Annotated in this window: 55 protein-coding genes and 2 pseudogenes (1 of these 57 running past the window's edge); 22 read left to right on the top strand and 35 right to left on the bottom strand. The window is 60.0% G+C overall.

The features are described from left to right. Positions 1–60 precede the first annotated feature (60 nt). The 3 genes from rho to GNF76_RS07460 all read right to left on the bottom strand — a co-directional run bounded on the left by rho (position 61) and on the right by GNF76_RS07460 (position 2,701). A complete protein-coding gene (gene rho, locus GNF76_RS07470; protein ID WP_017845130.1) occupies positions 61–1,320 on the bottom strand; it encodes a transcription termination factor Rho in 1,260 nt (419 codons plus the stop codon). Between the two features lie 234 nt (positions 1,321–1,554). Then, positions 1,555–1,884 carry a thioredoxin TrxA gene (gene trxA, locus GNF76_RS07465; protein ID WP_003213989.1) on the bottom strand — a complete coding sequence of 110 codons (330 nt, stop codon included), beginning with the start codon at positions 1,882–1,884 and terminating at the stop codon, positions 1,555–1,557. Positions 1,885–2,005: 121 nt separating this feature from the next. Continuing rightward, positions 2,006–2,701, bottom strand: coding sequence for a FadR/GntR family transcriptional regulator (locus GNF76_RS07460; RefSeq protein ID WP_155582520.1), 696 nt, complete (start codon positions 2,699–2,701; stop codon positions 2,006–2,008). Positions 2,702–2,956: 255 nt separating this feature from the next. On the opposite strand from GNF76_RS07460, the gene GNF76_RS07455 reads away from it, so the two are divergent. The 4 genes from GNF76_RS07455 to GNF76_RS07440 are packed head-to-tail and all read left to right on the top strand — an operon-like array spanning position 2,957 to position 5,803. Next, the gene (locus GNF76_RS07455) at positions 2,957–3,742 is read left to right on the top strand and encodes a transporter substrate-binding domain-containing protein (protein WP_155582519.1); all 786 of its coding nucleotides are present in this window, start codon (positions 2,957–2,959) and stop codon (positions 3,740–3,742) included. A 21-nt stretch (positions 3,743–3,763) separates the two neighbouring features. Beyond that, positions 3,764–4,432: an amino acid ABC transporter permease gene (locus tag GNF76_RS07450; protein WP_155582518.1), complete on the top strand. Its 669-nt coding sequence runs from the start codon at positions 3,764–3,766 to the stop codon at positions 4,430–4,432. Then, positions 4,429–5,079 (top strand): amino acid ABC transporter permease, encoded by a 651-nt coding sequence (locus tag GNF76_RS07445; protein WP_155582517.1) that lies wholly within the window; start codon positions 4,429–4,431, stop codon positions 5,077–5,079. The genes GNF76_RS07450 and GNF76_RS07445 overlap by 4 nt, the downstream gene beginning before the upstream one ends. Then, a complete protein-coding gene (locus GNF76_RS07440; protein WP_155582516.1) occupies positions 5,066–5,803 on the top strand; it encodes an amino acid ABC transporter ATP-binding protein in 738 nt (245 codons plus the stop codon). Before GNF76_RS07445 ends, GNF76_RS07440 begins: the two co-directional genes overlap by 14 nt. Here GNF76_RS07440 and GNF76_RS07435 read toward each other — a convergent pair. The 4 genes from GNF76_RS07435 to GNF76_RS07420 all read right to left on the bottom strand — a co-directional run bounded on the left by GNF76_RS07435 (position 5,775) and on the right by GNF76_RS07420 (position 10,356). Further along, positions 5,775–6,344: a DUF1120 domain-containing protein gene (locus tag GNF76_RS07435; protein WP_155582515.1), complete on the bottom strand. Its 570-nt coding sequence runs from the start codon at positions 6,342–6,344 to the stop codon at positions 5,775–5,777. The genes GNF76_RS07440 and GNF76_RS07435 overlap by 29 nt on opposite strands. Continuing rightward, positions 6,334–8,862: a fimbria/pilus outer membrane usher protein gene (locus tag GNF76_RS07430; RefSeq protein WP_155582514.1), complete on the bottom strand. Its 2,529-nt coding sequence runs from the start codon at positions 8,860–8,862 to the stop codon at positions 6,334–6,336. Before GNF76_RS07430 ends, GNF76_RS07435 begins: the two co-directional genes overlap by 11 nt. A 7-nt stretch (positions 8,863–8,869) precedes the next feature. Then, positions 8,870–9,562 (bottom strand): fimbria/pilus chaperone family protein, encoded by a 693-nt coding sequence (locus GNF76_RS07425; RefSeq protein ID WP_155582513.1) that lies wholly within the window; start codon positions 9,560–9,562, stop codon positions 8,870–8,872. 146 nt (positions 9,563–9,708) lie between these two features. Next, a complete protein-coding gene (locus tag GNF76_RS07420; RefSeq protein ID WP_155582512.1) occupies positions 9,709–10,356 on the bottom strand; it encodes a DUF1120 domain-containing protein in 648 nt (215 codons plus the stop codon). A gap of 478 nt (positions 10,357–10,834) precedes the next feature. Between GNF76_RS07420 and ppx the strand changes: the two genes are divergently transcribed. Then, positions 10,835–12,337 (top strand): exopolyphosphatase, encoded by a 1,503-nt coding sequence (gene ppx / locus GNF76_RS07415; protein ID WP_155582511.1) that lies wholly within the window; start codon positions 10,835–10,837, stop codon positions 12,335–12,337. A 139-nt stretch (positions 12,338–12,476) separates the two neighbouring features. Here the strand turns inward: ppx and ppk1 are convergent, their stop codons facing one another. Together ppk1 and hemB are read right to left on the bottom strand one after the other, a co-directional pair. Beyond that, entirely contained in the window at positions 12,477–14,699 is a 2,223-nt protein-coding gene (gene ppk1, locus GNF76_RS07410) for a polyphosphate kinase 1 (protein WP_155582510.1), read from the bottom strand. A gap of 18 nt (positions 14,700–14,717) precedes the next feature. After that, positions 14,718–15,731 carry a porphobilinogen synthase gene (gene hemB, locus GNF76_RS07405; RefSeq protein ID WP_178123217.1) on the bottom strand — a complete coding sequence of 338 codons (1,014 nt, stop codon included), beginning with the start codon at positions 15,729–15,731 and terminating at the stop codon, positions 14,718–14,720. A 207-nt stretch (positions 15,732–15,938) separates the two neighbouring features. On the opposite strand from hemB, the gene GNF76_RS07400 reads away from it, so the two are divergent. Next, positions 15,939–16,565, top strand: a complete 627-nt coding sequence (locus GNF76_RS07400) for a DedA family protein (protein WP_155582508.1) — start codon at positions 15,939–15,941, stop codon at positions 16,563–16,565. Here the strand turns inward: GNF76_RS07400 and GNF76_RS07395 are convergent. After that, the gene (locus GNF76_RS07395) at positions 16,546–17,781 is read right to left on the bottom strand and encodes a sterol desaturase family protein (RefSeq protein WP_155582507.1); all 1,236 of its coding nucleotides are present in this window, start codon (positions 17,779–17,781) and stop codon (positions 16,546–16,548) included. The genes GNF76_RS07400 and GNF76_RS07395 overlap by 20 nt on opposite strands. 115 nt (positions 17,782–17,896) lie before the next feature. On the opposite strand from GNF76_RS07395, the gene elbB reads away from it, so the two are divergent. Then, on the top strand, positions 17,897–18,562 hold the full coding sequence (gene elbB / locus GNF76_RS07390; protein WP_155582506.1) for an isoprenoid biosynthesis glyoxalase ElbB: 666 nt from the start codon (positions 17,897–17,899) through the stop codon (positions 18,560–18,562). Positions 18,563–18,592: 30 nt separating this feature from the next. On the opposite strand, the gene GNF76_RS07385 is transcribed toward elbB, so the two are convergent. The 5 genes from GNF76_RS07385 to GNF76_RS07365 all read right to left on the bottom strand — a co-directional run bounded on the left by GNF76_RS07385 (position 18,593) and on the right by GNF76_RS07365 (position 24,379). Beyond that, positions 18,593–19,048 (bottom strand): YaiI/YqxD family protein, encoded by a 456-nt coding sequence (locus GNF76_RS07385; RefSeq protein WP_155582505.1) that lies wholly within the window; start codon positions 19,046–19,048, stop codon positions 18,593–18,595. A 2-nt stretch (positions 19,049–19,050) separates the two neighbouring features. Further along, the gene (locus GNF76_RS07380) at positions 19,051–20,946 is read right to left on the bottom strand and encodes a cytochrome c/FTR1 family iron permease (protein WP_155582504.1); all 1,896 of its coding nucleotides are present in this window, start codon (positions 20,944–20,946) and stop codon (positions 19,051–19,053) included. A 220-nt stretch (positions 20,947–21,166) separates the two neighbouring features. Continuing rightward, positions 21,167–21,799 (bottom strand): LysE family transporter, encoded by a 633-nt coding sequence (locus tag GNF76_RS07375; RefSeq protein WP_155582503.1) that lies wholly within the window; start codon positions 21,797–21,799, stop codon positions 21,167–21,169. An 88-nt stretch (positions 21,800–21,887) separates the two neighbouring features. After that, positions 21,888–22,469: a mechanosensitive ion channel family protein gene (locus tag GNF76_RS07370; protein WP_155582502.1), complete on the bottom strand. Its 582-nt coding sequence runs from the start codon at positions 22,467–22,469 to the stop codon at positions 21,888–21,890. Further along, the gene (locus GNF76_RS07365; protein ID WP_155582501.1) at positions 22,469–24,379 is read right to left on the bottom strand and encodes an ATP-binding cassette domain-containing protein; all 1,911 of its coding nucleotides are present in this window, start codon (positions 24,377–24,379) and stop codon (positions 22,469–22,471) included. The genes GNF76_RS07370 and GNF76_RS07365 overlap by 1 nt, the downstream gene beginning before the upstream one ends. Positions 24,380–24,429: 50 nt before the next feature. Between GNF76_RS07365 and GNF76_RS07360 the strand changes: the two genes are divergently transcribed. After that, a complete protein-coding gene (locus tag GNF76_RS07360; protein ID WP_155582500.1) occupies positions 24,430–24,894 on the top strand; it encodes a TIGR02444 family protein in 465 nt (154 codons plus the stop codon). Here GNF76_RS07360 and GNF76_RS29885 read toward each other — a convergent pair. Both GNF76_RS29885 and GNF76_RS29880 read right to left on the bottom strand, forming a co-directional pair. Beyond that, positions 24,891–25,481, bottom strand: a pseudogene (locus GNF76_RS29885) (hypothetical protein); the annotation flags it as partial. The gene GNF76_RS07360 and the pseudogene GNF76_RS29885 overlap by 4 nt on opposite strands. Before the next feature lie 420 nt (positions 25,482–25,901). Then, positions 25,902–26,240, bottom strand: a pseudogene (locus tag GNF76_RS29880) (AlgP family protein); the annotation flags it as partial. Positions 26,241–26,432: 192 nt separating this feature from the next. Here GNF76_RS29880 and GNF76_RS07350 point away from each other — a divergent pair. Further along, positions 26,433–27,098, top strand: coding sequence for an FKBP-type peptidyl-prolyl cis-trans isomerase (locus tag GNF76_RS07350; protein WP_155582498.1), 666 nt, complete (start codon positions 26,433–26,435; stop codon positions 27,096–27,098). A gap of 57 nt (positions 27,099–27,155) precedes the next feature. Here GNF76_RS07350 and rsd read toward each other — a convergent pair whose 3' ends face one another. The 7 genes from rsd to GNF76_RS07315 all read right to left on the bottom strand — a co-directional run bounded on the left by rsd (position 27,156) and on the right by GNF76_RS07315 (position 33,542). Continuing rightward, the gene (gene rsd, locus GNF76_RS07345) at positions 27,156–27,614 is read right to left on the bottom strand and encodes a sigma D regulator (protein ID WP_155582497.1); all 459 of its coding nucleotides are present in this window, start codon (positions 27,612–27,614) and stop codon (positions 27,156–27,158) included. Positions 27,615–27,824: 210 nt separating this feature from the next. Then, positions 27,825–28,346 (bottom strand): disulfide bond formation protein B, encoded by a 522-nt coding sequence (locus GNF76_RS07340; RefSeq protein WP_155582496.1) that lies wholly within the window; start codon positions 28,344–28,346, stop codon positions 27,825–27,827. A gap of 236 nt (positions 28,347–28,582) precedes the next feature. Beyond that, positions 28,583–29,824 (bottom strand): heme biosynthesis protein HemY, encoded by a 1,242-nt coding sequence (locus GNF76_RS07335; protein ID WP_155582495.1) that lies wholly within the window; start codon positions 29,822–29,824, stop codon positions 28,583–28,585. A 5-nt stretch (positions 29,825–29,829) separates the two neighbouring features. Then, positions 29,830–30,945, bottom strand: a complete 1,116-nt coding sequence (locus GNF76_RS07330) for a uroporphyrinogen-III C-methyltransferase (RefSeq protein ID WP_178123216.1) — start codon at positions 30,943–30,945, stop codon at positions 29,830–29,832. 18 nt (positions 30,946–30,963) lie between these two features. Beyond that, positions 30,964–31,719, bottom strand: coding sequence for a uroporphyrinogen-III synthase (locus GNF76_RS07325; RefSeq protein WP_178123215.1), 756 nt, complete (start codon positions 31,717–31,719; stop codon positions 30,964–30,966). Beyond that, positions 31,716–32,657 carry a hydroxymethylbilane synthase gene (gene hemC / locus GNF76_RS07320; protein WP_155582494.1) on the bottom strand — a complete coding sequence of 314 codons (942 nt, stop codon included), beginning with the start codon at positions 32,655–32,657 and terminating at the stop codon, positions 31,716–31,718. Before hemC ends, GNF76_RS07325 begins: the two co-directional genes overlap by 4 nt. A gap of 138 nt (positions 32,658–32,795) precedes the next feature. Beyond that, positions 32,796–33,542, bottom strand: a complete 747-nt coding sequence (locus GNF76_RS07315; protein WP_155582493.1) for a LytR/AlgR family response regulator transcription factor — start codon at positions 33,540–33,542, stop codon at positions 32,796–32,798. 578 nt (positions 33,543–34,120) lie between these two features. Between GNF76_RS07315 and argH the strand changes: the two genes are divergently transcribed. Continuing rightward, positions 34,121–35,515 (top strand): argininosuccinate lyase, encoded by a 1,395-nt coding sequence (argH, locus tag GNF76_RS07310; RefSeq protein ID WP_155582492.1) that lies wholly within the window; start codon positions 34,121–34,123, stop codon positions 35,513–35,515. A gap of 95 nt (positions 35,516–35,610) precedes the next feature. Here argH and GNF76_RS07305 read toward each other — a convergent pair whose 3' ends face one another. Then, entirely contained in the window at positions 35,611–36,270 is a 660-nt protein-coding gene (locus tag GNF76_RS07305; RefSeq protein ID WP_155582491.1) for a glutathione S-transferase family protein, read from the bottom strand. A gap of 125 nt (positions 36,271–36,395) precedes the next feature. Between GNF76_RS07305 and GNF76_RS07300 the strand changes: the two genes are divergently transcribed. From GNF76_RS07300 to GNF76_RS07290, 3 genes are all read left to right on the top strand, one after another. After that, the gene (locus GNF76_RS07300; protein ID WP_155582490.1) at positions 36,396–36,677 is read left to right on the top strand and encodes a hypothetical protein; all 282 of its coding nucleotides are present in this window, start codon (positions 36,396–36,398) and stop codon (positions 36,675–36,677) included. A 250-nt stretch (positions 36,678–36,927) separates the two neighbouring features. After that, positions 36,928–37,182 carry a TIGR02647 family protein gene (locus GNF76_RS07295; protein WP_155582489.1) on the top strand — a complete coding sequence of 85 codons (255 nt, stop codon included), beginning with the start codon at positions 36,928–36,930 and terminating at the stop codon, positions 37,180–37,182. Positions 37,183–37,350: 168 nt separating this feature from the next. Beyond that, positions 37,351–40,191: a class I adenylate cyclase gene (locus GNF76_RS07290; protein WP_155582488.1), complete on the top strand. Its 2,841-nt coding sequence runs from the start codon at positions 37,351–37,353 to the stop codon at positions 40,189–40,191. On the opposite strand, the gene rnk is transcribed toward GNF76_RS07290, so the two are convergent. From rnk to cyaY, 3 genes are all read right to left on the bottom strand, one after another. Then, on the bottom strand, positions 40,188–40,598 hold the full coding sequence (rnk, locus tag GNF76_RS07285) for a nucleoside diphosphate kinase regulator (RefSeq protein WP_155582487.1): 411 nt from the start codon (positions 40,596–40,598) through the stop codon (positions 40,188–40,190). The genes GNF76_RS07290 and rnk overlap by 4 nt on opposite strands. Before the next feature lie 131 nt (positions 40,599–40,729). After that, on the bottom strand, positions 40,730–40,948 hold the full coding sequence (locus tag GNF76_RS07280; RefSeq protein WP_178123214.1) for a DUF1289 domain-containing protein: 219 nt from the start codon (positions 40,946–40,948) through the stop codon (positions 40,730–40,732). Positions 40,949–40,950: 2 nt separating this feature from the next. After that, complete coding sequence (gene cyaY / locus GNF76_RS07275) at positions 40,951–41,283, bottom strand: iron donor protein CyaY (RefSeq protein ID WP_155582485.1); 333 nt, start codon at positions 41,281–41,283, stop codon at positions 40,951–40,953. A 239-nt stretch (positions 41,284–41,522) separates the two neighbouring features. Here cyaY and lptM point away from each other — a divergent pair, with 239 nt between their 5' ends. The 6 genes from lptM to GNF76_RS07245 are packed head-to-tail and all read left to right on the top strand — an operon-like array spanning position 41,523 to position 46,109. Further along, entirely contained in the window at positions 41,523–41,684 is a 162-nt protein-coding gene (gene lptM / locus GNF76_RS07270) for an LPS translocon maturation chaperone LptM (RefSeq protein ID WP_155582484.1), read from the top strand. A 9-nt stretch (positions 41,685–41,693) separates the two neighbouring features. Beyond that, entirely contained in the window at positions 41,694–42,941 is a 1,248-nt protein-coding gene (gene lysA, locus GNF76_RS07265; protein ID WP_155582483.1) for a diaminopimelate decarboxylase, read from the top strand. Positions 42,942–42,945: 4 nt separating this feature from the next. Beyond that, positions 42,946–43,776: a diaminopimelate epimerase gene (dapF, locus tag GNF76_RS07260; RefSeq protein WP_155582482.1), complete on the top strand. Its 831-nt coding sequence runs from the start codon at positions 42,946–42,948 to the stop codon at positions 43,774–43,776. Between the two features lie 13 nt (positions 43,777–43,789). Continuing rightward, positions 43,790–44,515: a DUF484 family protein gene (locus GNF76_RS07255; RefSeq protein WP_155582481.1), complete on the top strand. Its 726-nt coding sequence runs from the start codon at positions 43,790–43,792 to the stop codon at positions 44,513–44,515. Positions 44,516–44,517: 2 nt separating this feature from the next. Continuing rightward, complete coding sequence (gene xerC / locus GNF76_RS07250) at positions 44,518–45,417, top strand: tyrosine recombinase XerC (RefSeq protein WP_155582480.1); 900 nt, start codon at positions 44,518–44,520, stop codon at positions 45,415–45,417. Continuing rightward, positions 45,414–46,109 (top strand): HAD family hydrolase, encoded by a 696-nt coding sequence (locus tag GNF76_RS07245; RefSeq protein ID WP_155582479.1) that lies wholly within the window; start codon positions 45,414–45,416, stop codon positions 46,107–46,109. The genes xerC and GNF76_RS07245 overlap by 4 nt, the downstream gene beginning before the upstream one ends. Positions 46,110–46,297: 188 nt before the next feature. On the opposite strand, the gene sutA is transcribed toward GNF76_RS07245, so the two are convergent. From sutA to glnK, 4 genes are all read right to left on the bottom strand, one after another. Further along, a complete protein-coding gene (gene sutA, locus GNF76_RS07240) occupies positions 46,298–46,624 on the bottom strand; it encodes a transcriptional regulator SutA (RefSeq protein ID WP_155582478.1) in 327 nt (108 codons plus the stop codon). A gap of 103 nt (positions 46,625–46,727) precedes the next feature. Then, complete coding sequence (locus GNF76_RS07235; RefSeq protein WP_155582477.1) at positions 46,728–47,153, bottom strand: secondary thiamine-phosphate synthase enzyme YjbQ; 426 nt, start codon at positions 47,151–47,153, stop codon at positions 46,728–46,730. A 210-nt stretch (positions 47,154–47,363) separates the two neighbouring features. Further along, entirely contained in the window at positions 47,364–48,701 is a 1,338-nt protein-coding gene (locus GNF76_RS07230) for an ammonium transporter (protein WP_155582476.1), read from the bottom strand. A gap of 35 nt (positions 48,702–48,736) precedes the next feature. Continuing rightward, positions 48,737–49,075, bottom strand: coding sequence for a P-II family nitrogen regulator (glnK, locus tag GNF76_RS07225; protein WP_002555808.1), 339 nt, complete (start codon positions 49,073–49,075; stop codon positions 48,737–48,739). A 422-nt stretch (positions 49,076–49,497) separates the two neighbouring features. Between glnK and GNF76_RS07220 the strand changes: the two genes are divergently transcribed. Next, positions 49,498–49,758: an accessory factor UbiK family protein gene (locus GNF76_RS07220; RefSeq protein WP_155582475.1), complete on the top strand. Its 261-nt coding sequence runs from the start codon at positions 49,498–49,500 to the stop codon at positions 49,756–49,758. Positions 49,759–49,985: 227 nt separating this feature from the next. Further along, positions 49,986–51,482 (top strand): YifB family Mg chelatase-like AAA ATPase, encoded by a 1,497-nt coding sequence (locus tag GNF76_RS07215; protein ID WP_155582474.1) that lies wholly within the window; start codon positions 49,986–49,988, stop codon positions 51,480–51,482. Here GNF76_RS07215 and GNF76_RS07210 read toward each other — a convergent pair. Beyond that, positions 51,479–52,063: a TetR/AcrR family transcriptional regulator gene (locus tag GNF76_RS07210; RefSeq protein WP_155582473.1), complete on the bottom strand. Its 585-nt coding sequence runs from the start codon at positions 52,061–52,063 to the stop codon at positions 51,479–51,481. The two genes, GNF76_RS07215 and GNF76_RS07210, sit on opposite strands and share 4 nt — an antisense overlap. A gap of 114 nt (positions 52,064–52,177) precedes the next feature. Between GNF76_RS07210 and GNF76_RS07205 the strand changes: the two genes are divergently transcribed. Next, entirely contained in the window at positions 52,178–53,092 is a 915-nt protein-coding gene (locus tag GNF76_RS07205) for an ABC transporter six-transmembrane domain-containing protein (protein WP_155582472.1), read from the top strand. Between the two features lie 119 nt (positions 53,093–53,211). Here the strand turns inward: GNF76_RS07205 and GNF76_RS07200 are convergent, their stop codons facing one another. After that, a complete protein-coding gene (locus GNF76_RS07200; protein WP_155582471.1) occupies positions 53,212–55,188 on the bottom strand; it encodes a methyl-accepting chemotaxis protein in 1,977 nt (658 codons plus the stop codon). Between the two features lie 189 nt (positions 55,189–55,377). Next, on the bottom strand, positions 55,378–56,126 hold the 3' portion of the coding sequence (locus GNF76_RS07195) for a LysR substrate-binding domain-containing protein (RefSeq protein ID WP_155582470.1). Its footprint extends 172 nt past the window's final position; the window shows 749 of its 921 coding nt (coding positions 173–921); the start codon falls outside the window, past its right edge; it ends in the stop codon at positions 55,378–55,380.

Raw genomic sequence — 56,126 nt, 5'->3', positions numbered from 1 at the left:
TTCAACAAAAAAAAATGGCGCCCCGAAGGGCGCCATTCTTTTTTGACCTGAGAAGTCGCGTTATTTGCGCTTCATCGACAAGAAGAACTCGTCGTTGGTCTTGGTGGTTTTCAGCTTGTCGATCAGGAACTCGATGGCCGCTACTTCGTCCATCGGGTGCAGCAGCTTGCGCAGAATCCACATGCGCTGCAGTTCGTCATCGGCCGTCAGCAACTCTTCGCGGCGGGTGCCGGAACGGTTGATGTTGATCGCTGGGAACACACGTTTTTCAGCGATACGGCGATCCAAAGGCAACTCCATGTTGCCGGTACCTTTGAATTCTTCGTAAATCACTTCGTCCATCTTCGAACCGGTTTCAACCAGCGCGGTGGCGATGATGGTCAGCGAGCCGCCTTCTTCAATGTTCCGCGCGGCGCCAAAGAAACGTTTCGGTTTCTCCAGGGCGTGGGCATCGACACCACCGGTGAGGACCTTGCCGGAGCTCGGGATCACGGTGTTGTAGGCGCGAGCCAGACGGGTGATGGAGTCCAGCAGGATCACCACGTCTTTTTTGTGCTCGACCAGACGCTTGGCCTTCTCGATCACCATCTCGGCAACCTGCACGTGGCGGGTTGGTGGCTCATCGAACGTCGAGGCAACGACTTCGCCGCGCACAGTGCGCTGCATTTCGGTTACTTCTTCCGGACGCTCATCGATCAGCAATACGATCAGATGAACTTCAGGATTGTTACGGGCGATGTTCGCTGCGATGTTCTGCAGCATGATGGTCTTACCGGCTTTCGGCGGCGCAACGATCAGGCCGCGCTGGCCCTTGCCAATCGGGGCGCACAGGTCGATGACACGACCGGTCAAGTCTTCGGTGGAACCGTTACCGGCTTCCATCTTCATGCGCACGGTCGGGAACAGCGGCGTCAGGTTCTCGAAGAGAATCTTGTTTTTCGCGTTCTCGGGACGATCGAAGTTGATCGTGTCGACCTTGAGCAGGGCGAAATAACGCTCGCCTTCCTTCGGAGGGCGGATCTTGCCAACGATGGTGTCACCGGTGCGCAAGTTGAAGCGACGGATCTGGCTCGGCGAGACGTAGATATCGTCTGGGCCGGCGAGATAGGAGGCGTCTGCAGAGCGGAGAAAGCCGAAGCCGTCCTGGAGAATCTCCAGCACGCCATCACCGGAGATTTCCTCGCCGCTTTTCGCGTGCTTTTTCAGCAGGGAGAAAATCACGTCCTGCTTGCGCGAACGGGCCATATTTTCTATGCCCATCTGTTCGGCCAATTCGAGCAGTTCGGTAATCGGCTTTTGCTTGAGTTCAGTCAGATTCATATAGGAATGACGTAATCATTTATGGAGGGGGGAAATTAAGCTTTTGGCTTAATGAGGCCGCGCCGCAGAGAAGGCGACAGGATCGCGTACTAATCGAAAAGGAGTGCGTCGGCGACGGCTTGCAGGGGGCAATGGAGAAACCAGTGCGGGGCCGAATGTACCACCTGAGTTTCAGAGCGTCTAGCCCTGTTTCACGAAAAAGCCCCGCTATTTGCGGGGCTTTTTTGACGACGCTTAGATGTTGGCGTCGAGGAAAGCTTGCAGCTGGGACTTCGACAGTGCGCCGACCTTGGTGGCTTCGACGTTGCCGTTCTTGAACAGCATCAGCGTCGGGATACCACGCACGCCGTGCTTGGCCGGGGTTTCCTGGTTGTCGTCGATGTTCAGCTTGGCAATGGTCAACTTGCCTTCGTAGGTGGTAGCAATGTCGTCCAGAACCGGAGCGATCATTTTGCAAGGACCACACCATTCAGCCCAGTAGTCAACCAGCACCGGGCCTTGGGCCTTAAGTACTTCTGCCTCAAAGGTCGCGTCGGTGACGTGCTTGATAAGATCGTTGCTCATGGATGTCTCCGGGTTGTAAGCAAAAAAAACGTTGCCCATCATAGCCGCCCTTCCCTCGTTCAGGAAGCCGCCTCTGATTGACTCTTGCTATGGTGTTGCATGAGTTTGGGTATAGCCCAGATCAACGCATGACGGGAGTAATGAAGGCAATGCCCGTACGCAGCGCCGCGTTACGTACGTGTTCTTGCATGGTTTTCTGTGATGCGGCACTGGCGCGCCGCGCCAGGGCACGGAGGATCTTGCGGTGTTCCTGCCAGGTCTCCATGGCCCGCTCCGGTCGGATGAACGGTAGCTTCTGACTCTCCAGAAACACGTCGACGCTGGCACTGAGAATGCTGACCATCGCCTGATTTCCGCTGGCCAGCAGGATGCGCTGGTGGAATTCGAAGTCCAGCCGCGCCGCCGCCTCGAAGTCACTGGCCTTAAGTTCTTTGTGCATCGCCTCGACATTATCGTCAAGAAGATCCAACTCATCGGTGGTCAACGTCACCGCCGCCAACCCTGCCGCGAACCCTTCCAAGGCATAGCGCAGTTGAAAGATATCCAACGGTGTTGCTTGCGCAGCAAAAGGCCAGGCAAAGCCCGCAGGCTCATCCATCGCTTGCACGAACACGCCTTTTCCTGGCTGCACGCTGACCACGCCCAGCGCACTGAGCGAGGACAACGCTTCGCGTAACGAAGCACGACTCACGCCCAATTGCAGCGCCAGGTCGCGTTGGGACGGCAGCGCATCGCCCGGTCCGAAGCCCTCTTCGGCGATCAGTTTGCGGATAGCTTGCAACGCTAACTCCGGTACGGCCTGCGCGATGGAATTCATAAAAAACTCAAGGTTCCAGTCCACTGAGCGGCTAGTTGTAAAGCTATTCGCGGCACCCGGCAAGCCACGCTCCAAAGGAGCTCGCGGGATTTTTGTGGCGCTCGAAAAGAGTGCAAAAGCCAACGCAACTGTTCAGACCAGTAAGACCGCTACAGCCCAATAGATTGCGCCCTTTCAGGCGATTCACAGGGTGATGGCATGGGCTGTGCACTGGCAGAAACCAGAAAATTCCTTCGCCCATTTCGGAGAGTTGCCATGACCAAGCGTTGCAGCGCCCTGCTCACCGCCCTGTTTGCCAGCCTGATGCTGAGCCAGGCGCCCGCCCAGGCCAATGGCCTGGACGATATCGTCGCCCGTGGCACCCTCAAGGTCGCCGTGCCCCAGGATTTCCCTCCGTTCGGTTCGGTTGGCCCGGACATGAAGCCTCGCGGCCTGGACATCGACACTGCAAAACTGCTGGCTGACCAGCTCAAGGTCAAACTTGAACTGACGCCAGTCAACAGCACCAATCGCATCCCCTTCCTCACCACCGGCAAGGTCGATCTGGTGATTTCCAGCCTGGGCAAGAACGCCGAACGGGAGAAAGTCATCGATTTCTCCAAGGCCTATGCACCCTTCTACCTCGCCGTATTCGGCCCACCGGACGCACCTGTCAGCACCGTCGATGACCTCAAGGGCAAAACCATCAGCGTGACCCGTGGCGCTATCGAAGACATTGAGCTGACCGCCGTCGCGCCAAAAGAGGCCACGATCAAACGCTTCGAAGACAACAACTCGACCATCGCCGCTTACCTGGCCGGCCAGGTAGACCTGATTGCCAGCGGCAACGTGGTGATGGTCGCCATCAGCGAGCGCAGTCCCAAGCGTATACCGGCGCTGAAAGTGAAGCTCAAGGACTCGCCCGTCTACGTGGGCGTGAACAAGAACGAGCCGGCGCTGCTGGATAAGGTCAACCAGATCCTCGTCGCCGCCAAGGCTGACGGCAGCCTGGAAAAGAACGCGAAATTGTGGCTCAAAGAGCCGCTGCCGGCTGATCTCTGATTGCCGCAACGAGGGTTAGATATGGCCTATCAATTCGACTTTGTGCCGGTCCTGGCCAATACCGATCTGTTGCTGCGCGGTGCGCTGTTCACGCTTGAGCTGACCGCCATCGGTGCGGTACTGGGCGTGGCCCTGGGGATTGTCGGCGCAGTGGCGCGAGCGTGGAAAATCCAGCCGCTGTGCTGGATGTTCGGGGTGTATGTCGAGTTGATCCGCAACACGCCGTTTCTGGTGCAGTTGTTTTTCATCTTCTTCGGCTTGCCATCCCTCGGCGTGCAGATTTCCGAATGGCAGGCGGCGGTACTGGCGATGGTGATCAACCTGGGCGCCTACTCCACCGAGATTATTCGCGCCGGGATCCAGGCCATTCCTCGCGGACAATTGGAAGCGGCAGCGGCGCTGGCGATGACCCGCTTCGAAGCGTTCCGCCACGTAGTGCTGCTGCCGGCGCTGGGCAAGGTCTGGCCGGCCTTGAGCAGCCAGATCATCATCGTGATGCTCGGTTCGGCGGTCTGTTCACAGATCGCCACCGAAGAGCTGAGCTTTGCCGCCAACTTCATCCAGTCCCGCAATTTCCGCGCCTTCGAAACCTATGCCCTGACCACCCTGATTTACCTGTGCATGGCCTTGATGATCCGCCAGTTATTGAACTGGATCGGCCGGCGCTACATTCAGAGGAGCAGCCGATGAGTGACTTCTCCTTCTGGGACATCGTGAGCAACCTGCTGATCGGCCTGCAATGGACCTTGCTGCTGTCCCTGGTAGCGTTCATCGGTGGCGGCTTGGTGGGTTTGCTGGTGATGACCCTGCGCATCAGCACCAAGGCCTTCCCACGCAACCTCGCCCGTACCTGGATCGAGCTGTTCCAGGGCACGCCGCTGTTGATGCAATTGTTCCTGGTGTTCTTCGGTGTGGCGTTGCTGGGGGTGGATATCTCGCCCTGGCTGGCGGCGGCGATCGCCTTGACCCTGTTTACCAGCGCCTACCTGGCGGAGATCTGGCGCGGCTGCGTCGAGTCCATCGCCCATGGTCAATGGGAAGCCTCAGCGAGCCTGGCCCTCGACCCTTATGAACAATTGCGCTATGTGATCCTGCCCCAAGCCCTGCGTATTGCCGTAGCGCCCACCGTGGGTTTCTCGGTGCAGGTAGTCAAAGGCACCGCCGTGACCTCGATCATCGGCTTTACCGAACTGACCAAGACTGGCGGCATGCTCGCCAACGCGACCTTCGAACCCTTCATGGTCTATGGCTTGGTGGCGCTCGGTTACTTCCTGCTCTGCTACCCCTTGTCCCTCAGCGCGCGCTACCTGGAAAGGAGACTGCATGCCTCTGCTTAGAATTTCTGCCCTGCACAAATATTACGGCGATCACCACGTACTCAAGGGCATCGACCTGAGTGTCGAAGAAGGCCAGGTGGTGGCGATTATCGGCCGCAGCGGCTCGGGTAAATCCACCTTGCTGCGCACGCTCAACGGCCTGGAGTCGATCAACGACGGGGTGATCGAAGTCGACGGTGAATACCTCGATGCCGCCCGCGCCGACCTGCGCAGCCTGCGGCAGAAAGTCGGCATGGTGTTCCAGCAGTTCAACCTGTTCCCGCACCTGACGGTAGGCGAGAACGTCATGCTGGCGCCCCAGGTGGTGCAAAAAGTGCCCAAGGCCAAGGCCGCACAACTGGCGCGGCAGATGCTGGAGCGGGTTGGCCTGGGAGAGAAATTCGATGCTTTTCCTGATCGTTTGTCCGGTGGCCAGCAACAGCGGGTCGCCATCGCCCGGGCGCTCGCCATGTCGCCCAAGGTACTGCTGTGCGATGAAATCACCTCGGCCCTCGACCCGGAGCTGGTCAATGAAGTGCTCAGCGTGGTCCGGCAACTGGCCAGGGATGGCATGACCCTGGTCATGGTCACCCACGAGATGCGCTTTGCTCGGGAAGTGGGTGACAAGCTGGTGTTCATGCACCAGGGCAAAGTCCATGAAGTGGGCGATCCGAAAATCCTGTTTGCCCAACCGCAGACCGCCGAACTGGCCAACTTCATTGGCTCGGTGGAACAGCCAGGCTGACCAGCTCAAACCCTCCCTGGCCCTCGAGCAGTGTTTGATTGCGCACGGCAAGAGCAGCAGGCGCCAGCTCGACATCAATATCGACCTGGGCCGTCAACCGGCGCCCCGTCACCCTTGCCCCGGTGGCTCGTGCAACCAGCGTCTGGCCGGGCAATAGGCGGCCGCTTGCAGGTTCGCCCGGCAATTGCGCAACGGTCCACTCGACATCGCGCCCGTCGACCTGGGCCTGCTTGAGGCTCAGGGTAAAGCGCCCCTGCCGTCCGAACTGGAACCCGTGCCCATCCGCCGGCACACCGTTAAAACGCAATGCCATCACCGACGGATGAGTACAGACAACAGTCAGGTGCAGGGTGCGCTTGCCTAAAGACTGCCGACCAGACGCCCCCTCCATCCGCTCAGTACGGTGGATAACACCATAATCAACTCGAGGCTGGCTCAAAGACAGCCGACAGGTGTCGGCCTGCGCTTCATTCGCCATCAGTGCGGTAAAGCACAGCAGGGCCAGCCCCCACCGCCGACTTCCCGCAGGTTCACGGCGCATGGCAGACCGCCGAAGCGGTTTCGTAGAGTTTGTCATTGTTGGGCTCTTGCTCAGGGTTCAGTTGCAGCAGGCAGGTGGTTGAGTCCGGCAGTGAAACCTTCAAGGTTTGCAGCTCATTCGCATTTCTCAGGAAGAGCATCCCCTCACCCACCACGCTGGTCAGAAAAGTGTTGTCCTTGTCGAACACCGAGGCGCCCTGCGGCAATGGCCTGCCTTGTTCGTCATGCACCTCAAGTAACAGACGGCGAACTTTCACCACCTCAAAATCCACGTTGTTGAAAGAGCCCCGCCCGGCGGCGAGTACTTTGGCACCGTTCTTCAGGTCGATATGTTTGGGCAAGGACTGGGTCTGTACCTCAACACGGCTGCTGCTATAAGCCGGCAGCCCGGCAATCACCGCTTGCCCGCTGAAGTCAGTCCATACAGGGCCCAGCGGGGTCGCGACCTTGGTGGACCCGATATCGCCCACCGAAACGATACCGAAGGTGTCCTGAACAGCATAAGGTGAGAACGTCAGCCCGCGCGCATGGGCCACAACACCACCTTGAAGCTGCCCTGTGTAACTGGTACTCAACGAGTCACGGCTCACACCCAATCCGACACGGGTATAACGTGGCATCACGTCCACATGGCCCCGCACAGCTTGCTCACGCCCCTTCAGGTCGCGCTCGACACCCACCTCGTAGTTCACGTATTCATTAACCCGCTCACTGAGCAACGTGCCGGCGTCGAGCCTGTCACCCCGGCGACTGGCATAGGAAACAAGGCGACGGTCTTCGCCCAAGGGAATGCTGACCTGCAGCCGAATGGAAATACCCTCTTCCAACCGTTTATCGCGCTCCCTGCCGATAGATGTATCGTGACTGCGCCGCCGTGAACCACCCACCTGTGAGTCGGCGACCAACGCCACATCGGCGTGCCTGAATCCCTTGTTCCAGGAAGCAAATAAGTGCTCGACGGAGCGGCCGTCAAATTGCGAGCTGCGTGTGTAATTGAGGGAAAAGCCTCCCAGGATCGGATCTGCCCAGCTCAAGCCCGCCGTGTATTGACTCCTGAAACGTCCATCAAAATCGTCAACCCGCGACGACTGGCCGGCTTCAAGTACCTCGCGATAACCACGGGTCTGGGAGGCTGCGCTCAGGTTCATGTCCATGTCGGCAAATAGCGGGCTGCTCAAAGACAGCGTGCTGCGAGCCCCGGACACTTTGTCCCGGCTGTCACGGGACAGGTTATGACGCCCCCCCACGGCCACTCGCTGGAAAAAAACGCTGCTCAGGGCTCCGCCCGCTGCCTGATATTCATCGGTGCTCAACAGACCGAACCCCAGGGACGACGCCCGCCCCAGCCCCCAGGTCCCGCTGGCCATGGCCACTACCGGTTGCTCTTTGCTGTCGACCGATGACTCGCGCACCTTGCCCAGCGACAGGTAATAACCCGGTGTTACCGGAGCGGCCCCACGAAAGGAGGCGGCAGGCACGACAAAACTACGCCGTGCGCCGCGAACGTCAATGACGCTCACTTCAAGGTCGCTCGTGCCATTGAGCAACGGCAACCCTGTCAACCTGAATGGCCCCTCCGGCACCAGGGTGCTGTAGATCAACGCGGCGGCCTGACGCACTTCAATACGTGACTGGCTTTGGGCTAGCCCCTCGACGACCACGTCGTTGCTACCCGCAGGCATGCGTAACTGGCCGTCGGGGGAAAACTGGAGTCCGGATAACTGCAGCCCACCGAACACCGGGTTGTTGCTCGATATCTGGCCGACCTGAAAAGTCGACTGCAACGCGGCAATATCACGCTGTGCAAAAGCATGCACATGCTCGGTACTGGTTTTGCCATTGTCGGAAACATAGAACTGGCGACTGCGAACAATCCAGTCACCAAGGTTGAAGCCCGCCTCGGTGTAAGCCGACATATAGCGGCTGGAATCACCACGCGACTGAGTATCAAAACCCAGCACGTCGTAATTGAACAGGGCCGCCGCGCCGCCCCGGGAAAAACTGCCGGCCTCCCATTCGGGCTCACGTAACGACTGCGTAGGCACCACCAGCGTGACTTCATCGCTGCCCGGGCGCAGCCTCACCATCGTCGAGGGAAATTCACCGAGGAAGTCATGGCAGGCCTGGTCAGGCGTAATACCCTCACGAATGATTCCGGACGGCTTCAACAAGCCGGCTTTGTCCAGCAGTCCAGGGGTGAAACATAGCTGCCCCTGATAGTCGAAACGCGCATCTACCAGCCCCAACGGATTCCCGTTCACCCGCAGCCCCACCACATGGACACCCTCGCGAAAACGCGCCGCGCTGCGAAAGTATTCGGAAACCTGAGGGTCAATTCCATGTGCGGTTAACGCAGCAAGGTCAAAGCCCTCTCCTAGCTCAAGGGCAGAGACATAGCCTGGCAACCCCCACAGTGTCACAAGCCCCACGAAAACGTTTGAGCGGTAAGGCCTGAAGGCCGAAGCACCGGCGTTCAGAGCGTAGTGGGTGCGCGAGCACAGCTTCTTTGGTTTTTTCATAAGCCGATCAACGCGCATCGGCAATGACGGGGGCTCGGTAGCTATCGACCGAAAACCCATAAACCGTGGCCGGTTGAATCTCCACCGAGGCCAAATCTTTCAAAGGCCCGTCAACCGTTGCCGTCAGGACTTCACCCGGCAAGATGTAGGTTCGCGGCAATGTGGCCAGGTGCTTTTGCGGAAGCAGTTGCACGTCCAGCGCCAGACGCACGACGTAAGCGCTGTCATTGTGAACGGTCAGGCGTTCACCCTCGCGCTTCCATTTCAACAATTCCCAAGGCGTCTGGTGCCTGGGTAACCCTTGAGGGTGCAAGATCAGCGGCAGGTTCTGTCGAAGGGTAATGCCGATGGTCGCTCCGCCCGGAACACTCGCCTGGGGAATACCTTCGAACGAAATGCGCTTCAGACGCTGGGTCTTGAGTGGTACCTTCGAGGTGCTGATGAAACGGACAAGCTGTGTATCACCACCCTCTACCCGAGTAATGGGTGGCGTGACGATCAATAAAGGCTCCAGGTCCTCGGGGATATTTTCGACCACTGAGTGAAGTAATGCCGGGCCCGGGTCTGTATTCTTGATTGTGATTGTCGCCTCTGCGTCCTCTTCATAAAGAACAACAACGGTTGTTTCAGGCTGCATACCATCCGCCATGGCCATGGCGGACAAATAAAAATACAAACTTGCACACCACAACAGCGTCATATTTACTCTTGAACGACCACTCACCTGGTTTTCCCCGCAACATTATAAGTAAACAGTTAGAAAACGAACACGCGCCTATGACCAGCCGATAAGACATGAAAGTCCCCTGACAACTTCCACGTCACTATCGGCTGCTTTTCAGATATTTAGATGTAACTCAGTACTAGAGTGGCGCGCCCATCCAAAGTGACATCCCGGGTGAGGTCCAAATCCTGCGCCCTGTTGATCACTGCTTTTACTGCAATAACACCCGTCAATTGAGAGATCGAGGCAGGAGTAACCGTGACCCCGTTGCGCCATGAGTACTGGCTAGGTGTTTGGGCGACCTTGCCATCACTGTTCTGCCAGGCACCGGCGCTGACTCGCATGATCGGGTTCAGCACGACACCCGACGACCGGAGGTCCCTGAGGGTGACCGAGTAACCGCCGGTACGGCGGGTACCTACAGCTCCCAGGCCATAGTTTTGAGCTTCGGTGAAGCCGGTCCCCAATATTCCAGGTACCTTGCTGCCACCCTGTAGATCAGTAAGGGTCAAGCCGAACTTTGCGGGTGTGGTACCACAATTGACAACCAGCGAGGTCGTCCTCTCTTCGCGAGGATTGAAGGCCGTTTGGGACAGTTCCCCCGAACGGATTACGCCGTAGTCGATGATCCCGCCACCCCCCAGGCTCAGGTTGCATGCTGCCGGCGTGATCGTGCCCCTGACCACCAACTGCGCAACGGTCGTTGCCTGAGCACTGAGACTTGCTGCCAGGCAAATAACACCCATGGTCAAACCAAATATTTTTTTCATATTCACCTGTCATTAGAAAACTTCAGGCGTTTTTTATTACGAGCCAGGCCATTCCTCGTCCGACACAGATCATCCTTGAAATACAAAACTATAAATAAATAACACCACGGCGTAATTGCCGGGTGACAGTCTCTCTCCTCAGCGCACTTCAAAAGAATAAGACAACACTTCGGCCGACGTGAGACCTGTAAACAATAACTGTCCACTTAACCAAAGTCAGCAGTAGTCCCCAACAACAAACCTGCCAAAACTATTGAACTCCCTGCGTAGGCAAAATCATGAAGAATGATGAGCGCTAATGATTTTTAAATTGACTCGACACTCTACAGCTCAATTAACAGATGCTTGAAGAGTTCCCCTACATTTCCTTCAGAACTTGTTCACAGACAACGATAGAAAAATTCCCCAAGCACTACGCGTTGGCGTCAGCGGTTGATCGTGGCACGATGGCAAGGTTATCGACCGAGATCCCTTACCCATGCCGCAATCCCAAGCCAAGAATCTGTCCCTGATCGCCGCCATCGACCTGGGCTCCAACAGTTTTCACATGGTCGTGGCCAAGGCCCAGAACGGCGAGATCCGCATCCTTGAGCGGCTCGGCGAGAAAGTACAATTGGCTGCCGGGATCGACGACGAGCGCCAGCTCAATGAAGAGTCCATGCAGCGCGGGCTCGATTGCCTCAAGCGCTTCGCCCAGCTGATCAACGGCATGCCCCTGGGCGCTGTACGCATTGTCGGCACTAACGCCCTGCGTGAAGCCCGCAACCGTGGCGAGTTCATCCGCCGCGCCGAGGAAATCCTCGGGCACCCGGTGGAAGTCATCTCCGGCCGTGAAGAAGCGCGCCTGATCTACCTCGGCGTGTCCCACACCCTGGCCGACACCCCAGGCAAGCGCCTGGTGGCCGATATCGGCGGTGGCAGTACCGAGTTCATCATCGGCCAGCGTTTCGAGCCGCTGCTGCGCGAAAGCCTGCAAATGGGTTGCGTCAGCTATACCCAGCGCTATTTCAAGGACGGCAAGATCACTCCGGCCCGTTACGCCCAGGCATATACTGCGGCGCGGCTGGAGATCATGAGCATCGAGCACGCCCTGCACCGCCTGACCTGGGATGAAGCCATTGGCTCCTCGGGCACCATCCGCGCCATCGGCCTGGCCCTCAAGGCTGGCGGCCACGGTACCGGTGAGGTCAATGCGGAAGGGCTGGCCTGGCTCAAGCGCAAGCTGTTCAAGTTAGGAGACGCCGAGAAAATCGACTTCGACGGCATCAAGCCGGATCGCCGGGCAATATTCCCCGCTGGCCTGGCAATCCTCGAAGCGATCTTCGACGCCCTCGAATTGCAGCGCATGGATCACTGTGACGGCGCCCTGCGTGAAGGCGTGCTCTATGACCTGCTGGGTCGTCATCATCACGAAGACGTCCGTGAGCGCACCCTCAGCTCGCTGATGGAGCGCTACCACGTCGACCTGGAGCAGGCGGCACGGGTTGAGCGCAAGGCGCTGCATGCCTTTGATCAAGTGGCTGAAGACTGGGACCTGGAAGACGGTGTCTGGCGCGAGCTGTTGGGTTGGGCGGCCAAGGTCCATGAAGTGGGCCTGGACATCGCCCACTACCACTACCACAAGCACGGCGCCTACCTGATCGAGCACTCGGACCTGGCTGGTTTTTCCCGGGAAGACCAGCAAATGCTCGCGCTGCTGGTGCGCGGTCATCGACGCAATATCCCCAAGGATAAATTCGCCGAGTTTGGCGACGAAGGCATCAAGCTGATCCGCCTGTGCGCGCTGCTGCGCTTCGCGATCCTGTTCCACCACATTCGTGGCACCCAGGAAATGCCCCAGGTGACCCTGCGCGCCCATGGCCACAGCCTGGATGTGGTGTTCCCGAAGAACTGGCTGGATGAAAACCAACTGACCCAGGCGGACTTCGCCCAGGAAGCCGAGTGGCTGACGCGGGTTGGGTTCAGCCTGAACGTGCGCTGATACGGCCTGAAGGCCACCGACAAACAAATGTGGGAGCGGGCTTGCCCGCGATTACGGAGTGTCAGTCAACACATCAATTGGCTGACCCACCGCTATCGCGGGCAAGCCCGCTCCCACATTTTCTGGATCGTGCCAGTGCTTAGTTCACCGTCAGAATCGGGCTACCCAACCGCTCCAACAGCGTCGCCTGGGCGCTGCGCGGATTCTGGTTGCCGGTCGGCGTATTGCGCACGTAACGGCCGTCCGACTGCAGGCTCCAGCTGTGAGTGTTATCAGTGAGATAACTCTCCAGCTCCTTCTTGACCCGCATGATCAGCTTCTTGCCTTCCACCGGGAAGCAAGTCTCCACACGCTTGTCGAGGTTGCGCTCCATCCAGTCGGCACTGGAGAGGAACATCTGCTCTTCACCGCCATTGAGGAAGTAGAACACCCGTGTGTGTTCCAGGAAGCGGCCGATGATCGAACGCACATGGATGTTGTGCGAGACGCCGGCAATCCCCGGACGCAGGCAGCACATGCCACGCACCACCAGGTCGATACGCACCCCGGACTGGCTGGCCTTGTACAGCGCGCGGATGATCTTCGGGTCGGTCAGCGAGTTGAACTTGGCGATGATGTGCGCCGGCTTGCCCTCGAGGGCGAACTGAGTTTCCCGGGCAATCATGTCGAGCATGCCCTTCTTCAGGGTGAACGGCGCATGCAATAGCTTCTTCATGCGCAAGGTCTTGCCCATGCCGATCAACTGGCTGAACAGTTTTCCGACGTCTTCGCACAAAGCGTCGTCGGAGGTCAGCAGGCTGTAGTCGGTGTACAGCTTGGCGTTGCCGGCGTGGTAGTTGCCGGTGCCCAAGTGGGCGTAACGCACGATCTCACCGGCTTCACGGCGCAGGATCAGCATCATCTTGGCGTGGGTCTTGAATCCAACCACACCGTAAATCACCACCGCACCGGCCGCTTGCAGGCGGCTGGCCAGTTGCAGGTTTGACTCCTCATCGAAACGGGCGCGCAATTCAATCACCGCAGTGACCTCCTTGCCGTTACGAGCAGCATCTACCAGTGCATCAACGATTTCCGAGTTGGCGCCGCTGCGGTACAGGGTCTGGCGCACAGCCAGGACATGCGGGTCCTTGGCGGCCTGGCGCAGCAGGTCGACCACCGGGGTGAACGACTCGAACGGGTGCAGCAGCAAAATATCCTGCTTGCTGACCACGCTGAAGATGTTCTCGCTGTTTTGCAGCAGTTTCGGGATCTGCGGGGTAAACGGCGTGTATTGCAGCTCCGGGTGGCTGTCCAGGCCAGTGATGCTGAACAGGCGCGTCAGGTTCACCGGACCGTTGACCTGGTACAACTCCGTCTCGCCCAGGTTGAACTGCTTGAGCAGGTAGTCCGACAGGTGTTTAGGGCAGGTGTCTGCCACTTCCAGGCGCACGGCATCGCCGTAGCGCCGGGAGAACAGCTCGCCGCGCAGGGCGCGGGCCAAGTCTTCGACGTCTTCGGAGTCCAGCGCCAGGTCGGCGTTACGGGTCAGGCGGAACTGGTAGCAGCCCTTGACCTTCATGCCCTGGAACAGGTCATCGGCGTGGGCGTGGATCATCGACGAGAGGAATACATAGTTATCGCCAGCGCCCCCCACTTCTTCCGGTACCTTGATGATCCGTGGCAGCAGACGCGGTGCCGGAATGATCGCCAAGCCCGAATCGCGACCGAAGGCGTCGATGCCTTCCAGCTCGACGATGAAGTTCAGGCTCTTGTTCACCAGCAACGGAAACGGGTGCGTCGGGTCCAGACCGATGGGGGTGATGATCGGAGCGATCTCATCGCGGAAAAAGCGGCGCACCCACGTCTTGATCTTGGTGGTCCAGTGTCGGCGACGGATGAAACGAACCTGATGTTTTTCCAGCTCCGGCAACAGGATGTCGTTGAGGATCGCGTATTGGCGATCGACATGCCCGTGCACCAGCTCACTGATGCGCGCCAGGGCTTGATGCGGTTGCAAGCCATCGGCACCCGCCTGTTCACGGGCGAAGGTGATCTGTTTCTTGAGGCCGGCGACGCGAATCTCGAAGAACTCATCCAGGTTGCTGGAGAAGATCAGCAGGAACTTCAGCCGTTCCAGCAGCGGGTAGGACTCATCCAGCGCCTGTTCCAGCACGCGGATGTTGAATTGCAGTTGTGACAGCTCACGATGGATGTACAGGCTGCTGTCATCCAGGTTCGGGATCGCGATCACCGGTGCCACGGCGTGCACCTCCGCCGCTACGGCAGGCGGCGCGGGCTCCAGCTCCGGCGGAGTCTCGGTGACTTGTTCAACCACCGGGTGAGCGTCTTTTACTGCAACTTCTGAGAGTCCTTCGGTATTCATCGAGTGTTCCTGTGAGGGCTATTGTTGCTCTCTAAGCAATTGGGCGGCGCGGGCGGCAAAGTAAGTCAGGATGCCATCAGCTCCCGCGCGTTTAAAGGCAGTCAGGGATTCGAGGATCACCCCTTCACTCAACCAACCATTCTGGATCGCGGCCATGTGCATGGCGTACTCACCGCTTACCTGATAGACAAAGGTCGGTACCTTGAATTCCTCTTTGACCCGATAAAGGATGTCCAGGTACGGCATCCCAGGCTTGACCATCACCATGTCGGCGCCTTCAGCCAGGTCGGCGGCCACTTCGTGCAGGGCTTCATGGCTGTTGGCCGGGTCCATCTGGTACGAGGCTTTGTTGGCCTTGCCCAGGTTCAGCGCCGAGCCCACCGCATCGCGAAATGGCCCGTAATAGGCACTGGCGTACTTGGCTGAATAGGCCATGATCCGCACATTAACGTGGTCGGCCAGTTCCAGCGCCTCGCGGATCGCCTGGATGCGACCGTCCATCATGTCCGACGGCGCAACCACCTGGGCGCCCGCAGCAGCGTGGGACAAGGCCTGTTTGACCAGTGCATCCACGGTGATGTCGTTCTGAACATAGCCTGCCTCGTCGAGAATGCCATCCTGCCCGTGGGTGGTGAACGGGTCCAGCGCCACGTCAGTAATCACTCCCAGCTCCGGGAAGCGCTCGCGCAAAGCGCGGGTGGCGCGCTGGGCGATGCCATCCGGGTTCCAGGCTTCGGCGGCATCCAGGGATTTAAGCTCGGAGGGCGTGACCGGGAACAGCGCCACGGCCGGAATCCCCAACTCGACCCAGTTCGCCGCCTCGATCAGCAGCAGATCAATAGTCAACCGCTCCACACCCGGCATCGAGGCCACCGCTTCCCGACGATTTTCACCGTCCAGCACAAACACCGGCAGGATCAGATCATCCACCGTCAGGACGTTTTCACGAACCAGGCGGCGAGAAAAATCATCACGACGATTGCGGCGTAGACGGGTAGCGGGAAACAGTCGATTGGCGGGGGTAAAGCTCACGGCAGACTCCTGAGCCCGGCTTGACGGGCGAGCGTGACAGTTATAAGCGGCCATTATGACGAAGGAATTACAGTTGTGCTTATCCATGCGACCTGTAGTCGCATTCCTGGTTTTTGTAGGAATTGTTCACTTCGTGACACATCTCGATACTTTCATGAATGTTCACGAAGGCGTAGGCTGCGCGTTCATTTCGCCAGCACCCAGACAATGCTCCAACAATTTCTGCATGACTTTGGCTACTTTGCCCTCTTCCTAGGCACGTTCTTCGAAGGCGAAACCATTTTGGTCCTCGCAGGCTTCTTGGCGTTCCGCGGATACATGGATATCAACCTGGTGGTGGTCGTTGCCTTTTTTGGCAGCTACGCCGGCGACCAGCTGTGGTACTTCCTGGGGCGCAAGCATGGCCGCAAGCTCCTGGCCCGCAAACCGCGCTGGCAATTGATGGGTGATCGCGCCCTGGAACATATCCGCAAGCACCCGGATATCTGGGTACTGAGCTTCCGTTTTGTCTACGGTTTGCGCACGGTGATGCCAGTAGCCATTGGCTTGTCAGGCTATCCGCCAGGCCGCTATCTGTTGCTCAACGGTATTGGCGCGGCCATTTGGGCCGCCGCGCTGGGGGCTGCGGCCTACCATTTCGGCGCCGTGCTCGAAGGTATGCTGGGCAGCGTCAAGAAGTACGAGCTATGGGTGCTCGGCGCCCTGCTGGTGCTGGGCCTGGGCTTGTGGCTGCGTCGTCGCATCAAGAATGCCCGCTTGACGCGCCAGGCCTGTGCCGAGGCAAAGGCCCGGCTGGACGAGCAAAAGAAAGAACCTACGACGCCAGTCGAGTAAGCCGGTCTCTGCAACAGTAGAGGCCGATGAGGCTGAGCAGGCTATAGCTGAGAAGGCCCAGCCAGCCCAACGCGCTGGCAGGCCACAAACCGACCAGCGGCGCCAACCACACCAGTGGCACATTCAGCACCAGGCGCAAAAACTCGGCCTTCAACGCCCACGGGCGATTCTCCAGCGCCACTCCCAAAGCAAACAACCCCAGCGCCATCGCACTCCAACCCAGCACCAGGGCAGCGGTCGGCAGCCCTTCGCCAACATTCATCAAATAGCTGCCCAAGCCCACGTAAACGGCGAACTGTAGGGCGATGTAAATCTGCTGACGAGTGTCCAGTGGCACCTCGAATTTACGGAACTGGCTCAGGTCCGGCTTGGCCAGCGGGTACTTCGCCGCCACATCCGCCGGGCGCCAGCCCGTGCGCATGAACCAGATACGTAACTTATCCCACCAACGCTCAGTGCGCCGGGCATCACTCCACAACTGTGCATAAAACTGCAGGTTGGCCCACAACGGGTTCCAACTGGCCAGCGGCGTGGTCACGCCAAAGATCACCGGCTCATTTTCGTCTTCTTCCTGGAAGGAGCCAAACAGCCGGTCCCAAATAATGAACACCCCGCCGTAGTTGCGATCCATGTAGAGAGCGTTCTGTGCGTGGTGAGCCCGATGATTGGACGGTGTGACGAAAAACCACTCGAACCAGCCCAGCTTGGGCACATGCCGGGTATGGACCCAGAATTGATACAGCAGGTTGAGGGATGCAACGCTGATAAACACCACCAACGGCACACCGATCACCGCCAACGGCAGATAGAAGATCCAGCTCAGGAGAAACCCGGTGCTGGTCTGGCGCAAGGCAGTGGTGAGGTTGTAGTCCTCGCTCTGGTGATGCACCGAATGGGCGGCCCAGAGGATGTTGCGTTCATGGCCGCAGCGGTGCAGCCAGTAGTAGCAGAAGTCGTAGAAGACAAAGGCGAACACCCAGGTCCAGACACTCTGGGCCGACAATTCGATGATCGCCAGGTGCTTGAGGGCGAAGGCATAGGTCAATAGCCCGACGCCTTTGGTCAGCAACCCCGTGGTGGTGGAGAGCACGCCAGTGCTGAGGCTGTTGATGGCGTCTGCCACCCGGTAATTGCGCTCACCGCGCCAACGGTCGGCCAGCAACTCGACCACGATCAAGGCAATGAAAAACGGTACCGCGTAAGGGACGAAGTCCATGGGCAAGTCCGGTCAATTATTGTTACATCAAGATTAGGTGTAGTGGCTGGATATCCCATTGGCAATGAGTGACAAATAAGTAGACATTTAACGCCATGAATCAGGAGAAATGCCCATGAGCAAAAAAATTGCAGTGATCCTTTCCGGCTGTGGCGTGTATGACGGCGCAGAGATCCATGAAAGCGTGATCACCCTGCTGCGCCTGGACCAGCGTGGTGCTCAGGTCCAGTGTTTTGCCCCCAATATCGCGCAATTGCATGTGATCAATCACCTGACCGGCGAAGAAATGCCCGAGTCGCGCAACGTGCTAGTGGAGTCGGCGCGCATTGCTCGGGGTGAGGTGAAGGACATTCGTGAGGCCAACGCCGAGGATTTCGACGCGCTGATCGTGCCCGGAGGTTTTGGAGCGGCGAAGAACCTGTCGAACTTCGCCGTCGAAGGCGCCGGGTGCAGCGTCAACCCGCAGGTGCTGGAACTGGCGGAGGCCTTTGCCGAAGCGGGCAAACCCGTAGGGCTGATCTGCATCTCCCCGGCGCTGGCGGCAAAGATCTACGGCCCCGGCGTGACCTGCACCATTGGCAACGATGCCAACACGGCAGCAGCGATGGACAAGATGGGCGCGACCCACCGCGAATGCACAGTGGACGAGATTGTCGAAGACAAGGCCCGCAAGCTCGTGAGCACCCCCGCCTACATGCTGGGCAAAAACATCAGCGAAGTAGCATCGGGAATCAACAAACTGGTGGACCGGGTGTTGGAGCTGACCCACGAGAACGACTGACTGTAGCGAGGGAGCAAGCTCGCTACAGGGTCAGGCCTGGCGCATCAACCGGGTGAGGATACGGTCGAGTGAATTGGCAAACGCTTGCTTTTCCTTCTCGCCATGGGGCGGCGGGCCGCCACCCATCTGGCCCTGCTCCCGCAGGTCCGTGAACAGGTTACGCACCGCCAGCCGTTCACTCATGTTCTGCGGGCTGAACTCCTTGCCGCGAGGATCGAGGGCCGTCACACCGTTCTTCACCAGGCGATCGGCCAGCGGCACGTCGCTGCAAATCACCAGTTCGCCGGGCACAGCGTGCTCGACGAGATAATCATCTGCGGCGTCAGGGCCACTGGGCACCACGATCAGCTTCACGCACGAAAAGCTCGGCTTGATCTGGCTCTGCCCTGCCACCAGCACCACCTCGAATTGGCGCTTGAGGGCAAACTTCACCACCTGATCCTTGGCCGCCCGTGGGCAGGCGTCGGCATCGATCCAGACGCGCATGGTTATGCCGTCACTCGGCGTTTTTCAGCCAGTCGACTGCGACCATACAGCACCACAATCGCCAGAATCGCCAGGGCCTGGGCACTCAGCGAATAGGCGTCAGCGTGAATGCCCAGCCAATCGAAGTCGAAGAACGCCACTGGCCGGGTGCCGAAGATACCGGCTTCCTGCAACGCCTTGACGCCATGCCCGGCGAACACCACCGACAGCGCGCACAGCAGCGCCGCGTTGATACCGAAGAACAGTGCCAACGGCAACTTCGCCGAACCCCGCAGAATCACCCAAGCCAGGCCCACCAGCAGCACCAGCGCCGTGGCGCCACCGGCCAGGACCGCGTTGTGCCCGGCAGGACCGGCCTGCAGCCACAGGGTTTCGTAGAACAGGATCACTTCGAACAGCTCGCGATAGACCGAGAAGAACGCCAGTACTGCAAAGCCGAAGCGCCCACCGCCACCCACCAGACTGCTCTTGATGTAGTCCTGCCAGGCCGCCGCATGGCGCCGGTCATGCATCCACACACCGAGCCACAACACCATGACGCTGGCAAATAGCGCCGTGCAGCCTTCCAGCAATTCGCGCTGGGCGCCGCTGACATCAATCACATAGGCCGCCAAGGCCCAGGTCCCAAGACCAGCCAGCAGTGCCAGGCCCCAACCGACGTTAACGCTGCGCACCGCCGATTGCTGGCCGGTGTTACGCAGGAAGGCAAGGATCGCCGCCAGTACCAGAATCGCTTCCAGGCCTTCGCGCAGCAAAATCAACAAACCGGAAATATAGCTCAAGGACCAGCTCAGACCATCGCTGCCCAACAGCCCAGCCGACTCCTTGAGCTTGCCCTTGGCCACATCCAGGCGTTGTTCCACCTGCTCAACCGGCAAGCCATCCTGCAACGACTGCCGGTAAGCCATCAGGGCTTTTTCAGTGTCTTTGCGCACATTGGCGTCGACGTTGTCCAGGGAGCTCTCAACCAGCTCGAAGCCTTCCAGATAAGCCGCTACCGACAGGTCGTAGGCCTGTTCGTGATCACCATTGCGGAACGCGGCGAGGCTTTTGTCCAGGGTGGTCGCGGTGTAATCGAGCAGTTGCGCCGGGCCACGCTTGACCTGTGGCGGCTGCGCGCGTTGCGCGCGGAAGGTTGCAGCGGCATCGGGACCTTCAGCAGCCAGCACTTCGTTGGGCGTTTGGCGCGCCAGATCGGCCAGGTTGAAGGGCTTTTCGCTTTTTGCCGCAGCCGGGTTGGCGGTGAAGCCTGCGATATAGGTGGCGAGATCCCAACGCTGGCGATCGTCCAGTTGATCCGCGAAGGACGGCATGTCCGTGCCCTCGACGCCCAGCCCAAGGGTGTTGTAGATCGCGTAGAGGCTCAAGCGGTCCAGGCGCGCAGCGTCCCGCAGGTTCGCCGGTGGCGGCGTCAGGCCAACGCCTGCCGGGCCATCGCCGGCGCCGGCGTCACCGTGGCAAACCGAACAGTGCTGGGCATACAGCGGCGCACCACGCGTTGGGTCCGGAGTAATCGCCGGGGCCTGACTGACTTCATAGGCCACTGCCAACTTGGCACCCAGTTGCCGAGCCTGGTGAGCCACAGCTGCACCGTCCTCGTGGGCCTTCACGGCAGCCAGCAGCTCATCGACGCCTTTCACCAATTCTGCGCGCTCAGGTTTCTCTGGAAGCTCGGCCACCAGGCCCTGCAAGACCCCTAGAAACTCCACCTGCTCACGGTATTCGGAATCATCAATGACCTTGCCCGCGTCCACTGTCGGCGGGTAGTCGGCGCCAATGTAATCCAGCAAATGCAGCGCCTGTGGTGCGCCTTCTGCGGTGGCTGCCAGCAGGTTGAAGCTGCACGACATCAACGTCGGCAACAGCAGCCAAGCGAGGAAACGGGAGAGGCCAATCATGAATGAATCTCAAATGGAAATACGAAGTAACACATTGTCAAACGTTAAGGGGTTTGACTCAAGGCGTGATCGTCAAAAGTACAGGCAACACAAAACAAATGTGGGAGCGGGCTTGCTCGCGAAAGCGGTGGATCAGTCGATGAAGCTGTTGACTGAAACTCCGCTTTCGCGAGCAAGCACGCTCCCACATTTTGATCCGGTTTCTTCAGTTAGGCCAAAATCAGGCCGTTGCGCGGTGCAAACTGGCCAGGAAGCCTGCCGCGCCTACGAACAACCCGGCAAACGTGCGATTCATGCGCTTCTGCTGCTTGGGCGTGCGCAACAGCCGCAACACTTTCGACGCCAGGCCTGTGTAGCCGGCCATGACGATCATGTCCACGCAGATCATCGTCGCGCCCAGGATCACGTACTGGATCAACAGCGGCGCCTGGGGGTTCACGAACTGCGGCAATACCGCCAGCATGAACACCAGAGCTTTAGGGTTGCTGGCGTTGACGAGGAAGCCGCGAAAGATCATCGCCAAGGGTTTGCCGACGGGGCGAACCGCCGCGTTATCGGTCAAGTCGGCAGGCAACGCACGCCACTGCTTGATGGCCAGGTAAACCAGATAAGCCACACCGAACCATTTGATCGCATAGAACGCCGTGGACGATGCCGCGAGAATCGCGCCCAGGCCACCGGCGACCACGACAATTTGCAGCGCCAGGCCCAATTGCAGACCCAAGGCGTTCCAATAACCGCGCAGGAAACCGTATTGCAAACCGCTGGACATCGAGGCGATGGCACCGGCGCCTGGAGAGAGACTGATGATCCAACTGGCCAGGAAGAAGGCCAGCCATGTATCGAGTGCCATTGCACACCTCGGAGAAGAATTTGCTGCGGAGCCTTAAGCTAACTCCGCCGACCGAGGCCTGGCTATAGGTTTTTACAGGATGTGACCGCTACTTCTCGCCCGACCCGACAGGCAACACATCACTGCCCCTCCAACGTCGCACCGAGCGCTGGAAGAACAGGCTGTTAGGCACTTGCACCATCACGCTGCCAGTCCCCGCCTCTTCCACTTCAATCAGTGTGGTGTACAGCAGGTTGATCGCCACTACACGGCCTTTGACGCCCGGCTTGTCGACGGTGTCCACCAGCTCAACCACATCGCCCAGACGAAACGGTCCGACCGTGAAGATCAGAATCGCGCAGAGCAGGTTCGACAGCACCGACCACATGGCAAAAAACGCCACGGCCGCCACCGCGACAAACCCCGACAAGGCCGTCCACAACACCGTGGCGGAAACTCCCAGGCGCTCCAGCACAACGATCAACGCACTGCCCATGATCAGCCAGCGCAGACCTCCACGCAGTGGCATCAGCAACTGCGGCGGGAACGGGTAACGTTCCCCCAGGCGCTTCAGGCATTTGGCAACGAAGCGCTGGGCGAGGTAACCCGCCAGCAGGATCAGCAGTATTTGTATGCCGACCCATATGGGTTCGATCCATTGCGCCGGCAGCGGCAGTTGCAGCGCTTCCATCAGGACAGCGCCTCCAGCTCCGCTTGCAAGGATTCCAGCAACTCCAGGGCTTCCATCCAGGTTTCCTCCAGTTGTGCCTCGCGGACCTTGAGCTTAGCCTGTTCGGCCAACAGGTCCCGCAATTCATCCTTGCGCGCCGGCTCGTACACGGCACTGTCACCCAGGCTGGTTTCGATCTTCGCCAGCTTTTCGTGGACCTTGCCAAGCTCAGCTTCCAGCTTGTCGGCTTCACGCTTGTGAGGTGCCAGTTGCTGGCGCAATGCGGCAGCGGCCTGGCGCTGGGCTTTCTTGTCGGTTTTGTCCGGGTTGACCGGGGTGTTGCTGACCGGCGCGTTGCGCAGACGATAGTCCGACAGCCAACGGGCGTAGTCTTCCAGGTCGCCGTCGAATTCCTCGACCTTGCCGTCAGCTACCAGCAGGAAGTTATCGGTAGTGCTCTTGAGCAAGTGCCGATCGTGGGACACCACCAACACCGCACCGCTGAATTCCTGCAGGGCCATGGTCAGCGCCAGGCGCATTTCCAGGTCCAGGTGGTTGGTCGGTTCGTCGAGCAGCAGCAGGTTCGGCCGATCCCAGGCGATCAACGCCAGGGCCAGACGGGCCTTTTCGCCACCGGAGAAATTCAGCACCGGCTCGTCGATGCGCGCGCCACGGAAGTCGAAACCGCCAAGGAAGTCGCGCAAGGTCTGCTCGCGCTCGGTAGGTGCCAGGCGTTGCAAGTGCAGCAGCGGGCTGGCCTTGGCGTCGAGGGAGTCCAACTGATGCTGGGCGAAGTAGCCCACGACCAGGTTCTCGCCGCGTACCAGACGACCGGCCAGGGGTTGCAACTCGCCCGAGAGGTTTTTGATCAGGGTCGACTTACCGGCACCGTTTGGCCCCAGCAAACCGATCCGCGCGCCCGGTGTGAGCTGCAACTTGACCTTCTCGAGGATGGTCTTGTCGCCATAACCCAGGCGGGCATCGGACAGATCGAGCAACGGGCTTGAGATCTTCGCCGACTCACGGAACACAAAATCGAACGGTGAATCGACGTGGGCCGCCGACAGCTCTTCCATGCGCTCCAGTGCCTTGATCCGGCTCTGGGCCTGACGGGCCTTGGTGGCCTGGGCCTTGAACCGGGCAATGTAGCTTTCCATGTGCGCGCGTTGCGCCTGCTGCTTCTCGTAGGCTTGCTGTTGCTGGGCCAGACGCTCGGCGCGAGCACGCTCGAAGGCGCTGTAGCCACCGCGATAGAGGGTGATCTTTTTCTGTTCGACGTGGGCGATGTTATCAACCACGGCGTCGAGGAAATCCCGGTCGTGGGAAATCAGCAGCAAAGTGCCCGGGTAGCTTTTCAGGAAGTCTTCCAGCCACAGGATCGCATCGAGGTCCAAGTGGTTGGTCGGTTCATCGAGCAGCAACAGGTCCGAAGGACACATCAGCGCCTGGGCCAGGTTCAGGCGCATGCGCCAGCCACCGGAGAAGTCAGCGACCGGGCGGTCCATCTGTTCGTTGGTGAACCCCAGGCCCGCCAGCATTTTGCGGGCGCGGGCATCGGCGGTGTAGCCATCGGCGCTGTCGAGTTCCGAGTGCAGACGGGCTTGGGCGGCGCCGTCCTGGGCTTTCTCAGCCTCGGCCAGGTCGTGTTGCACCTGGCGCAGACGCAGGTCGCCATCGAGCACGTAGTCGATCGCAATGCGGTCCAGGGTGTCGATTTCCTGGCGCATATGAGCGATTCGCCAGTCGGCCGGCATCAAGCAATCCCCCGAGTCGGGGGTCAGCTCACCCAGCAGCAAGGCGAACAACGTGGATTTTCCGGCGCCGTTGGCACCGATCAGGCCGGCTTTGTGACCGGCGTGCAGGGTCAGCTCGGCGTCTTCAAGAAGACGTTGCGGGCCACGCTGTAATGTTAGGCTTTGAAGTCGGATCATAATGGCGGCGGAGTCTACCAGCTTCGTTGACCGCTGGCTTGGGTAGGAATATGTGCGCTGACCTGTGGAGCTTTGCCCTCTCGACTTATGCCCGCCCGGGTGTAGAGAACACTTGCCTGCGCTTGCAGGAGCAGGGGGCCGACGTGTGCCTGTTGCTCTGCGGGTTGTGGCTGGAGCAACGAGGTGTGGCGCTTGAACCGACGCGCTTGCTGGCACTGCGGCAGATTGCAGAACCCTGGCAGTCCGAAGTGGTAGAGCCGCTACGACAAGTGCGTAAGCAATGGCGGGCCATGGCGCAGCAGGACACCGAGTTGGGGGCATTACGGGAGCGGGTCAAAGCCCTGGAGCTGGAAGCCGAACGACAGCTGTTATCACGCCTGGAGACCCGGGCACTGGAATGGCCGACGGGTGAAGCAACGTATCAGGGTACGTGGCTTGAAGGACTGGCGGCCGAAGCCGCCAACCTTGACCGCGACGCGCTGCATCAGCTGCGCGTCGCGGTCACCGGCACTTAAGAAGCGCTGGTTGGGGTGGTGCTTGCAGCCGGTGCAGGGGTGCTGCTGACCGACGCGGTTGGCGCTGCAGTGCTGGCCGCAGGTGCTGCCGGGGTAGCCGGCTTGGCAGCCGGTGCCGCAGGTTTTGCAGCTGGAGCTTTGGCAACAGGCTTGGCCGCTGGTTTTGCGGCAGTTGGCTTGCCGGCTGGCTTTACAGCAGCAGGTTTAGCGGCTGGTTTGGCGGCAGGCTTCACAGCAGGTTTTGCCGCAACTGGTTTGGCAGCGGGTTTCGCGGCAGCCGTTTTAACAGCTGGTTTGGCGGCCGGCTTCACAGCAGGTTTCGCAGCGGCTGGCTTGGCGGCTGGTTTCGCAGCAGCGGTTTTAGCCGCCGGTTTCGCAGCAGGCTTTACAGCAGCTGGCTTGGCAGCGGGTTTCGCAGCAGCCGTTTTAACCGCTGGTTTGGCGGCCGGCTTGGCAGCAGGTTTTGCAGCAGGTTTCGCAGCGCCTAGCTTGGCGGCTGGTTTCGCAGCAGCGGTTTTAGCAGCCGGTTTCGCGGCAGGCTTCACAGCAGGTTTCGCAGCGCCTGGCTTGGCGGCTGGTTTCGCAGCAGCGGTCTTAGCCGCCGGTTTCGCAGCAGGCTTCACAGCAGGTTTCGCAGCGCCTGGCTTGGCGGCTGGTTTCGCAGCAGCGGTCTTAGCCGCCGGTTTCGCAGCAGGCTTCACAGCAGGTTTCGCAGCGCCTGGCTTGGCGGCTGGTTTCGCAGCAGCGGTTTTAGCAGCCGGTTTCACAGCAGGTTTAGCGGCTGGTTTAGCGGCGCTGGCAACGGCCCTTTTCACTGCCGGTTTGGCAGCCGGCTTCGCCGGTGCTTTGGTCGCAGGCTTGGCCGCAGCTTTTGCAGGCGCTTTGGCAGCCACTGCTTTGCTGGCTGGTTTTTTCGCCGCGCTTGCAGCAGCGGCTTTAACCGGAGCGCGAGTGTTCAGTACCTTACCAACGGCTTCTTTCACGCGACCAACGCCCTGAGCCAGTTTCAGACTCTCCTGAGCATCGCGCTTGAGTTGCAGAATGTAGGTGCGGGTTTCGGATTGACGATCCTTGAGGGCGTCGAGCAAGTCCTCAAGCTCTTTGACTGCGCCCTTGGCCTTGGCTTGTGCCTTGGCTTTACCAGCGCTTGCTGCGTCTTGCAGTTTGGTGCGGGATTTGTGCAGTTTTTCCTGAGCCTTGCCGCGTTGTTTTTCCAGCTTGGCGAGCAATTTCTCTGCATCAGCCAAGGCTTGGGAACAAGCGCTTTCCAAATGTTCGAGCAGGCTGCCCGATAGCTGTTGGAGCAAGTGCAATGGGGTATTTACAGGCTTCTGTTTGGCCGACATGGTTTACCTCCTGGCTGACGTGGGTGCGGCTCATACTAGCCCTCTGCTCTTACCGCCGCTAGGGCATGTTGACAGTATCGAATGCGTTGCGTTGCACTGCATGAAAATTCTTATCGATATAACGAAAAGCCACTCCAGTTTTTGCGCATTCACACTGGCATAATCCATCGCACTTTCGGCTGGAGAACACCCATGTCGCGTTACCTTTTTTTAGCCTTGGGTTTGTCGCTTTCAGTGGCCAATGCAGGCGAGCAATCCCCCTCCAAAGATAGCCACGACCTCGCCTACAGCCTGGGTGCAAGCCTGGGCGAGCGCCTGCGTCAGGAAGTCCCCAACCTGCAAATCCAGGCGTTGATCGACGGCCTCAAACAAGCCTACCAAGGCAAGCCACTGGCGTTGGACGATGCGCGCATCGAACAGATCCTGGCTCAACACGAAGCGCAGACCGCAACCGCTGACCCCGTCCCGCAAAGTGAAAAGGCCCTCGCCGCCGAGCAACAATTTTTATCCACGGAGAAAGCCAAGGGAGGCGTACGCGAATTGGCGGATGGGATATTGCTGAGCGAACTGGCTCCCGGTAACGGAAAAAAACCAGCGGCCAGTGATCGGGTTCAGGTGACGTATGTTGGGCGGCTGCCCGATGGGACGATCTTTGACCAGAGCAAACAACCGCAATGGTTTCGCCTGGACAGTGTGATCAGTGGTTGGCGCAGCGCGTTACAACAGATGCCGATCGGCGCGAAATGGCGCCTGGTGATTCCATCGGCCCAGGCCTATGGCGCAGACGGTGCAGGCGAGTTGATCCCACCCTACACGCCGCTGGTATTCGAGATCGAACTGCTTGGGGCGAGCAGCTAGCCAAACGAAAAACGGTGCGCAATGCGCACCGTTTTTTGTCTTGCCGCCAATCAGATTTCAGGCTTTTGCCGTCAACTCTTCCTTGTGAGCGTTGTGCAGCACTTCGATCAGACAGTCTTCCAGCTCGAAACGCTCGTGGAGCAGGCCGCCCAGCTCCTTGAACTTCGCCGCAACACACTCGCCCTTATCGCAAAGGTCGTTGAACGCCAGCAGCTTTTCGGTGATCACATCGATACGCGGGTAGATTGTCTCTGCCAGGTCCAGGCCACGCTGATCGTCGAAGGCCTCGGCTTCCTTGGTCAACTGCTCATAGACACCGAAGTGTCCCGCAGACACATAGTCAACCAGCACACCGCAGAACTCTTGCAATGGCTTGCGGTTCTCACCCAATGTCTCGGGCTTGGCGCCGAGAGCATCAAAGGCCCGAACCAGTTCGTGACGCGCCTTCAACCAACCATCGATCAGTTTGTGCACACCACCCCAGCGTTCCTGAGCATTCTGACAACTTTCCAGCATGATGATCTCTCTTCCCTATATGGGCGGTGCCGCCCTCTGCCCGCGCAACGCTTCAAGGATTAAAGCGGCCACCGGACAAAGCCGCATCGAGCAAGCGGTTTCGATAACGCGTGCGGGCCAGATTATGCCCGCACGACTATGGCTTCAAGGTACGCAGGAGAGAAAGTTCATACAAGTGTTTAATCCCGTCCTACATCCAGCGACCTCGAATCAGTGCTTCGCCAGGGGAAAACGCTGGCCGAACAACAGTCGCGAAAACTGTGCCGCTCCCAGGATCAACATCGCGACAAAGAACAGCAGACTCCATTCAGGCAAGCTCAGATCAAACAACGTCCAGTTGATCTCAACGCAGTCGACGCTGCCCTGAAACACTCGCGTCAAGGCCTCCCAGAACGACAGATTTTCGACCATGTGTTGCAGGCTAGGCCAGCAACTGGGCAACTGGTCCACCGGGATGTTCTGCAACAACACCTGGCGCACCGCAGTGATGGCTCCGAGCAATGCACAGCCCATGCTCATCGCCCCATATAAATAGATGCCGTGACGCTTAGGGCCGTGAACCACTGCAATCAGGTTGATCACCGTGAAGGCAGTCAAAAAAATCCGTTGTACCAGGCACAGGAAGCAAGGACGCAACAAGGCTCCATATTCAAGGTAAAAGGACGCGCCCAAAGTCAGCACACCAGCCATAAACGCCAGGAGGAACAGGGAGCGTGAGGGGGCCAAAGACATTGTTTATCCGCAACGCAAGAGATAGGTAGTTACGGTAGAGGAAAGGCCTTACCCCTTTCAATACGCGCCGGAGCAGACGATTCCGCGAGAACGTAGGGATATCCCGTCAGAACCTGGAGGATTGAACGAAAGCCTGTGTAGGAGTTTACCGGCAGAGCGTTTTATTCGCCTCTATCAGGCGGCACGGAAGGGTTGGACCAGACAATTCTGAACCAACCTTTTCATGGTTTCCTACGTCAAACCCGCGCCGGCACCGGGAGCGGAGAGGCCAGCAAGCGCTTGTCCAGAAGGCCCAGGCCCTCCTGGAACAATTGGTTACTGCGCTCGGTGTCTCCCAACTGCGCCAGTAAGCGGGCCAGTTCGGCGCAGGCCTCGGGATTACGTTGAACCTGCAAGCTGCTTTCCAGGTAGTCCCGTGCCTTGCCCCACAAGCTGTTTTGCAAGCTAAGACGACCCAACGTCAGCAACAGGCTAGCGTCACCCGGATGGTCCTTGAGCCAGCCTTCGGCAAACTTCAATTGCCGTGCCGGATCGCTGCCCTGCAGCAAGCCATACAGCCTGATCAAATGGCTGTCATACCCGCGCTTGATCGCGCCACGCAATACCTCCTCGGCTGTGGTGTCTGCACCCAACTGGCGCAGCTGCTCAGCGTAGGCCAATACCAGTGCAGGCTCCTGACGCTGAGCAGAAGTCAATTGTTGCCACGCCCGCTCAAGGGACTGCTGGCCGGCCTCGCCTTGCTCTTCACGTTGAGCGGCCAGGGTCAGGTTCTCGCCCCAGGCCCGACGCTCCAGATCCGCCAGCTCGGCGGCTGGCAACACCTTGTCCTTACGCAGCTCCGGCAACAACCGAATCACCGAGGACCAGTCTCCACGTTGTTGATGCAGCCGTTGCAACTGGCGCAATACCTGAACGTTATGCGGATGACGCTCGTGCATGGCTTGCAGTGTGACCAGAGCCGCTTCGGTATCGGCACGGTCCATCTGTAACTGTGCATGGCTCAGAGCCACTGCCAGTTCGGCCTGGGGCTGGCGCTCGAGCGCGCGCTCCAGCAAACCGTCAGCCTCTTCATAACGACCCTGCTCGTTAGCCGCACGGGCTGCGCCGAGGTAATACAGCAGCGGTTGGCGCTCTGCTTCGGCGGCGCGCTGCAAATGGCGTTCGGCACTTGCCCAGCGCCCCTCGGCAAGGTCCATCTGGCCCTGTTCGATAGCAATCTGTACCCGACGACTACGGTTGCGCCGCGACCATGGGTTGACCACACCGCCGGATGTCGTCACCAGGCTGAACAGCACCCTGACCAGGTAAATCGCCAGACCAATGACAAACAACACCACCAGGGTCGACCACAGCCCGGACTCGTAATGCAGCACATGGGGATAGGTAATCAGCACGTAGCCGGCGTGTTTCGAAATGCCCACGCCCAATGCCAGGGCAATCGCAATCGCCAGCACCAGGATCACGTAGAAACGCTTCATCGGCTTTACTCCTGGGTCGCCGGCGCGCCGGTGGAAGCCTTGGCTTCATCGGCAGACAGATGACGACGTTCAAGGTAAGCCTGCACGGCAGCCAGGCTTACAGCCAAGTCCGGCGTTACCACCGAGACGGCCTTGGGTTCCAGCTCGGCGATCCGGGCCAGCATGGCCTGGCTTTGCGGGTTGTTCTGGTTGAAGTTGCCCTGCAAGACACTGCGGGCCTCGCCCAGTGAACGGGTATACACCGCAGGCTCGCCATTGAGGGCAGCCCACTGTGCCTGTTCCAGCGCCAGGCTCAGGGCCAGGCGTACCTGGTTCAGGCCTTGGCCGGCAAGCAGTGGACGAATGTTGTCGTCCGGATTGAAGTCGATGCGGAAATAGCGGGAAATCTGCTCCCACCATTGGCTCCAGCGGTTTTCAGTGTCAGTGGTTGGACGGCCTGACTGAGGCGCATCCTGAAGCTGATACTCAGGCGAGATAGCGGCCAGTTGCACCACCTGATCGCGCAGGGCCGCCAGTTGCAGATACAACCCGGTACGATCCGGTTGCTCGACACTGCGCAATGCAGCGAGGCTCTTGGCCAACTGCTCGCGGGCTGCGTAGGAACCCGGATCGCTCTGTTCACGAAGGATTTCATCGGCCCCCTGAACCAAGGCCTGGGCACTGTTGATGTCCTGCAATGCAGACAAACGCAGACTGGCCAGGCGCAACAAATGTTCGGCTTCAGCCAGGCGCCAGTCTTTACGACTGGCACCCAGCACGGTTTCCAGTCGCTGGTTCAAGCGTTGCTGGTCACCCTGTAATTGCATCACCAGGCGGCGACGTTCTTCCAACTCATCGGCGCCTGGCAATTGTGCCAGGCGTGCGGCCAACTGTTGCTGGCTCTGCTTGAGGCTCTGGGATTGATCATCCAGGGTTTGCACCTGTCCCGACTGCTGCTGAGTGCTCGATTGCAGGGCCCGGACCTGCCAGATCCCCCAGCTACCGGCCGCAACACCCGCAGCACCGAGCAACAGGGCCACGATTGCCAGGCCATTGCCACGGCGTGGAGCAGTGACCGGTGTCTCAACAGGCGCATCAAGCGCGGGCTGAGCTTCATCTTTGGGCAAGGCTGTTTCGCTCACGTATCCATCCTTTGCGTATTAGAGAGTGGGCTCGGCAAAGCTGCGTAGCGCCACTAACAAAGCCGCGGCATTCGCGCCACGACAATCCACAACTTTACTTGCACCAGCAGCACGCGCCATCTCGGCGACTCGCGGGCTGGGCACGAACAGCGGCAACTGTGTTACCTGGGGCCAATCGGGGCCCGCCAAGGCTTGCAGATGTAAAAAACCCTGCCCACTGCTGACCACCAGGCCGTTCAAGCGTTCCACCTGAATGCGCTGCATCAACGTACCGGCGGCGTATGCCGGCAGGAAACGGCGATACAACTCCAGATAGTCGACACTAGCACCTAGATCGCGCAAGCGCTCAGCCAGCAGCTCTCGTCCGCCCTCGCCGCGCAGGATCAATACCCGCGCATTGGGTCGTGCAATAGCGTCGCGCAACTGGGGTAAATCAAGCAAGGCCTCGCTGTCGTCGCCGTCCGGCGGGTAGCTGACATCAAGGCCGTGCTCGGCCAGCACCTGCGCCGTCGCCGCCCCAACGCTGAACCATGGTTGAGATGGCGCTTGATCAAGCCGCTGCAGAGCAAACCGCGCGGCCGGCTTGCTCACCGTGATCACAGCGCAGTATCGATCCAGATGGCGGAAAACCGCTTGCTGCTCAGCGGTAGCCGGCAGTTCTTCGATTTCCAGTAATGGCAGGCTGCTGCTGAATATTGCGCTTTCGGACAGTGTCGCCGCCAAGGCCGCGGACTCTTCCGTTGGCCGGGTCAACAGCACACGCCAGCCTGTCACTGCGGGCCAGCCTCGCCGTAGACCGCTTGCAGGATGGCGCCGGCACCTTTCTCCAGCAGTTCCTCGGCCACCTTGATACCAAGGCTCGTAGCCTCGCTTTGCGGCCCGCGTATCTCTGCCGTCAGCAGCAACCCGCCACTCGGATCCCCCACCAGGCCACGCAGCCAAAGATTCTCGCCTTCCAGCACCGCATAGCAGGCGATCGGCACCTGGCAACCACCGTTAAGGTGTTTGTTCAGTGCACGTTCGGCGGTGACGCGAATTTCAGTGTCCGCATGATCGAGAGGTTTAAGCAGTGCATGGATTTCGCTGTCTGCCGTGCGGCATTCAATCCCGACGGCGCCCTGCCCACCGGCGGGCAAGCTGTCTTCGACGCTGATGGCCGAGGTAATGCGGTCTTCGAAACCCAGGCGGATCAAACCGGCCGCAGCCAGGATGATCGCGTCATACTCACCGGCATCCAGCTTGGCCAGACGGGTGTTGACGTTGCCCCGCAAAAAGCGGATTTGCAGGTCTGGGCGACGGGTCAGCAATTGGGCCTGGCGACGCAGGCTGGAGGTGCCGACGATGCTGCCCAGCGGCAATTCATCCAGGGAAGCATAGGTATTGGAAACAAACGCATCGCGCGGGTCTTCGCGCTCGCAGATGCAAAACAGGCCCAGGCCTTCAGGGAAGTCCATCGGCACGTCTTTCATCGAGTGCACGGCGATGTCGGCCTCGTTCTCCAACAGCGCGGTTTCCAGCTCCTTGACGAACAGGCCCTTGCCGCCGATTTTCGACAGCGGCGAGTCCAGCAGCTTGTCGCCGCGACTGACCATGGGCACCAGGGACACCTTGAGGCCGGGATGGGCCTGCTCAAGGCGTGCTTTGACGTATTCGGCCTGCCATAAGGCCAAGGCACTTTTACGGGTGGCGATGCGGATTTCGCGAGAGGACATGGATCAATCCGTACTGAATAGATACGGCAGATAATAACAGCTCAGGCAAATACGCTTTGATTTGAATCAGCAAGTGCGGGGCCTCCCTGGCCGCATCGCACCGGGATAGGGGATGTTGGAACCGTTGCAGCCCTTGGGCTAAAGCTGCTGCATCATCTTGCGTACACCGGCGACATGACGCCGACTGACGATCAAGGCATCGCCATTTAGCCCTTTCAAAAACAACTGAAAGTGCCCAAGCGGCGTGCGCTGCAGGCGCTCGATACGCTCTCGGGCTACCAGCGCATTGCGATGGATGCGCACGAAGCGGTCGCCAAACTCGTCTTCCAGAGCCTTGAGCGGCTCATCGAGCAGCACTTCACCGGCTTCGTGACGCAACGTCACGTACTTGTGATCGGCAATGAAGTAGACCACCTGGCTCAGTGGAATCAGTTCGATACCCTTGCGGGTCCGGGCGCTGATATGGCTGCGTGGCCCATTACCGCTTTGCGCCGCAGGCTGGGTCAGGGCTGCCAGTTGTATACGGTTGGGGCGTTCGGCCTTTTTCAGCGCCTTGAGCAGAGCGTCGGCGCTGACCGGCTTGACCAGGAAGCTGACACCACTGGCATGCAGGGCGTGCGAGGAAAACTCATCCTCGGCGGCGCACAGCACCAATGCGGGCGGCGACTCGCGCTCACTCAAGCGCGCGGCGACTTGTAAGCCGTCAAGGCCCGGCATGCGGATATCGAGCAGCACGAGATCCGGCTTCAGGCTGTCAATCAAGGCCAATGCCTCGTCGCCACTGGTGGCGCTCGGCTCCAAGACACTGTATCCCTCGAGTTCGCTGACCATACGGCTCAGTCGCTCGCGGGCTTGGGGTTCGTCATCAACGATCAGGACATTCATATTGCGCTGGATTCCTGCGTGAGTCTCGCACAAGGATAGCGTAGACAGGTGCGGTGACTTCCGTCACGGCGATCCACGCTAAGACTAGCGTGAGCGGCAAAAAGTGCCCCGAGAGTGGCACCAATATTTACCCGGACCTGTTCAATGCCGCCTGGAGTCCGATGCCGTCGGGCACCGTCGTAGGGTTTGCTGATACACAATACGAACACCCCCTCTCTTTATGGTTAGCCTGGAGTTCGACCTCACCGCCTGACATTGGTGCGCTGCACCACGGCCTTCACCTTCTGTCAGTACAACTACCTATCAGTGCAACTGTAGACGCTCACGAAGACGATATTGCTCAATCGTCAAATATCGTTTCAATAAACACCTCTTGTTTACCCCAAGGACCGACCGCATTAAACCCCCCGTTCAATCCTGGCTCCAGTCTCTTCCCGGACGAGGCAGACGGCAAGGCACTTAGCCACCCTCCAAACAAATAAAAATGCCGACACGCCGCAGCATCGCCTCCAAGGGCAACCCTGTTATTATCGGCGGCACACTTTCATGCCCTCTTTCAGCAGATCACGAGCGAATCCATGAGCACCGACAAGACCAACCAGTCCTGGGGCGGCCGCTTCAGTGAGCCCGTCGACGCCTTCGTCGCGCGCTTCACCGCCTCCGTCACCTTCGACCAGCGCCTCTATCGCCACGACATCATGGGCTCCATCGCCCACGCCACGATGCTGGCCAAGGTCGGCGTGCTGACCGACGCCGAGCGCGACAGCATCATCGACGGCCTGACCACCATCCGTGGTGAGATCGAAGCCGGTACCTTCGATTGGCGCGTCGACCTGGAAGACGTGCACATGAACATTGAGGCCCGCCTCACCGACCGCATCGGCGTGACCGGCAAAAAACTGCACACCGGTCGCAGCCGTAACGATCAGGTGGCCACCGATATCCGCCTGTGGCTGCGGGACGAAATCGACCTGATCCTGGCTGAAATCACCCGCCTGCAGAAAGGTCTGCTGGAGCAGGCCGAGCGTGAGTCGGGCACTATCATGCCCGGCTTCACTCACTTGCAGACTGCCCAGCCAGTGACCTTCGGCCACCACTTGCTGGCCTGGTTCGAAATGCTCAGCCGCGACTACGAGCGCCTGGTGGACTGCCGCAAGCGCGCCAACCGCATGCCTTTGGGCAGCGCCGCGCTGGCGGGCACCACCTACCCGATCGACCGCGAATACACCGCACAACTGCTGGGTTTCGACGCCGTTGGCGGCAACTCGCTGGATGGCGTGTCAGACCGTGACTTCGCCATCGAATTCTGCGCTGCGGCCAGCATCGCGATGATGCACTTGTCGCGTTTCTCCGAAGAGCTGGTGCTGTGGACCAGCGCGCAATTCCAGTTCATCGACCTGCCGGACCGTTTCTGCACCGGCAGCTCGATCATGCCGCAAAAGAAAAACCCCGACGTGCCAGAGCTGGTGCGCGGCAAGAGCGGCCGGGTATTCGGTGCGCTGATGGGCCTGCTGACCCTGATGAAAGGCCAGCCGCTGGCCTACAACAAGGACAATCAGGAAGACAAGGAACCACTGTTCGACGCCGCCGATACCCTGCGCGACTCGCTACGGGCCTTTGCCGACATGATCCCGGCGATCAAGCCCAAGCACGCCATCATGCGTGAAGCGGCCCTGCGTGGCTTCTCCACCGCCACCGACCTGGCCGATTACCTGGTACGCCGTGGCCTGCCGTTCCGTGATTGCCACGAAATCGTCGGTCACGCCGTGAAATACGGTGTGGACACCGGCAAGGACCTGGCGGAAATGAGCCTGGAAGAACTGCGTCGGTTCAGCGACCAGATCGAGCAGGACGTGTTTGCGGTGCTGACCCTGGAAGGTTCGGTGAATGCCCGTAACCATATCGGCGGTACTGCGCCGGCGCAGGTGAAGGCAGCCGTGGCCCGTGGCCAGGAATTGCTCGCCAGCCGCTAAAAGCATCGCAGGCAAGTCGAATCGTCGCACCGCAGCTCCCACAGGAATGTGGGAGCTGGCTTGCTCGCGAAGGCGTCATCACAGGCACCCAAGCTCTACTTCTTCACCGCAATCATCGCCATGAACGCCGGCATTGCCGCTTCCCTGTCCGCCGCCACTCGCTGGGCATTGGGCAACGCATGCAGGCGCTCCAGCAGTGCCTTGAGCGCTGGCAACTCAGCCAAGAGATCCAGGCCGAACAGCTTCTCACCCACGGCGCTGGCGAGGTTTACGCTGTACATGAAGTACAGATCCGCAATCGTGAAGCTGTCTCCCGCCACATAAGGCGCAAACTGTCCATGGCGCCCCAACGAAGCAATCCCCAGCAGCAACTCAGCCTTGGATTTTTCCTTGATCGCCTCCGGTACCGGCATGCCAAAGAACGCTTCGGCAAAACAGGCCCGAGCTGGCAGCTCGATATACAACTCGATCTCCCGGCACAACGCCAACACTTGCGCCCGCTGGAACGGGTCACCGGGTAATAGCGCAGGCCCCGACTGAGTCTGCTCGATGTACTCGAGGATCACGCTGGTTTCATTGATAAAGCCTTGCGCAACACCCAACACCGGCACCTTGCCACGGGGGCTTACAGCCAGAGCTTCAGGGGTTTGGCCGGCGTAGAAAGGCACCTCTTCGAAGGGCAGCCCTTTCTCCAGCAGCGCCAGCTTGACCATGTTGTAGTAGTTGCTGACCGAAAATCCATAAAGCTTGAGCATCACAAAGCCTCCAGGCCGTGTACGGGGTTGGCAGCACTTGTTATAGAACGTCCAGGCGCACCTGACCAGCAGCATCACCCGACTGAATGGAGGTAGACTGGCGCCCTTTCCTTCAGGAGCCTGCCATGAGCGAGCCAACCGATATCGACAACGACGAAGAAGAGTTCGCCGAGACCACCTTGATTGAAGCGATCGAAAACCAGATCGAAAGCGACAACCCGCCCGCCGCCAAAGCTACGTTCAACAAGCTGACCCTGGTGGGGTATGAGCGTGAAGATATCCTGCAGATGATGGCCCATGTGCTTGCCGTCGAGATTGATGCCCTGCTTGAGGAAGACCGCGCTTTCAATACCGAATGGTATGAAACGGCCTTGCGCGCACTGCCAGAATTGCCGCCTGAAAGATAATTGCGGCCAAACATTGATCCATGTGGGAGCTGGCTTGCCTGCGATGACGCCGGCGCGGCCAATATTACAGCCGCCTGACACACCGCTATCGCAGGCAAGCCAGCTCCCACCCTGGATCCTCGTGACCGCACCGTTTGCGTTCACCCTGCGCCATGTCAACACTCCACGACTTCCTGCTGGACAGCTCGCCCAAGTGCGTTCACCTTATGGCTGCTAACGCCTAAAAATTCCTAGAAAGTCTGGAGTCCTTATGTCGTATACCCCTGAGTTGGTTGCCGAACTGGAAATCCTTGCACTCTTCAACCTGGGCAGCTCCCAGGAAGGTCTGAAAGTTCATCAGACCGCCGCACCTTCTGCCATTGCCGCTGCCAGACGCCTGTTCGATAAAAAATTGATCGACCAGCCAGACGGGGGCTACCTGACCAGCCTTGGCCGGGACGCAGCAGAACAGGCCCAGGGCCTGCTGACCATTCTTACCATCAGCAATACCAAAGAAGCCGCCTGATACCACGCATCGCCCACGGGATCCTCTTTTCACGGATTCCGCGGGCATTCCTGCGCCTGCGATAAAATCCTGACGTCAAAAACAAATTCCGCTTAAACGTCCTACGCTACTGACTGTAAACTCCCACACGGCTGCCCACGTCGGGCCCTGCGAGCCACCGAGTTCCACATGACCCGCACCCATGAAATCCGCCCCGACCTGGACGAAGGCATCGACCGCAAGGTGCTGGCCCAGCTGCGTGCGCGGTTTCTGGCTCTGAATGAAGGACGTATCGCCCGGGCCATCGAGGGGCTGACCCCACGCCAACAGAGCGTGCTGACCCTGCTGCCGTTGTTTTTTCACGTCAACCACCCGTTGTTGCCTGGCTACGTTTCGGGCAGCACACCGGCCGGGCTGTCTAACTTCGAACCCGACGCTCCGGTGCTGGCCGAAGCCCAGCGCCTGACTCGTTCGTTCTCCTACAAAGCCCGCCACGGCAACCCCCCACGACCGATTCATGGCCTGTTTCTGATGGGCAGCCTGGGCACCCTGGCCCAAGCGGATCAAAGTGATATGGACGTGTGGGTCTGCCATGCCCCCGACCTGAGCGAGAGCGAACTGGCCGAACTGCGCAAAAAATGCCAGTTGCTGGAAGCCTGGGCCCTGACCATGGGTGCCGAAGCGCATTTTTTTCTGATTGAACCCACCCGGTTTGTCCTGGGCGAGCGCGACACCCAGCTCAGTTCCGACGACTGCGGCACCACCCAGCACTATCTGCTGCTGGACGAGTTCTATCGCACCGCCATCTGGCTGGCCGGGCGCACGCCGATCTGGTGGTTGGTTCCGGTCTACGAGGAAACCCGTTACGCCGAATTCACTCACGCGCTGATTTCCAAACGTTTTATTCCTGCCGATGAAACCCTCGACCTGGGCCACCTGGCCCACATCCCGCCCGGGGAATTTATCGGGGCAGGCCTGTGGCAGTTGTTCAAGGGCATCGAGTCCCCGTACAAGTCAGTACTCAAACTGCTGCTCACCGAGGTCTACGCCAGCGAACACCCGAACGTGCAATGCCTGAGCCTGCGCTTCAAGCGTGCGGTGTTCGCCAACCAAGTGGACCTGGATGAGCTGGACCCCTATATCGTGGTCTACCGACGTATCGAGGAACACCTCAACGCCCGTCACGAGCCGGAGCGCCTGGAACTGGTGCGACGCAGCCTGTACCTGAAGGTGAACCGCAAACTCAGCGCCGGCCAACGGTCGTCAGGCTGGCAACGCCTGCTGCTTGAGCGGCTGGCCAACGAGTGGGGCTGGGATCAACGACAACTGGCCCTCCTCGACAGCCGCAGCCAGTGGAAAGTCCGCCAGGTCGCTTCCGAACGCCGCGCCCTGGTCAACGAACTCAATTACAGCTATCGCTTCCTGACCCAGTTCGCCCGCACCGAACAGACCGTCAGCCTGATCAACAAACGCGACCTCAACGTACTCGGTCGGCGTTTGTACGCCGCTTTCGAACGCAAGGCCGGCAAGATCGAGTTCATCAATCCCGGGATTGCCCCAGATCTGGCGGAAGACACCCTGACCCTGGTCCACTCGCCCAATCGCAAGGAGCCGGGCCAACATCATTGGGGCCTGTACAACGGCAGCTTGAATGCCCTGGAATGGGAGCACTTCGCGCCGATCAAGCGCAGCCGCGACCTGCTGGAAATGCTCACCTGGTGCCACCGCAACGGCGTGATCGACAGCAGCACCCGCCTGGCCTTGCACCCAGGCACCAGCGATATGACCGAATTCGAGCTGTTCAACCTGCTGGGCAGCCTGCAACAGACCATCGCCCTACCCCTGGCGAGCGTCGACGAAGAACACCTGCTGCGCACGGCGGTGCCCAACGAAGTACTGCTGCTGGTCAATGTCGGCATCGACCCGCTCAAGCACCATCGTGACCTGAACATCCTGATGACCACCGAACGCACCGACTCCTTGAGTTATGCGGGCGTGCGGGAAAACCTGGTGTTGACCCTGGACCAGGTTACCGTCAACAGTTGGAACGAGGTGATGGTCAGCCGCTATGACGGCCCCCATGCACTGCTCGATTGCCTGCGGGACTACTTGAACCAACTGCCGCCCAATCAACTCCCAAGGCTACGGGTGCGCTGCTTCTGTCATAACCGCGCGCAATTCATTGCCCAGCGGGTGGAAGAAGTTTTCGATACCGCGCAAAACCTGCTGCTCGGCCAACTCAATCATCGCTACCTGCTTCAGGTGCAGCAGCACTATCACGTGATGGAATTGGCGCCGGGGCAAGTCAATCATGTGTCCTTGGCCAGCCAACAGGCATTGATCGGCTACCTCAGCGAGGAGTTGGCCAGCTACAGCCCGTTGCACCTGGACGCCATGGCCCTGGAAGACCATGACTTGGCGTTGCTGCTGCCCATGGGCCTGCCCAACTGTGTGCAGGTGTTCTACCGAATCAACGACGCCTTCGCCGAGCTGTACGTCCTCGACGAATTCAACGCCCTCTGGCAACAGCGCCTGCCGTTTCACGACGAGCAAAGCCTGCTGGTGCCGTTGCAACGCTTCCTGCAGTCGATCATCTACCGCCGCGACGCGCTGTCCACTCTGGACCCGCAACAACCGCTGGGTGCGGTGCAAACGTTGTACTACCAGCTATTGCCATCAGGCAGCGGCCGCGCGCGCCGGGCCGAACCGCGCTCCGCACCGCAGACCCTGGCCAACAAACCGTTTTATGACGTGCAGGCGATCATCGGCAAAGGCGCACCGGGTCAGGTGAGCATCACCTTGTACTGCAATCAGCGGGAGTTTTGCGAGTTGGAATTTGGCGACCAGCTATTTGCAGTGGTCGCTCAAGAGATCGTCGGGCAACGCCGGGAGACTGAACGTTACCGTTGCTACATCACCGACCTGGACCTGTCCGGCCTGCTCGGTGATGTTCAAAGCCCGAGCAATCTGTACCTGCGCTACAAGGCCGAGCTGGAGCAGGCGCTCAATCAGGCGCTGAACCAGATTTAGAGGGTGAAGGCGCCGCCGTCTTTGGGCTGGGCTTCGACACTGAGCAGTTCCAGCTTGAGGGTCTTGCCGCCAGGCGCCGGCCAATCAATGTGCTGACCGACTTGCAGGCCCAGCAACGCGCTGCCGACCGGGGCCAGGATCGAGATTTTGCCTTGATCGGCATTCGCGTCCTTGGGGTAAACCAGGGTCAGGTGATAGTCCTTGCCACTGCCTTGCTCACGGCAATGCACGCTGGAGTTCATGGTCACGACCGTTGCAGGCACCTCATCGTGGCCAACCACTTCTTCGGCGCGGTCAAGTTCGTGTTGCAGGGCTTCAACGCCCGGCGAGTCCTCGCCTACACGGTCAATCAGTTGCTCAAGACGCTGCACGTCGAGACGGGTGAGGATGATGGAAGGTGCGGTCATGATTCAGGCAGACTCCTTTTTTCTGCACAAAAAAGCAAAACCCCGCCAGGAAAAGGCGGGGTTCTCACGGACCTCGATGAGTTGAGGTGTACCCGGACACTACCACAGCGCAATAAATAAACAAGCCAGGGTCAGGAGCAGGCCTTGCGCTGCTCAGCCTGGGCGACGATCACCCGCCGCCGCTGATCGTCGGCAGAACGCCATTCGCGGATGTCTTCCACATGGCGGAAGCAGCCGAGGCAGACTTTCTGCTCATCCAGCCGACATAAACTGATACAAGGTGACGGCACCGCCGGGCTGACATTACTGAACAGCGGCTTGGGCGGGCGTACGGAAACGGGCTGTGTCACGATCAGATCTCGTCGAAGTCCAGCTCGACGCCGGCCTGTTCCTTGGTCAGGCGACCGAGCATTTCGCTCAGCAGCTCATCGCTCGTGTCGTGGGCCCAGCGATTTTCCTCTTCATCGTAGTCGAAGTGAAAACCACCGGAGCGCGCCGCCAGCCATAGCTGACGCAGAGGCTCCTGGCGGCTGAAAATCAGTTGGGTGCCGTTTTCGAATTTGACGCTCAGCACACCGGCCGAGTTCTCCAGGTCCACATCCAGACCGCTCTCGTCGAAAATATCCTCCAGCGCTTGCTGGGTCGCATCCACCAGGTCGTGAAAACGGGCTTCGGTCAAACTCATTGTGGGAACCTCGAAAAGTGTCTGGTCTCGCTCAAGCGCCGCACAATACGGACGCACCATCATGATTGCAAAGGATACTGATTTCATTACCCGCAGCCGCGTGAAATATCCTCAATTACCGTAAGCCTAATCGCGACAATCTCGGCAAAGCCCCGCCGGACGGGTATCCCGGCGCATAGGCAAGCTGGCGGGTGGTCGGTATACTCGGGCGCAATTAATGCATATTCAAGGATTTCGCCATGAAGCGCCTGATCTCGTCCCTTGCTGCGCTCGTCGCGGTCGCTTGCCTCGTTAGTGCCTGTGGTCAAAAGGGCCCGCTGTACCTGCCGGATGACAGCAAAGATCCAAATGAGCAGGCGCAATCGTCGCAAACCAAAGCGCACAAGAACGACACCTTCTAAGGGAACACCATGGACGCTTTTAACTACCGGGACGGCGAGCTGTTCGCGGAAGGTGTCGCGCTGTCCGCCATTGCCGAGCGCTTTGGCACCCCGACCTACGTGTACTCCCGTGCCCACATCGAAGCGCAATACCGCTCCTTTGCCGATGCGCTGGAAGGCACGCCAAGCCTGGTGTGCTACGCAGTAAAAGCCAACTCCAACCTGGGCGTGCTCAATGTCCTGGCGCGTCTGGGCGCCGGTTTCGACATCGTGTCCCGAGGCGAACTGGAGCGTGTGCTGGCAGCTGGCGGTAAAGCGGACAAGATCGTGTTCTCCGGCGTCGGCAAGACCCGCGAAGACATGCGCCGTGCGCTGGAAGTCGGCGTGCATTGCTTCAACGTCGAGTCCACCGACGAGCTGGAGCGCCTGCAAATCGTCGCGGCCGAGCTGGGTGTTCGCGCGCCGATCTCCCTGCGGGTCAACCCGGACGTCGATGCGGGCACTCACCCGTACATCTCCACCGGCCTCAAAGAAAACAAGTTCGGCATCGCTATCGCTGACGCCGAAGACGTCTACATCCGCGCCGCCCAGTTGCCGAACCTGGAAGTATTGGGTGTCGACTGCCATATCGGCTCGCAACTGACCAGCCTGCCACCGTTCCTCGATGCCCTCGACCGCCTGCTGGCGCTGATCGACCGTCTTGGCGAGTGCGGCATCTACCTGCACCACATCGACCTCGGTGGTGGTGTCGGTGTACGTTATCGCGATGAAGAGCCGCCACTGGTGAGCGATTACATCAAGGCCGTGCGCGAGCGTACCGAAGGCCGCGAACTGACGCTGATGTTCGAGCCAGGCCGCTATATCGTTGCCAATGCCGGCGTGTTGCTGACCCAGGTCGAGTACCTCAAGCACACCGAGCACAAGGATTTCGCCATCGTCGACGCGGCGATGAACGACCTGATCCGGCCAGCGCTGTACCAGGCCTGGATGAATGTCACTGCCGTGCGCCCGCGTGACGGTGCCGGCCGCGACTACGACATCGTCGGCCCGATCTGCGAGACCGGCGACTTCCTGGCCAAGGAACGTCAGTTGGCCCTGGAAGAAGGCGATCTGCTGGCCGTGCATTCAGCCGGTGCCTATGGGTTTGTCATGAGTTCCAACTACAACACCCGCGGTCGTACCGCCGAGGTGCTGGTGGACGGTGATCAAGCGTTTGAAGTGCGTCGCCGCGAGACGGTAGCCGAGTTGTATGCTGGCGAAAGCCTGCTGCCGGAGTAAGACCATGCTGCTGCGTTTTACCAAGATGCACGGGCTGGGCAATGATTTCATGGTCCTCGACCTGGTCAGCCAGCACGCGCATATCCTGCCCAAGCACGCCAAGCTGTGGGGCGACCGTCACACCGGTGTTGGCTTCGACCAATTGCTGCTGGTCGAAGCCCCAAGCAACCCGGAAGTGGATTTCCGTTACCGGATCTTCAACTCCGACGGCTCCGAAGTGGAACAGTGTGGCAACGGTGCCCGCTGCTTCGCCCGCTTTGTCCTGGACAAGCGCCTGACCGCCAAGCGGCAGATTCGTGTCGAGACCAAGAGCGGCATCATCGAGCTGGATATCCGCAGCGACGGCCAGATCAGCGTCAATATGGGCGCGCCTCGGCTGGTCCCGGCGGATATTCCGTTCCAGGCTGACGAGCAAGCGCTGAGCTACCCGGTGGAGGTAGACGGCAAGACTGTCGAACTGGCCGCCGTGTCCATGGGCAACCCCCATGCGGTGCTACGGGTCAACGACATCAACAACGCGCCGGTCCATGAACTGGGGCCGAAAATCGAACACCACCCGCGCTTTCCGGCACGGGTCAACGTCGGGTTTCTGCAGGTCATCGACCGTTCTCGTGCGCAGTTGCGCGTTTGGGAACGCGGTGCCGGGGAAACCCAGGCGTGCGGCACCGGTGCTTGCGCCGCGGCCGTGGCCGCGATCAGCCAGGGGTGGATGGATTCGCCGCTATTGATCGACCTGCCCGGCGGACGCCTGTCCATCGAGTGGGCAGGCCCGGGCCAACCGGTGATGATGACCGGCCCGGCCATGCGCGTATACGAAGGACAGGTCCGTCTATGAGAGAGCCAATCCAATGACCGATAAGCCCCAGGTGCCTACGCCAACGCCCGACGAATCCCCTTCCGAAAGCCTGGAGGCAGCGGCCGTCGCCGCTTACCTGGAGGCTAATCCGGACTTCTTCGTCGAGCATGAAGAACTGCTGCCGGCCATGCGCATCCCCCATCAGCGTGGTGACACCGTATCGCTGGTGGAGCGGCAGATGAAGATCCTGCGCGAGCGCAATATCGAAATGCGCCACCGGCTCTCGCAGTTGATGGACGTCGCTCGCGACAACGATCGCCTGTTCGACAAGACCCGTCGCCTGATCCTCAGCCTGATGGATGCCGCTACCCTGGAAGATGCGGTGATTGCGGTCGAAGACAGCCTGCGCCAGGACTTCCAGGTGCCCTTTGTCAGCCTGATCATGTTCAGTGACAAGCCCATGCCGGTAGGTCGCTGGGTCAGCGGCAGCGACGCACAAACCGCCATTGGCGGCCTGTTGTCCGAAGGCAAGACCATCAGCGGCACCTTGCGCGAGCATGAGCTGGACTTCCTGTTTGGCGAAGAACAGCGCAAGCAGATCGGTTCTACGGCCGTGGTCGCCCTCAGCCATCAAGGCCTGCACGGTGTCCTGGCCATCGCCAGCCGTGACCCGCAGCACTACAAGAGCTCGGTGGGTACGCTGTTTTTGGGCTACATCGCTGAAGTCCTGGGCCGCGTCCTGCCGCGCTTCACCACAGCCCTGCGCGCGGTACGCTAGCCATGGAACGACAACTGGACGCCTACTGCGCTCACCTGCGCAGCGAGCGCCAGGTGTCTCCTCATACGCTGGACGCCTATCGACGGGACCTGAACAAGGTCCTGGCGTTTTGCGAGAAGCAACAGATCGGCAGCTGGAAGGCCCTGGATATTCAGGGCCTGCGCAGCCTGATCGCCCGCCTGCACCAGCAAGGCCAATCCTCCCGCAGCCTGGCGCGCCTGCTGTCAGCGGTGCGTGGCCTTTATCACTACCTGAACCGCGAAGGCCTGTGCGACCACGACCCGGCCAACGGCTTGGCCCCGCCCAAGGGCGAGCGACGCCTGCCCAAGACCCTGGACACCGATCGCGCCCTGCAGCTGCTGGAAGGTGCGGTGGAGGACGATTTCCTGGCCCACCGCGACCAAGCCATCCTTGAGCTGTTCTATTCCTCGGGGCTGCGCCTGTCAGAACTGACCAGTCTCAACCTTGATCAACTGGACCTGGCGGATGGTCTGATACAGGTGCTCGGCAAAGGCAGCAAGACCCGCGTGTTGCCGGTCGGCAAAAAAGCCCGGGAAGCCTTGCAGGTATGGTTGCCGCTACGGGCCCTGAGCAATCCGTCGGATGACGCGGTGTTTGTCAGCCAGCAAGGCCGGCGCCTGGGGCCGCGGGCCATCCAATTGCGGGTCAAGGCCGCCGGTGCACGTGAGCTGGGGCAAAACCTGCATCCGCACATGCTCAGGCACTCCTTTGCGAGTCACTTACTGGAGTCCTCCCAGGACTTGCGAGCGGTGCAGGAATTGCTCGGTCACTCCGACATCAAGACCACCCAGATCTACACCCACCTGGACTTCCAGCACCTGGCGACGGTGTACGACAGCGCCCACCCACGGGCCAAACGCATCAAAGGCAGCGACTCATGAGTATCAAGCTGATCACCTTCGACCTGGACGATACGCTCTGGGATAACGTGCCTGTCATCATCAATGCCGAAGCGTCGATGCGCGAATGGCTGGCCACCCACGCGCCACAGGTGGGTGAGTTGCCGCTGGAGCAGTTTGCCAGCCTTCGTCAGCAAGTGCTGCAACGCCATCCCGAACTCAAGTACCGCATCAGCGTGTTGCGTCATCGAGTGCTGATGCACGCCTTTGAAGAGGCGGGCTACCCACAGCCAGAAGCCACGGAAATGGCCGATGTGTGCTTCGAAGCCTTTCTCCACGCCCGGCACCAGCTCACGATCTTTCCCGAAGCCGAACCCATGCTGCAAGCGCTGCGTCGCCGCTACCTGCTGGGCGTCATCACCAACGGCAATGCCGACGTGCAGCGCGTAGGCCTGGCAGACTATTTCCACTTTGCCCTGCGCGCCGAAGACATCGGCATCGCCAAGCCGGATGCACGGTTGTTTCAGGAAGCGCTGCAGCGCGGCGGAGTAGATGCCAGCGCGGCCGTGCACATTGGCGATCATCCAGGCGATGACATCGCCGGAGCCCAGCAGGCGGGGCTTCGGGCAGTATGGTTCAACCCGGCGGGCAAGGTCTGGGAGGCGGATAAGCGGCCAGATGCGGAGATTCGCAGCCTGACTGAGTTGCCGGGCCTACTTACTCGCTGGGAATAACACCAAACCCTTTGTGGGAGCTGGCTTGCCTGCGATGGCGGTGGGTCAGGCCGCACACCGCTAGCTGATACACCCCCATCGCAGGCAAGCCAGCTCCCACGCGGAATAACGACAACCCTGCCATTTTGTTTCACCCATGAAAAAGCCCGCAGCGACGGCGGGCTTTTTCAGCAAGCAAGTAACCGACCTTAGATAGGACGGCTGCCGTACTTGTTATCCGGCTTCTTCGGTGGATCTGCCACCACGTTGGCCTCGACTTCCTGCACTTTGCCGCCTTTAGCGAGGAATTCTTCCATCGCACGGGCCAGCGCATCGCGCTCTTTGTTCTTGGCTTCTACGCTCGGCAGTTCGTCAACCGAAACAGCGGCCTTGGCCTTGCCCTTGGCAGCCGGGGCCGGTGCATCATCGCCACCGTCGTCGTCAGCCACGTCTTCGGCAGCCGCCTCAAGACCTTCTTCAGCTTCGTCTTCGTCGCCTACTTCGAGGTCGTCGTTTTCCAGATCATCGTCGCTCATGTTCTACCTCATGACTTGCGAAAAGCAGATTAGTTATAGCCCAGCTTCGCCGTCTGTCGAAGGCCGCTGAGAAAAAATCAACATCCACCGGATAACCAGTGGCTTATGCCTCATCACCGTGCAAGGTGGCGAGGACTTTACGAGCACCGCCATGATCACGGTGCTCGCCCAGATAAACACCTTGCCAGGTCCCCATTGCCAAGCGGCCGGCCTTGACCGGCAAACTCAGCTGGCAGCCCAGGAGACTGGCCTTGAAGTGCGCCGGCAGATCATCGGGACCTTCGTCGTTGTGTTCATATCCCGCCGTGCCTTGCGGCACCAGCGCATTGAAAAAACGTTCGAAGTCACGACGAACCGCCGGATCGGCATTCTCGTTGATGGTCAACGAGGCCGAGGTGTGCTGCAGCCACAAATGCAACAGGCCCACCCGACAGGCCTTCAACTCAGGCAAGCCGGCGAGCAACTCGTCCGTCACCAGATGAAAGCCCCGGGGCTTGGCCCGCAGGGTAATCAGGGTCTGTTGCCACATACAGTTCTCCGCACATCGGCGCGCATTCTAGCGCGCTCAGGGAAAAAACAAAGTGCCGAATACGCCTACATGGCTGTAAGACATTCGCACACTGAAAAGTGCCTTGTGGATCCCATCACAAAGTCAGGAGAAAAACCCGTACACCTTTAACCGCAGACAAACGCCAGACAAAAAAATGCCCGGCAAGCCGGGCATCTTTTTTTCGCGTACTTACAAGTTGTAGCCGCGCTCGTTGTGTTGTGCCAGATCGAGGCCGACAGCCTCTTCCTCTTCGGTCACACGCAGACCCATGACCATGTCCAGCACCTTGAGGATGACGAAGGTCACAATCGCGGTGTAGATCACTGTAAAGCCAACACCTTTGGCCTGGATCCAGACCTGCGCCGCAACGTCAGTCACGGTGCCAAAGCCGCCCAGGGCCGGTGCTGCGAACACACCGGTGAGGATGGCGCCGACGATGCCGCCGATACCGTGCACGCCGAAGGCATCCAGGGAGTCGTCGTAACCCAGCTTGCGCTTGAGGCTGGTGGCGCAGAAGAAGCAGAGCACACCGGCAACCAAGCCGATCACCAAAGCACCCATCGGGCCGACGGTGCCAGCGGCTGGCGTGATTGCCACGAGGCCGGCGACCACACCCGAGGCGATCCCCAAGGCACTTGGCTTACCGTGGGTGATCCACTCGGCGAACATCCAGCCCAACGCCGCAGCAGCGGTGGCAATCTGGGTGACCAGCATCGCCATGCCCGCGGTGCCATTGGCCGCAGCAGCGGAGCCGGCGTTGAAGCCGAACCAGCCGACCCACAACATGGCCGCACCGACCAAAGTGTAACCAAGGTTGTGCGGCGCCATTGGCGTGGTCGGGAAGCCTTTACGCTTGCCGAGCACGATGCACGCTACCAAACCGGCAACACCGGCGTTGATGTGCACCACGGTGCCGCCTGCAAAGTCCAGCACGCCCCAGTCGCCCAGCAACGAACCCGGACCGCCCCACACCATGTGGGCAATCGGCGCGTAGACCAGGGTGAACCAGACAGCCATGAAGATCAGCATCGCGGAGAACTTCATCCGCTCGGCGAAGGCACCGACGATCAGCGCCGGAGTGATGATGGCGAAAGTCATCTGGAAGGTGACGAACACCGCTTCAGGGAACAGCGCCGCCGGGCCGGTGATGCTGGCCGGGGTCACACCCGAGAGGAACAGCTTGGACAAGCCGCCGACAAACGAGTTGAAGTTGACGACGCCTGCTTCCATACCGGTGGTATCGAACGCCATGCTGTAGCCGTAGACGAACCACAAGATGGTGATCAGGCCGGTGATGGCGAAGCACTGCATCATCACGGAAAGAATGTTTTTCGAACGAACCATGCCGCCGTAGAACAGCGCCAGGCCCGGAATGGTCATGAATAGCACCAGCGCGGTGGATGTCAACATCCACGCCGTGTCGCCGGAATTGAGGACTGGAGCCGCCACTTCGTCTGCCGCCATAGCCAGGCTGGGCATTACGATGGACAACAGGGCTCCTAGCCCTGCGAATTTGCGCAGAGTCATATTGTTTTCTCCTGGGGCGTTGGGGGTTTGGCGGCTTAGATTGCGTCGGTATCGGTTTCGCCGGTACGGATGCGAATAGCCTGTTCCAGATTGACCACGAAGATCTTGCCGTCACCGATCTTGCCGGTGTTGGCGGCCTTGGTTATCGCTTCGATAACCCGGTCAAGATCCTTGTCGTCAATGGCGACATCAATCTTCACCTTTGGCAGGAAATCGACCACGTATTCCGCGCCGCGATACAGCTCGGTATGACCCTTCTGCCGACCGAAGCCTTTGACCTCAGTAACGGTAATGCCCTGCACGCCGATCTCGGACAGTGACTCGCGTACATCGTCCAACTTGAACGGCTTGATGATGGCAGTGACTAGCTTCATGAAAACTCTCTCCCGAATTGGTGGACTTGCCCCAGGAAAACAAACCCGTCTCAAGTCTAAGCGCAGTGCCTGGCTTTGTAACGCTTCGTCGTCCTGACAAATGCCATTGCGACGCGAGCTAACCACTGGTGACGCAAGCTGTACTCCGGACCAAAGGCGCACTGCATTCGTCACAGCGACTGCATCAGTGCATGGGTCATGATCGTCTAAGCAGAAACCTTGCCAGCTCCGTAAAAATCACTGAAATCAATCCTTTGCCCACTCATGCCCACCTGTGGGGCTCAACAGCTGCAGCGATACGCACGAAAACAGTGCGCCGACGCCCGGCCTCATGCGCGAAAAGCGTGCGTCGCCCGCCCTGGAAAAGACTATAGAGGCTGCGTGATACACTGCTGGCCAACCGTTTTTCCGGAATATTTCCCATGCTCGCGCCCAAAGACCTCCTCGACGCCCTGAGTGGCCACGCCTCCCGCCTGTTCAGCGGCGACACCCCACTGCCCCGCAATGAAATCGAAAGCCAGTTCAAGGCACTGCTGCAAAGTGGCTTCAGCAAACTGGACCTGGTAAGCCGGGAAGAATTTGATAGCCAGATGGTGGTACTTGCACGCACTCGTGCGCGGTTGGAGAGCCTTGAAGCCAAGGTGGCGGAGCTGGAAGCGCGGTTGACCCCAACCGCCGAATAACCCATGGCATCACTCAATCAAACTGTGGGAGCTGGCTTGCCTGCGATGGCGGCGGGTCAGGCAGCACATCGCTAACGGGTAAACCGCTATCGCAGGCAAGCCAGCTCCCACATTTGCTCTGCATCGCCCTTCTGATACGTTCTGCAAAATCTCCCCCGTCGCGCTTCGCCCCGCCTCGACTACCCTTGAACAACCGCAGGAAGCGGCCCTTCATTCAAGGAACGAGCATGTCCCTCGCCATCGTCCATAGCCGCGCCCAGGTGGGCGTTGAAGCGCCTGCCGTCACCGTCGAGGTGCACATGGCCAACGGTTTGCCATCCCTGACGTTGGTGGGTTTGCCGGAAACAGCGGTCAAGGAAAGCAAGGACCGCGTGCGTAGTGCCATTCTCAATTCTGCGCTGCAATACCCCGCCCGCCGTATCACCCTCAACCTCGCGCCCGCCGACCTGCCCAAGGACGGCGGGCGCTTTGATCTGGCGATTGCCTTGGGGATTCTCGCGGCCAGTGTGCAGGTGCCGGCGCTGATGCTCGATGACGTGGAATGCCTTGGCGAACTGGCACTGTCCGGCGAAGTACGCGCGGTAAAAGGCGTGCTGCCCGCAGCGTTGGCCGCACGCAAGGCCGGGCGCACCTTGATAGTGCCCAGCGCCAATGCCGAGGAGGCGTGCCTCGCGTCAGGCCTGAAGGTGATCGCGGTGGACCATCTGCTGCAAGTGGTGGCGCACCTGAACGGGCAGGTGCCGATTGAGCCGTTTGTTTCCAGTGGGTTGATGTACCTGAACAAGCCCTACCCTGATCTGAGCGAAGTGCAAGGCCAACTGGCCGCCAAGCGAGCGCTGCTGATTGCGGCAGCAGGCGCCCACAACCTGCTGCTCAGCGGACCGCCTGGCACCGGGAAAACCTTGCTGGCCAGCCGTCTGCCGGGATTGCTGCCGCCCTTGAGCGAGCAGGAAGCGCTGGAGGTGGCAGCGATTCAGTCGGTGGTCAGCCTGGCGCCGTTGAGCCATTGGCCGCACCGGCCATTTCGCCAGCCGCACCATTCGGCCTCAGGACCGGCGTTGGTGGGTGGCGGCTCGAAACCACAGCCGGGAGAGATCACCCTCGCCCATCACGGCGTATTGTTTCTCGACGAACTGCCCGAGTTTGATCGCAAGGTGCTTGAGGTACTGCGCGAGCCGCTGGAGTCGGGCCATATCGTCATCTCCCGCGCCCGCGATCGAGTAAGTTTCCCGGCGCGCTTTCAACTGGTAGCGGCAATGAATCCTTGCCCTTGCGGCTACATGGGCGAGCCAAGCGGGCGCTGCCGTTGCACGCCGGAACAGATCCAGCGCTATCGCAATAAACTCTCGGGCCCCTTGCTGGACCGGATTGACCTGCACGTCACCGTTGCGCGGGAAAGCACCGCTCTGAACCCCGGCCCACAAACCGGCGACGACACCGCCAGCGCTTCTGTCCTCGTCGCCCAGGCCAGAGATTGCCAGCAACAGCGCCAGGGCTGCGCCAATGCCTTTCTCGACCTGCCGGGGCTACGCAAGCACTGCACGTTGTCGAAGGTCGATGAAGGCTGGCTGGAGACCGCCTGCGAGCGGTTGACCTTGTCGCTGCGGGCAGCGCATCGGTTGCTCAAGGTGGCGCGCACCCTGGCGGACCTCGAGCAAACAGAAGGCATCGCTCGCCACCATTTGGCAGAAGCGTTGCAGTACCGGCCAGCGGCAGTCGGCTAAAGATCCTTGGGCAAATCCAGAAGCAGCGTTGCTACCTCCATTACCTCATCCAGTACCGCTTCTGCCGATTCAGCGGACGGTTTGAGCAACAGGTCATCGACATACCCCATCGTGACGGCAAAGAGCTGACGGGCAGCGCGTGTGGGCGAGTCGCAACGGAATACCCCAGCACCAACACCGCGCTCGATCACCTCGGCGAGCATGGCTTGCCACTGGGCGTTGATCTCCAGATACGCCTGGGCCAATTCCGGGTCGTGCATCGCCTCGTCCCAGGCATCCAGCCACAACGCCCAACCGGCATCGGCGGCACCAGGCAGACAATCGTGCAAAAACCCCAGCAGCGCGTCGAGGGGCGGCGCGTCCGCCAAGGGCGCGCGCACTTCATCCAATTGCTCATTGGCAAACCGCACAAACGCTTCGCGGCGCAATTCTTTCCAGTCGCTGAAGTAGTGATAGACATGGCTGCGGGACAGCCCGGCGTGGTCTGCCAGGTCGCGGGTGGAAACATCGGCGAAACCCTTGCTGCGAAACAGCTCCAGGGCGGCGGCAATGATCTGGTCTTTACGGTCGATACGCGACATGAGGCTTTTCCTTCAGGCACCGGTAGATGAGCGGCACTTGCTTTTTGAGCGATCGCTCAAGGATACTTGAGCAGTCGCTCAATACTAGCGCCTATCACGCCCTCGGTGAACCCCATGTCATCCGCAACACCACAAATCCTGATCGAAGAAAGCAAGAAAATCGGCCAACAATCCGCCGGCCAGACGCTCAAGGCGATTGCCAAAGCCTACCCCGGCAAGCTGTTCTGCACGTTGTCGCTGGTGGCGCTGGAGAACGCACTGCTGCTGGCCTACCCGCTGTTTGCCGGGTTCGCGGTGGATTCAATTATCCGGGGTGACGCCACCAGCGCGCTGTTCTACGCCGCCGTGGTCATGGCGTTCTGGGTGGTCGGAGCCGCGCGACGGGCGCTGGACACCCGCACTTTCACACGGATCTATGCCGACCTTGCGGTGCCGGTGATTCTCAACCAACGCCTGCAGAACCACAGCACATCGAAGGCTGCGGCACGGGTGGTGCTGGCGCGGGAGTTTGTCGATTTCTTTGAAAAGCACGTGCCAATCATCGCCACGGCGTTGGTGTCGATTGTTGGTGCGGCGGTGATGTTGATCGTGATTGAGCCGTGGGTCGGCCTGGCGTGCCTGGCTGCACTGGTGCTGTGTGTCGCGTTATTGCCACGTTTTGCCCAACGCAATCAGGAGCTGCATGAGCGCCTGAATAATCGCCTGGAGAAAGAAATCGGCCTGGTGGAAAAGGTTGGCGCGCCGACCTTGCGGCGCCACTACCACGTGCTGTCACGCCTGCGGATCTGGCTGTCAGATCGCGAGGCCGTGGCGTACCTGCTTCTTGGCACGCTGGCGGCGCTGTTGTTTGTGGTTGCCATCAGCCAGTTGGCGCTGTCACCAGCGGTCAAGGCCGGTCACGTGTATGCGGTGATGACCTACCTGTGGACCTTCGTCACCAGCATGGACGAAGCGCCCGGGATGGTCGATCAACTGGCGCGCCTCAAGGACATTGGCAAGCGAGTGGATCCGGGGCTTGGCTCTCTGTAGCCGCTGCCGAGGTACGAGGCTGCGATGCGGGCCGCAGGACCGCCGCCCGATGACGGGCAAGACGGTATCTACAGGCGATGGCGTCAGGTGTGTAGGTATTTATGCCGCGATGGGGCCCATCAGCGAAACCGATCCACTTCCTGGCGCAAGCCTGCCGCCAAGGTCTCAAGCTCCTTGGCGGTAACGGCCAGGTTCGACACCACTTCCCGCTGCTCGCTGTTGGCCAGGGCAATGCTCTGCAGGTTGCTGCTGAGCAAGGTGGCCGTGCTGCTTTGTTCCTGAGTCGCCGTGGTAATTGCCGCAAACTGCTGGCCGGCCGAGCGGCTTTGTTCGTCGATCCGTGCCAGCGCCGACGCCACGTCAGCGTTGCGTGACAGGCCTTCCTGCATCAGCACGTTGCCCTGCTCCATGGTACTGATGGCATTGCCGGTTTCCTGCTGGATGCTCTGGATCATCCCGGAAATTTCGTCGGTAGCCTGACGGGTACGCGATGCCAAATTACGGACTTCATCCGCCACCACCGCAAAGCCACGACCCTGCTCACCCGCGCGGGCAGCCTCGATAGCAGCGTTGAGTGCCAACAGGTTGGTCTGGTCGGCAATCGAGGTGATTACGCCGACAATCCCGCCAATTTCCTGGGAACGCTGCCCCAAGGTATTGATCACCGCTGCCGTGCTGTTCAGCGCCGTGGCGATGTGCTCCAGGGACGACGACGCCTCTTGCATCGAGGTCCGCCCAATACGGGTTTGCTGGGCGTTGTCCTGGGCCAGGCGTTCGGTATTGCCCATGTTGTCGGCGATATTCAACGAGGTGGCGCTGAACTCCTCCACCGCGCCGGCCATGCTGGTGATCTCGCCGGATTGTTGCTCCATGCCTTCATACGCTCCGCCGGATAAACCCGACAACGCCTGGGCGCGGCTATTGACCTCTTCGGCCGCCTTGCGAATGTGCGAAACCATGGTCGACAGCGCTTCGCCCATCTGGTTGAAACTGCGGGCCAACTGACCGATTTCGTCATGGCTGGACACGTTCAGGCGTGCACTCAAGTCACCGGCGCCCAAGGCTTCGGCCTGGCGTACCAGATCCCCCAACGGCTGCAACTTGCTGCGCAATAACCAAACGGCGGCGCCCACCGCCAGCAACATCGCCAGCACACTGCCGATCACCAGGCGAATACCCACGGCCCAAGTGACGGCACGGATTTCAGCCTTCGGCATGCTGGCCACAACCGACCATGGACCGCCTTCGAAGGGCACCGAAACGCTATAGAAGTCTTCGTCCTTGTCACTCCAGAAACGCCCCTTACCCGGCGTCTTGGCCAAGTCGAGCATAACCGGAACCGATTGATCCAGCGCTTGCACACCTGCTGGCGGTACCAGCCAGTGTTGCTGCTCATCCAGCAATGCCAGGGAGCCGGTCTGGCCAATACGGAAGCGTTTGAGATTGTCGAACTGGGCATTCTGCGCATCGGTGTAGTCGAAGCCGATAAACAACACGGCAATCACCTTGCCACCGGCATCCCGCACCGGGCTGTACTGGGTCATGTAGGAGCGTTCGAACAAGACCGCCCGGCCCACGTAGCTCTGCCCGGCGAGCAAGCGCTGATACGCCGGATGCTGGTGGTCCAGAACCGTGCCAATGGCGCGGCTGCCATCCTGCTTGGTCAGCGAAGTACTGACACGGATAAAGTCCTCGCCACTGCGCACGAACACCGTCGCCACGCCGCCGGACATTTGCTTGAAGTTGTCGACTTCAGCGAAATTGTTATTGAGCACTTCAGTGCCCAGGTACAGGCCTGGAGTTTGCACACCGGCGACAGTCACTGGCTGGTCAGGACGCACACTCAGCCCGGCGCCGAAGCGCTTTTCAAACAGCCCGCTCAAGCGCTGGGTACTCTCGCGCAAGGTGCTGTGGAAGGTATTGAGTTGGTCAGCCAACAACCGCGCCTCGCTCGCCAGGTGTTCTTCCCGGGTGTCGAGGTTGGCGGAGTCCAGCGAGCGCAAGGCAAAAACGGTACTGCCGCTGATGACGACAGCCAGTATGACCGCTAAGGCAAGACCCAGTTGGGAGGCGATCCGGGCGCGAGGTTGAGACATGACAGCTCCTGGCCGAGGGACCGGATCATCCTGATCTCGTAGCGCGACTCGGCGAAATTTCTAGTAGGGGGCACGCTGAGCCGCTCCTGCATGGCGGCTCCGATACACCTACTTCGGCGGCCACCCGCAATACTTGAGCGATCCACAGGGGTATCACCCAAACGCATTGTTTGCGGGCGCTACATCGATTCAGTCGAGCCGCTCGACCTGGGGCAGTTCCATGGCCTGGACCTCGCTTTGAAGAAAGTCCGCCAGCCGGCGCAGGCGCTCACCACCGGGGCGGGTTTTCGGCCAGACCAGGTAATAATCTTCCCCGCTGGCGACCGCCGTGGGCCATGGCAGGCTCAGCCGCCCCTGGGCCACATCTTCGGCCACCATCAACAGATCACCCATCGACACGCCGTAACCCCGCGCGGCGGCGATCATGCCCAGCTCCAGCGTGTCGAACACCTGTCCGCCTTTGAGCGACACTTGTGACGACAGCCCCATGCGCTCCAGCCAGTTGCGCCAGTCGCGGCGGTCCGGCGTCGGGTGCAACAGTTCGGCGGACGCCAACCGCGCGGCATCCCAGGGGCCATCATTCAGCAGATTCGGCGCGCCCACCGGAATCAGCAGCTCCGGGAACAGATAGCTGGCCTCCCAGTCCGGCGGAAAATGGCCGTTGCTCAGCAACACCGCACAGTCGAAGGGTTCCTGATTGAAGTCCACTTCATCGATGCTCATCCAGGCACTGGTCAATTGCACTTCATTGCCCGGCTGCAAATGCCGGAACCGGCTGAGCCGTGCCAGCAACCAGCGCATGGTCAGGGTGGACGGTGCCTTCATGCGCAGGATGTCATCTTCGGCGTTCAAGGTATGGCAGGCGCGCTCCAGGGCGGCGAAACCTTCGCGCACACCGGGCAGCAGCAACCGCGCCGCTTCTGTGAGTTGCAAGGTGC

Origin of the sequence: Pseudomonas spelaei (assembly GCF_009724245.1) — a bacterium.
Classification (GTDB): Bacteria; Pseudomonadota; Gammaproteobacteria; order Pseudomonadales; family Pseudomonadaceae; genus Aquipseudomonas; species Aquipseudomonas spelaei.
The sequence above is the reverse complement of the archived record's forward strand: the minus strand, read 5'-3'. Positions and strand labels throughout refer to the sequence as shown.

Bases quoted from the DNA above. Each gene is read 5' to 3' on its own strand.
- glnK (WP_002555808.1), bottom strand. From the start codon at position 49,075: ATGAAGCTAGTCACTGCCATCATCAAGCCGTTCAAGTTGGACGATGTA.
- GNF76_RS07340 (WP_155582496.1), bottom strand. From the start codon at position 28,346: ATGTCTTTGGCCCCCTCACGCTCCCTGTTCCTCCTGGCGTTTATGGCT.
- GNF76_RS07360 (WP_155582500.1), top strand. From the start codon at position 24,430: ATGTGCGCTGACCTGTGGAGCTTTGCCCTCTCGACTTATGCCCGCCCG.
- GNF76_RS07365 (WP_155582501.1), bottom strand. From the start codon at position 24,379: ATGATCCGACTTCAAAGCCTAACATTACAGCGTGGCCCGCAACGTCTT.
- argH (WP_155582492.1), top strand. From the start codon at position 34,121: ATGAGCACCGACAAGACCAACCAGTCCTGGGGCGGCCGCTTCAGTGAG.
- hemC (WP_155582494.1), bottom strand. From the start codon at position 32,657: ATGTCCTCTCGCGAAATCCGCATCGCCACCCGTAAAAGTGCCTTGGCC.
- GNF76_RS07255 (WP_155582481.1), top strand. From the start codon at position 43,790: ATGACCGATAAGCCCCAGGTGCCTACGCCAACGCCCGACGAATCCCCT.
- cyaY (WP_155582485.1), bottom strand. From the start codon at position 41,283: ATGAGTTTGACCGAAGCCCGTTTTCACGACCTGGTGGATGCGACCCAG.
- trxA (WP_003213989.1), bottom strand. From the start codon at position 1,884: ATGAGCAACGATCTTATCAAGCACGTCACCGACGCGACCTTTGAGGCA.
- ppk1 (WP_155582510.1), bottom strand. From the start codon at position 14,699: ATGAATACCGAAGGACTCTCAGAAGTTGCAGTAAAAGACGCTCACCCG.
- GNF76_RS07315 (WP_155582493.1), bottom strand. From the start codon at position 33,542: ATGAATGTCCTGATCGTTGATGACGAACCCCAAGCCCGCGAGCGACTG.
- GNF76_RS07295 (WP_155582489.1), top strand. From the start codon at position 36,928: ATGTCGTATACCCCTGAGTTGGTTGCCGAACTGGAAATCCTTGCACTC.
- GNF76_RS07210 (WP_155582473.1), bottom strand. From the start codon at position 52,063: ATGTCGCGTATCGACCGTAAAGACCAGATCATTGCCGCCGCCCTGGAG.
- GNF76_RS07420 (WP_155582512.1), bottom strand. From the start codon at position 10,356: ATGAAAAAAATATTTGGTTTGACCATGGGTGTTATTTGCCTGGCAGCA.
- GNF76_RS07450 (WP_155582518.1), top strand. From the start codon at position 3,764: ATGGCCTATCAATTCGACTTTGTGCCGGTCCTGGCCAATACCGATCTG.
- xerC (WP_155582480.1), top strand. From the start codon at position 44,518: ATGGAACGACAACTGGACGCCTACTGCGCTCACCTGCGCAGCGAGCGC.
- GNF76_RS07200 (WP_155582471.1), bottom strand. From the start codon at position 55,188: ATGTCTCAACCTCGCGCCCGGATCGCCTCCCAACTGGGTCTTGCCTTA.
- GNF76_RS07245 (WP_155582479.1), top strand. From the start codon at position 45,414: ATGAGTATCAAGCTGATCACCTTCGACCTGGACGATACGCTCTGGGAT.
- GNF76_RS07205 (WP_155582472.1), top strand. From the start codon at position 52,178: ATGTCATCCGCAACACCACAAATCCTGATCGAAGAAAGCAAGAAAATC.
- GNF76_RS07215 (WP_155582474.1), top strand. From the start codon at position 49,986: ATGTCCCTCGCCATCGTCCATAGCCGCGCCCAGGTGGGCGTTGAAGCG.
- GNF76_RS07455 (WP_155582519.1), top strand. From the start codon at position 2,957: ATGACCAAGCGTTGCAGCGCCCTGCTCACCGCCCTGTTTGCCAGCCTG.
- GNF76_RS07230 (WP_155582476.1), bottom strand. From the start codon at position 48,701: ATGACTCTGCGCAAATTCGCAGGGCTAGGAGCCCTGTTGTCCATCGTA.
- rsd (WP_155582497.1), bottom strand. From the start codon at position 27,614: ATGCTGGAAAGTTGTCAGAATGCTCAGGAACGCTGGGGTGGTGTGCAC.
- rho (WP_017845130.1), bottom strand. From the start codon at position 1,320: ATGAATCTGACTGAACTCAAGCAAAAGCCGATTACCGAACTGCTCGAA.
- ppx (WP_155582511.1), top strand. From the start codon at position 10,835: ATGCCGCAATCCCAAGCCAAGAATCTGTCCCTGATCGCCGCCATCGAC.
- GNF76_RS07425 (WP_155582513.1), bottom strand. From the start codon at position 9,562: ATGACGCTGTTGTGGTGTGCAAGTTTGTATTTTTATTTGTCCGCCATG.
- GNF76_RS07375 (WP_155582503.1), bottom strand. From the start codon at position 21,799: ATGGCACTCGATACATGGCTGGCCTTCTTCCTGGCCAGTTGGATCATC.
- GNF76_RS07430 (WP_155582514.1), bottom strand. From the start codon at position 8,862: ATGAAAAAACCAAAGAAGCTGTGCTCGCGCACCCACTACGCTCTGAAC.
- GNF76_RS07290 (WP_155582488.1), top strand. From the start codon at position 37,351: ATGACCCGCACCCATGAAATCCGCCCCGACCTGGACGAAGGCATCGAC.
- GNF76_RS07380 (WP_155582504.1), bottom strand. From the start codon at position 20,946: ATGATTGGCCTCTCCCGTTTCCTCGCTTGGCTGCTGTTGCCGACGTTG.
- GNF76_RS07235 (WP_155582477.1), bottom strand. From the start codon at position 47,153: ATGTGGCAACAGACCCTGATTACCCTGCGGGCCAAGCCCCGGGGCTTT.
- GNF76_RS07305 (WP_155582491.1), bottom strand. From the start codon at position 36,270: ATGCTCAAGCTTTATGGATTTTCGGTCAGCAACTACTACAACATGGTC.
- GNF76_RS07335 (WP_155582495.1), bottom strand. From the start codon at position 29,824: ATGAAGCGTTTCTACGTGATCCTGGTGCTGGCGATTGCGATTGCCCTG.
- sutA (WP_155582478.1), bottom strand. From the start codon at position 46,624: ATGAGCGACGATGATCTGGAAAACGACGACCTCGAAGTAGGCGACGAA.
- GNF76_RS07220 (WP_155582475.1), top strand. From the start codon at position 49,498: ATGCTCGCGCCCAAAGACCTCCTCGACGCCCTGAGTGGCCACGCCTCC.
- GNF76_RS07385 (WP_155582505.1), bottom strand. From the start codon at position 19,048: ATGCGCGTCTGGATCGATGCCGACGCCTGCCCACGGGCGGCCAAGGAT.
- rnk (WP_155582487.1), bottom strand. From the start codon at position 40,598: ATGACCGCACCTTCCATCATCCTCACCCGTCTCGACGTGCAGCGTCTT.
- GNF76_RS07370 (WP_155582502.1), bottom strand. From the start codon at position 22,469: ATGGAAGCGCTGCAACTGCCGCTGCCGGCGCAATGGATCGAACCCATA.
- GNF76_RS07460 (WP_155582520.1), bottom strand. From the start codon at position 2,701: ATGAATTCCATCGCGCAGGCCGTACCGGAGTTAGCGTTGCAAGCTATC.
- GNF76_RS07435 (WP_155582515.1), bottom strand. From the start codon at position 6,344: ATGCGCCGTGAACCTGCGGGAAGTCGGCGGTGGGGGCTGGCCCTGCTG.
- GNF76_RS07400 (WP_155582508.1), top strand. From the start codon at position 15,939: ATGCTCCAACAATTTCTGCATGACTTTGGCTACTTTGCCCTCTTCCTA.
- lptM (WP_155582484.1), top strand. From the start codon at position 41,523: ATGAAGCGCCTGATCTCGTCCCTTGCTGCGCTCGTCGCGGTCGCTTGC.
- GNF76_RS07300 (WP_155582490.1), top strand. From the start codon at position 36,396: ATGAGCGAGCCAACCGATATCGACAACGACGAAGAAGAGTTCGCCGAG.
- GNF76_RS07445 (WP_155582517.1), top strand. From the start codon at position 4,429: ATGAGTGACTTCTCCTTCTGGGACATCGTGAGCAACCTGCTGATCGGC.
- GNF76_RS07350 (WP_155582498.1), top strand. From the start codon at position 26,433: ATGTCGCGTTACCTTTTTTTAGCCTTGGGTTTGTCGCTTTCAGTGGCC.
- GNF76_RS07395 (WP_155582507.1), bottom strand. From the start codon at position 17,781: ATGGACTTCGTCCCTTACGCGGTACCGTTTTTCATTGCCTTGATCGTG.
- lysA (WP_155582483.1), top strand. From the start codon at position 41,694: ATGGACGCTTTTAACTACCGGGACGGCGAGCTGTTCGCGGAAGGTGTC.
- GNF76_RS07440 (WP_155582516.1), top strand. From the start codon at position 5,066: ATGCCTCTGCTTAGAATTTCTGCCCTGCACAAATATTACGGCGATCAC.
- elbB (WP_155582506.1), top strand. From the start codon at position 17,897: ATGAGCAAAAAAATTGCAGTGATCCTTTCCGGCTGTGGCGTGTATGAC.
- dapF (WP_155582482.1), top strand. From the start codon at position 42,946: ATGCTGCTGCGTTTTACCAAGATGCACGGGCTGGGCAATGATTTCATG.